The sequence below is a fragment of the Moheibacter stercoris genome (genome assembly GCF_040545805.1).
Taxonomy (GTDB): domain Bacteria; phylum Bacteroidota; class Bacteroidia; order Flavobacteriales; family Weeksellaceae; genus Moheibacter; species Moheibacter stercoris.
This window is the reverse complement of sequence record NZ_JBEPMO010000006.1, coordinates 1-57,671: the sequence shown is the minus strand read 5'-3', so window position 1 is coordinate 57,671 and position 57,671 is coordinate 1. Positions and strand designations below refer to the sequence as shown.

At 35.4% G+C, this 57,671-nt stretch carries 54 protein-coding genes (1 of these 54 running past the window's edge); 22 read left to right on the top strand and 32 right to left on the bottom strand.

Translation table 11 applies throughout. The features are described 5' to 3' along the window. The 6 genes from ABID46_RS06710 to ABID46_RS06685 form a co-directional block, all read left to right on the top strand. Positions 1-1,983, top strand: partial view of a hypothetical protein gene (locus ABID46_RS06710; RefSeq protein ID WP_354508356.1) — the 3' portion only. The gene continues 2,025 nt to the left of window position 1, outside the view; the window shows 1,983 of its 4,008 coding nt (coding positions 2,026-4,008); the start codon falls outside the window, past its left edge; its stop codon occupies positions 1,981-1,983. 218 nt (positions 1,984-2,201) lie between these two features. Beyond that, the gene (gene gcvP / locus ABID46_RS06705; RefSeq protein ID WP_354508354.1) at positions 2,202-5,042 is read left to right on the top strand and encodes an aminomethyl-transferring glycine dehydrogenase; all 2,841 of its coding nucleotides are present in this window, start codon (positions 2,202-2,204) and stop codon (positions 5,040-5,042) included. Positions 5,043-5,333: 291 nt separating this feature from the next. Further along, a complete protein-coding gene (locus ABID46_RS06700; RefSeq protein ID WP_354508352.1) occupies positions 5,334-5,915 on the top strand; it encodes a hypothetical protein in 582 nt (193 codons plus the stop codon). Between the two features lie 7 nt (positions 5,916-5,922). Next, positions 5,923-6,780 (top strand): hypothetical protein, encoded by an 858-nt coding sequence (locus tag ABID46_RS06695; protein WP_354508350.1) that lies wholly within the window; start codon positions 5,923-5,925, stop codon positions 6,778-6,780. Between the two features lie 669 nt (positions 6,781-7,449). After that, complete coding sequence (locus tag ABID46_RS06690; protein ID WP_354508348.1) at positions 7,450-8,415, top strand: EamA family transporter; 966 nt, start codon at positions 7,450-7,452, stop codon at positions 8,413-8,415. A gap of 149 nt (positions 8,416-8,564) precedes the next feature. Further along, the gene (locus ABID46_RS06685; RefSeq protein ID WP_354508346.1) at positions 8,565-11,714 is read left to right on the top strand and encodes a CHAT domain-containing protein; all 3,150 of its coding nucleotides are present in this window, start codon (positions 8,565-8,567) and stop codon (positions 11,712-11,714) included. Here ABID46_RS06685 and ABID46_RS06680 read toward each other — a convergent pair. Both ABID46_RS06680 and ABID46_RS06675 read right to left on the bottom strand, forming a co-directional pair. Continuing rightward, positions 11,689-12,402, bottom strand: a complete 714-nt coding sequence (locus ABID46_RS06680) for a tetratricopeptide repeat protein (protein WP_354508344.1) — start codon at positions 12,400-12,402, stop codon at positions 11,689-11,691. The genes ABID46_RS06685 and ABID46_RS06680 overlap by 26 nt on opposite strands. Next, positions 12,402-12,953: an RNA polymerase sigma factor gene (locus ABID46_RS06675; RefSeq protein WP_354508343.1), complete on the bottom strand. Its 552-nt coding sequence runs from the start codon at positions 12,951-12,953 to the stop codon at positions 12,402-12,404. The genes ABID46_RS06680 and ABID46_RS06675 overlap by 1 nt, the downstream gene beginning before the upstream one ends. 369 nt (positions 12,954-13,322) lie before the next feature. On the opposite strand from ABID46_RS06675, the gene ABID46_RS06670 reads away from it, so the two are divergent. The 3 genes from ABID46_RS06670 (at position 13,323) to ABID46_RS06660 (ending at position 15,853) form a co-directional block, all read left to right on the top strand. Beyond that, on the top strand, positions 13,323-13,817 hold the full coding sequence (locus tag ABID46_RS06670) for an outer membrane protein (protein WP_354508341.1): 495 nt from the start codon (positions 13,323-13,325) through the stop codon (positions 13,815-13,817). A gap of 26 nt (positions 13,818-13,843) precedes the next feature. Beyond that, the gene (locus ABID46_RS06665) at positions 13,844-15,064 is read left to right on the top strand and encodes a right-handed parallel beta-helix repeat-containing protein (protein ID WP_354508339.1); all 1,221 of its coding nucleotides are present in this window, start codon (positions 13,844-13,846) and stop codon (positions 15,062-15,064) included. 81 nt (positions 15,065-15,145) lie between these two features. Beyond that, positions 15,146-15,853 (top strand): hypothetical protein, encoded by a 708-nt coding sequence (locus ABID46_RS06660; RefSeq protein WP_354508337.1) that lies wholly within the window; start codon positions 15,146-15,148, stop codon positions 15,851-15,853. A 200-nt stretch (positions 15,854-16,053) separates the two neighbouring features. Here the strand turns inward: ABID46_RS06660 and ABID46_RS06655 are convergent, their stop codons facing one another. The 4 genes from ABID46_RS06655 to ABID46_RS06640 all read right to left on the bottom strand — a co-directional run bounded on the left by ABID46_RS06655 (position 16,054) and on the right by ABID46_RS06640 (position 19,808). Further along, positions 16,054-16,416, bottom strand: coding sequence for a hypothetical protein (locus tag ABID46_RS06655; protein WP_354508335.1), 363 nt, complete (start codon positions 16,414-16,416; stop codon positions 16,054-16,056). A gap of 156 nt (positions 16,417-16,572) precedes the next feature. After that, complete coding sequence (gene lysS, locus ABID46_RS06650) at positions 16,573-18,261, bottom strand: lysine--tRNA ligase (RefSeq protein ID WP_354508333.1); 1,689 nt, start codon at positions 18,259-18,261, stop codon at positions 16,573-16,575. Between the two features lie 168 nt (positions 18,262-18,429). Further along, entirely contained in the window at positions 18,430-18,924 is a 495-nt protein-coding gene (locus ABID46_RS06645) for an exonuclease/endonuclease/phosphatase family protein (RefSeq protein ID WP_354508331.1), read from the bottom strand. Positions 18,925-19,070: 146 nt separating this feature from the next. Continuing rightward, entirely contained in the window at positions 19,071-19,808 is a 738-nt protein-coding gene (locus ABID46_RS06640; protein ID WP_354508329.1) for a hypothetical protein, read from the bottom strand. Positions 19,809-20,128: 320 nt separating this feature from the next. Here ABID46_RS06640 and ABID46_RS06635 point away from each other — a divergent pair, with 320 nt between their 5' ends. Next, the gene (locus tag ABID46_RS06635; protein WP_354508328.1) at positions 20,129-22,258 is read left to right on the top strand and encodes a Tex family protein; all 2,130 of its coding nucleotides are present in this window, start codon (positions 20,129-20,131) and stop codon (positions 22,256-22,258) included. Positions 22,259-22,280: 22 nt separating this feature from the next. Here ABID46_RS06635 and ABID46_RS06630 read toward each other — a convergent pair whose 3' ends face one another. From ABID46_RS06630 to fabG, 4 genes are all read right to left on the bottom strand, one after another. Next, the gene (locus ABID46_RS06630; protein ID WP_354508326.1) at positions 22,281-22,841 is read right to left on the bottom strand and encodes a hypothetical protein; all 561 of its coding nucleotides are present in this window, start codon (positions 22,839-22,841) and stop codon (positions 22,281-22,283) included. Next, entirely contained in the window at positions 22,829-23,392 is a 564-nt protein-coding gene (locus tag ABID46_RS06625) for a hypothetical protein (protein WP_354508324.1), read from the bottom strand. Before ABID46_RS06625 ends, ABID46_RS06630 begins: the two co-directional genes overlap by 13 nt. A 1-nt stretch (position 23,393) precedes the next feature. Continuing rightward, positions 23,394-24,227, bottom strand: coding sequence for a hypothetical protein (locus ABID46_RS06620; protein WP_354508322.1), 834 nt, complete (start codon positions 24,225-24,227; stop codon positions 23,394-23,396). 98 nt (positions 24,228-24,325) lie between these two features. Next, the gene (fabG, locus tag ABID46_RS06615; protein ID WP_354508320.1) at positions 24,326-25,072 is read right to left on the bottom strand and encodes a 3-oxoacyl-[acyl-carrier-protein] reductase; all 747 of its coding nucleotides are present in this window, start codon (positions 25,070-25,072) and stop codon (positions 24,326-24,328) included. A gap of 63 nt (positions 25,073-25,135) precedes the next feature. On the opposite strand from fabG, the gene ABID46_RS06610 reads away from it, so the two are divergent. The 3 genes from ABID46_RS06610 to ABID46_RS06600 are packed head-to-tail and all read left to right on the top strand — an operon-like array spanning position 25,136 to position 26,417. Then, entirely contained in the window at positions 25,136-25,471 is a 336-nt protein-coding gene (locus tag ABID46_RS06610) for a tRNA-binding protein (protein WP_354508318.1), read from the top strand. Continuing rightward, complete coding sequence (locus tag ABID46_RS06605) at positions 25,472-25,891, top strand: hypothetical protein (protein WP_354508316.1); 420 nt, start codon at positions 25,472-25,474, stop codon at positions 25,889-25,891. Between the two features lie 31 nt (positions 25,892-25,922). Then, a complete protein-coding gene (locus ABID46_RS06600) occupies positions 25,923-26,417 on the top strand; it encodes a hypothetical protein (protein WP_354508314.1) in 495 nt (164 codons plus the stop codon). Here ABID46_RS06600 and miaA read toward each other — a convergent pair. From miaA to aroB, 14 genes are all read right to left on the bottom strand, one after another. Next, a complete protein-coding gene (miaA, locus tag ABID46_RS06595; protein WP_354508313.1) occupies positions 26,409-27,326 on the bottom strand; it encodes a tRNA (adenosine(37)-N6)-dimethylallyltransferase MiaA in 918 nt (305 codons plus the stop codon). The two genes, ABID46_RS06600 and miaA, sit on opposite strands and share 9 nt — an antisense overlap. After that, entirely contained in the window at positions 27,313-27,660 is a 348-nt protein-coding gene (locus ABID46_RS06590; protein WP_354508311.1) for a YkvA family protein, read from the bottom strand. The genes miaA and ABID46_RS06590 overlap by 14 nt, the downstream gene beginning before the upstream one ends. A gap of 107 nt (positions 27,661-27,767) precedes the next feature. Next, positions 27,768-30,035, bottom strand: a complete 2,268-nt coding sequence (locus ABID46_RS06585) for a zinc-dependent metalloprotease (RefSeq protein ID WP_354508309.1) — start codon at positions 30,033-30,035, stop codon at positions 27,768-27,770. A 34-nt stretch (positions 30,036-30,069) separates the two neighbouring features. Beyond that, positions 30,070-30,534 carry a hypothetical protein gene (locus ABID46_RS06580; RefSeq protein WP_354508307.1) on the bottom strand — a complete coding sequence of 155 codons (465 nt, stop codon included), beginning with the start codon at positions 30,532-30,534 and terminating at the stop codon, positions 30,070-30,072. Between the two features lie 66 nt (positions 30,535-30,600). Continuing rightward, entirely contained in the window at positions 30,601-31,173 is a 573-nt protein-coding gene (locus tag ABID46_RS06575) for a TlpA family protein disulfide reductase (protein WP_354508305.1), read from the bottom strand. Between the two features lies 1 nt (position 31,174). Beyond that, complete coding sequence (locus ABID46_RS06570) at positions 31,175-31,759, bottom strand: thioredoxin family protein (RefSeq protein ID WP_354508303.1); 585 nt, start codon at positions 31,757-31,759, stop codon at positions 31,175-31,177. A 10-nt stretch (positions 31,760-31,769) separates the two neighbouring features. Beyond that, on the bottom strand, positions 31,770-32,759 hold the full coding sequence (locus tag ABID46_RS06565; protein WP_354508301.1) for an acyl-ACP desaturase: 990 nt from the start codon (positions 32,757-32,759) through the stop codon (positions 31,770-31,772). Next, complete coding sequence (locus ABID46_RS06560; protein WP_354508299.1) at positions 32,760-33,491, bottom strand: lysophospholipid acyltransferase family protein; 732 nt, start codon at positions 33,489-33,491, stop codon at positions 32,760-32,762. A 50-nt stretch (positions 33,492-33,541) separates the two neighbouring features. Next, on the bottom strand, positions 33,542-35,251 hold the full coding sequence (locus ABID46_RS06555) for a phospho-sugar mutase (RefSeq protein ID WP_354508297.1): 1,710 nt from the start codon (positions 35,249-35,251) through the stop codon (positions 33,542-33,544). A gap of 9 nt (positions 35,252-35,260) precedes the next feature. Beyond that, positions 35,261-35,965, bottom strand: a complete 705-nt coding sequence (locus tag ABID46_RS06550; protein ID WP_354508295.1) for a GIN domain-containing protein — start codon at positions 35,963-35,965, stop codon at positions 35,261-35,263. Continuing rightward, on the bottom strand, positions 35,962-36,939 hold the full coding sequence (locus ABID46_RS06545; RefSeq protein ID WP_354508293.1) for a glycosyltransferase family 2 protein: 978 nt from the start codon (positions 36,937-36,939) through the stop codon (positions 35,962-35,964). The genes ABID46_RS06550 and ABID46_RS06545 overlap by 4 nt, the downstream gene beginning before the upstream one ends. After that, positions 36,939-37,478 carry a DUF4199 domain-containing protein gene (locus tag ABID46_RS06540; protein ID WP_354508291.1) on the bottom strand — a complete coding sequence of 180 codons (540 nt, stop codon included), beginning with the start codon at positions 37,476-37,478 and terminating at the stop codon, positions 36,939-36,941. The genes ABID46_RS06545 and ABID46_RS06540 overlap by 1 nt, the downstream gene beginning before the upstream one ends. 23 nt (positions 37,479-37,501) lie before the next feature. Further along, positions 37,502-37,924, bottom strand: coding sequence for a peptide-methionine (R)-S-oxide reductase MsrB (gene msrB, locus ABID46_RS06535; protein WP_354508289.1), 423 nt, complete (start codon positions 37,922-37,924; stop codon positions 37,502-37,504). A gap of 64 nt (positions 37,925-37,988) precedes the next feature. After that, on the bottom strand, positions 37,989-39,041 hold the full coding sequence (aroB, locus tag ABID46_RS06530) for a 3-dehydroquinate synthase (RefSeq protein WP_354508287.1): 1,053 nt from the start codon (positions 39,039-39,041) through the stop codon (positions 37,989-37,991). A 78-nt stretch (positions 39,042-39,119) separates the two neighbouring features. On the opposite strand from aroB, the gene ABID46_RS06525 reads away from it, so the two are divergent. The 3 genes from ABID46_RS06525 (at position 39,120) to ABID46_RS06515 (ending at position 42,785) form a co-directional block, all read left to right on the top strand. After that, entirely contained in the window at positions 39,120-40,271 is a 1,152-nt protein-coding gene (locus ABID46_RS06525; RefSeq protein WP_354508285.1) for a GlmU family protein, read from the top strand. Positions 40,272-40,408: 137 nt separating this feature from the next. Continuing rightward, the gene (locus tag ABID46_RS06520; RefSeq protein ID WP_354508518.1) at positions 40,409-41,440 is read left to right on the top strand and encodes a PLP-dependent cysteine synthase family protein; all 1,032 of its coding nucleotides are present in this window, start codon (positions 40,409-40,411) and stop codon (positions 41,438-41,440) included. Positions 41,441-41,525: 85 nt separating this feature from the next. Then, on the top strand, positions 41,526-42,785 hold the full coding sequence (locus ABID46_RS06515) for an aminotransferase class I/II-fold pyridoxal phosphate-dependent enzyme (RefSeq protein ID WP_354508283.1): 1,260 nt from the start codon (positions 41,526-41,528) through the stop codon (positions 42,783-42,785). Positions 42,786-42,857: 72 nt separating this feature from the next. Here ABID46_RS06515 and ABID46_RS06510 read toward each other — a convergent pair whose 3' ends face one another. Beyond that, the gene (locus ABID46_RS06510) at positions 42,858-43,559 is read right to left on the bottom strand and encodes a DUF4397 domain-containing protein (RefSeq protein ID WP_354508281.1); all 702 of its coding nucleotides are present in this window, start codon (positions 43,557-43,559) and stop codon (positions 42,858-42,860) included. A 140-nt stretch (positions 43,560-43,699) separates the two neighbouring features. On the opposite strand from ABID46_RS06510, the gene lpdA reads away from it, so the two are divergent. Beyond that, complete coding sequence (gene lpdA, locus ABID46_RS06505) at positions 43,700-45,100, top strand: dihydrolipoyl dehydrogenase (RefSeq protein WP_354508279.1); 1,401 nt, start codon at positions 43,700-43,702, stop codon at positions 45,098-45,100. Between the two features lie 69 nt (positions 45,101-45,169). Here the strand turns inward: lpdA and ABID46_RS06500 are convergent, their stop codons facing one another. Further along, positions 45,170-45,460, bottom strand: a complete 291-nt coding sequence (locus ABID46_RS06500; RefSeq protein WP_354508277.1) for a GlsB/YeaQ/YmgE family stress response membrane protein — start codon at positions 45,458-45,460, stop codon at positions 45,170-45,172. Between the two features lie 138 nt (positions 45,461-45,598). Between ABID46_RS06500 and glmM the strand changes: the two genes are divergently transcribed. Then, the gene (glmM, locus tag ABID46_RS06495; protein ID WP_354508275.1) at positions 45,599-46,981 is read left to right on the top strand and encodes a phosphoglucosamine mutase; all 1,383 of its coding nucleotides are present in this window, start codon (positions 45,599-45,601) and stop codon (positions 46,979-46,981) included. Positions 46,982-47,140: 159 nt separating this feature from the next. Further along, positions 47,141-48,691 carry a helix-turn-helix domain-containing protein gene (locus tag ABID46_RS06490; RefSeq protein WP_354508273.1) on the top strand — a complete coding sequence of 517 codons (1,551 nt, stop codon included), beginning with the start codon at positions 47,141-47,143 and terminating at the stop codon, positions 48,689-48,691. Positions 48,692-48,770: 79 nt separating this feature from the next. Here the strand turns inward: ABID46_RS06490 and ABID46_RS06485 are convergent, their stop codons facing one another. After that, on the bottom strand, positions 48,771-50,006 hold the full coding sequence (locus ABID46_RS06485) for a phage tail-like protein (protein WP_354508271.1): 1,236 nt from the start codon (positions 50,004-50,006) through the stop codon (positions 48,771-48,773). Between the two features lie 561 nt (positions 50,007-50,567). Here ABID46_RS06485 and ABID46_RS06480 point away from each other — a divergent pair. The 3 genes from ABID46_RS06480 (at position 50,568) to ABID46_RS06470 (ending at position 53,504) form a co-directional block, all read left to right on the top strand. After that, entirely contained in the window at positions 50,568-51,959 is a 1,392-nt protein-coding gene (locus ABID46_RS06480) for a tetratricopeptide repeat protein (protein ID WP_354508269.1), read from the top strand. Between the two features lie 40 nt (positions 51,960-51,999). Continuing rightward, positions 52,000-52,734, top strand: a complete 735-nt coding sequence (locus tag ABID46_RS06475) for a DUF4241 domain-containing protein (RefSeq protein ID WP_354508267.1) — start codon at positions 52,000-52,002, stop codon at positions 52,732-52,734. Between the two features lie 146 nt (positions 52,735-52,880). Then, positions 52,881-53,504, top strand: a complete 624-nt coding sequence (locus ABID46_RS06470; RefSeq protein WP_354508265.1) for a metallophosphoesterase — start codon at positions 52,881-52,883, stop codon at positions 53,502-53,504. A 2-nt stretch (positions 53,505-53,506) separates the two neighbouring features. Here ABID46_RS06470 and ABID46_RS06465 read toward each other — a convergent pair whose 3' ends face one another. From ABID46_RS06465 to ABID46_RS06445, 5 genes are all read right to left on the bottom strand, one after another. After that, positions 53,507-55,138, bottom strand: coding sequence for an ABC-F family ATP-binding cassette domain-containing protein (locus ABID46_RS06465; RefSeq protein ID WP_354508263.1), 1,632 nt, complete (start codon positions 55,136-55,138; stop codon positions 53,507-53,509). A gap of 80 nt (positions 55,139-55,218) precedes the next feature. Further along, complete coding sequence (locus ABID46_RS06460) at positions 55,219-55,953, bottom strand: hypothetical protein (RefSeq protein WP_354508261.1); 735 nt, start codon at positions 55,951-55,953, stop codon at positions 55,219-55,221. A 19-nt stretch (positions 55,954-55,972) separates the two neighbouring features. Continuing rightward, complete coding sequence (locus ABID46_RS06455) at positions 55,973-56,425, bottom strand: nuclear transport factor 2 family protein (protein ID WP_354508259.1); 453 nt, start codon at positions 56,423-56,425, stop codon at positions 55,973-55,975. Continuing rightward, positions 56,425-57,279, bottom strand: coding sequence for a peptide chain release factor N(5)-glutamine methyltransferase (prmC, locus tag ABID46_RS06450; protein ID WP_354508257.1), 855 nt, complete (start codon positions 57,277-57,279; stop codon positions 56,425-56,427). The genes ABID46_RS06455 and prmC overlap by 1 nt, the downstream gene beginning before the upstream one ends. Continuing rightward, complete coding sequence (locus ABID46_RS06445; protein WP_354508255.1) at positions 57,276-57,476, bottom strand: hypothetical protein; 201 nt, start codon at positions 57,474-57,476, stop codon at positions 57,276-57,278. The genes prmC and ABID46_RS06445 overlap by 4 nt, the downstream gene beginning before the upstream one ends. Positions 57,477-57,671: the final 195 nt, after the last annotated feature.

Below are 57,671 nucleotides of genomic sequence, written 5' to 3'. Positions count from 1 at the left end.
ACGGGATTTGATAATCAAGGAGCAGATAACGAATTGATTTTGCCTACTGCGCGAAATCTACGAATTACAATTTCCCCGATAATTAGTCAAGCCGATAATGATTATGCGGATGATTCGGTTCGAGAAGGGAAATCCATCGTTTTGACTTCTTTCAAGGCTTCACAAGTTGAACGAAATTTACTTTCACCAATTAAAGGCGGTTTCAAAGCATTTTACTTGCAGCCTACCAACGAATTTACCGCCATTAATGTCAATAAACCAACGACTGTTTCGCAAAGTTATTTGGTGGTGAAACAAGCCAAAGATTCGATTGAATTGACCAAAATAGCCGAAGAATTGAATTTAGAAACTCGGGGGATGACTTTATTGGGAACCGAAGGACATCGCGTTCATTTCGGTTGTAGTAAAGAGATTCGTCATTCGCTTGCGCCAGATTCTTCGTCTTTGATGATTTCGGAGAATTCAGAATTGTTCAACCAATGGATTTCTGCAGTTGATTTTAGTATTCAGCGCGATTGGGCTTGGGACGCATTGAAATTGGAAAGTATTTCCATTTATCGTTCCCATAAAAACGAAAAAGACAATGAATACGGAGAGGAATATTTAGCTGGAACTGTTCGAATTTTTGATACGGCCAATATGCAATTCATAAAAGGAGATGTTCAGCGAGATCATACGCGATTTGTGTTTTTGGACGCCATCGATCCGAAATTAATCAACAAGAAATTTCCAGACGAAATTTATGTGAAGTATCGAATTCAAGCCAATTTTAGAGAAGAATTCGAAGGAATTCCAAAAGACAAAGATTTTGAAGCAACCTTGCATTTACCGATTACAACGATTCCGCAACAAGTTCCCAAATTGGTTTCGGCTGGTATGGCACTTTCGCCTTATACTTATGATACAGAAAAATATTCCTATTCCAATTCGCGTCAACGCTTTTTGTGGTTGGAATTTGAAGAACCTCCGATCAATCCAGATGATACCTATTATGTTCGTGTGTTAAACAATGCACCCGATCCTTTGTTGTGCAGAATTAGTGAGGAATTGATTCAGTTTGAAAACCAAGATAAGCCGTTTCATTTGGATGCCGAAAAGATGCGCATCATAGTTCCTGGAATGGATAATGATTATGGTGGAATTGGTTTGATGCAAGAATTAATTCCAGAAAATACGCCCAATGGAAGACCTGGGACGATTTATATGGTGCCTCTTCCCGTTGGTATGCACGCCAATAGCGATGAATTGTTTGGGTTTTTTACCTATGAAATTCGAGTAGGGCATAAGAAAGAATTTTGGAGTACTTCCCAAGCCAGATATGGAAGACCTTTGAAAGTGAATTCTGTTCAACATCCTGCGCCAGAATTGATTTGCAATGCCTATCGAAATACCAAGGGAACTTCCGAATATCAGATCGTTAAAGGTCAAAATGTTATTAAAAAAATCAAACGAAAAGAATTGGTCATTACAGCGCCTTTTGCCAATGCCGTTTTGAATGGGAAAAATGTGGCAGCCTTTCCGCCTCAAACGAGTCTTTGGTATTTGTTATACACCCAAGTTTTACAAGCGGATGGAAAGTCGTATCGAAACTTATTAATCGACTCGGGGAATATTCCCTATAAGGTTCGAAAAAATAAGATTTCGTCTCAATTTAATTCGAGTTTTGAGAAGGAAGATGGAACAAGATATGGTGTTGCGTATATCCCAATAAAAGAAATTCAAGAGAAATTGGTGAAACTCAATTTGTCGAAATCCAATCCTATCAGCGTATTGACGGTAGAGATGTTTCCAATGGATAATGAATGGCAATTTTTGCCTCGCAAAGGAAGCGAGTATAATGGAGAACTTGAAGATCGTGTGTTTGTGGAAAAATTCAGGAATCAAAAATTGTATAATCCGTTGACTGAACATCTCGGTTCCTACCGTATTTATCGTTCTTCGCCATTGGTTTCAGTAGAAGATATTTGTTGCGATGATTGTTAATTATTGTGGAGGTTTTAGGAAGCTCAAGTTTATCAACAATGGTTGATAAAGATTAGTAATTAGTTCGGTTAAAAATCGTAATTTTCCTCAGTCTTTTTTATTTGAAATTTTTAGGTCTGAGGGAAATTATCATATTATTTTTCGTTGTTACTTATTACTATACAACGAAAAAAAATAAGTAATTTTGGGCTTCATTAAAATTCACCGCAAACAAACATATGAATACACAAAATTTTTCACTTCGCCACATCGGAACTTTATCGAATGATGCGGCTGAGATGCTTTCTGTTATTGGAAAGAATTCTATTGACGAATTAATCAACGATACAATGCCAGCTGAAATCCGATTCCAAAAACCATTGGATTTGCCCGATGCATTGTCTGAATATGAAATTTTACAGCACTTACAAGAATTAGCTGGAAACAATAAAAAAGCGAGAAGTTTCATCGGGTACGGATATTACCGCACGATTTTGCCTTCTCCCATCCAACGTAATATTTTGGAAAATCCAGGATGGTACACAGCTTACACACCTTATCAAGCGGAAATCGCGCAAGGTCGTTTGGAAGCTTTGTTGAATTACCAAACGGTGGTTTCTGACTTGACTGGATTGCCAATGGCCAACGCATCTTTGTTGGACGAAGCGACTGCTTGTGCAGAAGCGATGCATATGACTTTTGAGTCACGACCAAGAGAATTAAAAGCAGCGAACAAATTTTTCATCGCTGAAGATATTTTCCCACAAAGTTTAGCGGTTTGTGAAACCAAAGCTAGCGGATTGGGAATTGAAATAGTTGTTGGAAACCCATTGGACTTTGAGTGGGACGAAACCTTTTTCGGTGTTTTGTTGCAATACCCAGGGAAATCAGGTCGTGTGTATGATTACACCGAATTGATTGGAAGCTTGAAAGCAAAAGGAATCCAAGTTACAGTTGCGACTGATTTGATGGCGTTGACCTTGTTGAAATCTCCAGGAGAAATGGGAGCAGATGTTGCGGTGGGAACTTCACAACGTTTCGGAATTCCGATGGGTTATGGCGGACCTCACGCTGCATTTATGGCTTGTACGGAAGATTACAAACGTCAAATTCCTGGTCGTATCATTGGGGTTTCTCAAGATCGAAACGGAAAATTTGCGTTGCGTATGGCATTGCAAACTCGTGAACAACACATCAAACGCGAACGTGCAACGTCAAACATCTGTACAGCTCAGGTTTTATTGGCGGTGATGGCTGGAATGTATGCGGTTTACCACGGAAAATCTGGATTGGAATTCATCGCACAAAACATTCACCAAAAAGCAGTTCGTTTGTACGATGCGTTGAATGAATTAGGATACAAAACGATTCATTCATCTTTCTTTGATACCGTTCAAATCGAAGCGGAAGGAATTACCAAAGAAGCATTTGAATCCAACGATCTATTAGTGAATTTCTTTGAAGAAGGAAAAATCAGCATTTCAATGGATGAGGTTGTTTCGGAAGAAGAATTGACGAAATTGATTGAAGTTTTTGCTTCGATCAAAGGAAAAACCATCGGAAAAGTTGAATTCAAAGAAGGAAGAATTCCTGCTGAATTGGTTCGTAGTTCTGAATTCTTGACCAACGAAGTATTCAATTCCTATCATACAGAAACGGAATTGATGCGTTACATCAAACGTTTGGAGCGTAAAGATTTGGCGTTGAATCATTCAATGATTGCGTTAGGATCTTGTACGATGAAATTGAATGCTGCAGCGGAAATGTTCCCATTGAGTTGGAGCGGATTCAATGCTGTTCATCCATTTGTTCCAAAAGAATATGCAGCTGGATACCAAGAATTGATTTCGAATTTAGAAAACTATTTGTCTGAAATCACCGGATTTGCAGCGACTTCTTTGCAACCGAATTCTGGTGCGCAAGGAGAATATGCAGGTTTGATGGTGATTCGTTCGTATCAAATCGCAAATGGAGAAGGTCATAGAAATGTCGTGATCATCCCGGAATCTGCACACGGAACCAATCCAGCTTCTGCTGCAATGGCGGGAATGAAAGTGGTTGTTGTGAAAAACAAACCAACCGGTGAAACCGATGTAGAAGATTTGAAAGCGAAAATCGAAACACATAAAGAAAATTTATCGGCTTTGATGATCACGTATCCGTCTACATACGGTGCGTTTGATGCGAACATCAAAGAAGTAACGAATTTAGTTCACGAAGCAGGTGGACAAGTCTATATGGATGGTGCGAATATGAATGCACAAGTTGGATTGACGGCTCCAGGAATGATTGGGGCAGACGTTTGTCACTTGAATTTGCATAAAACATTTGCGATTCCACACGGTGGAGGTGGACCTGGTGTTGGACCAATCTGTGTGGCGAACCATTTAGCGCCTTATTTGGGTATGCACCCATTGATTGAAACAGGAGGAAAGGATTCTGACACGGTATATTCGGCAGCGCCTTATGGATCATCTTTGATCTTGACGATTTCTTACGCATACATCCGTATGTTGGGAACGGAAGGATTGACGAATTCTACGAAACATGCAATTTTGAATGCGAACTACTTGAAAGCGCGTTTGGCGAATTATTATGATGTATTGTACACGAACTCTAACAATGTGGTTGCACACGAATTCATCTTGGATTTCCGTCCGTTTAAGAAATTGGGAATTGAAGTGACCGATATTGCGAAGCGTTTGATGGATTATGGATTCCACGCGCCAACGGTTTCTTTCCCTGTTGCTGGAACTTTGATGATTGAGCCAACGGAATCGGAATCAAAAGCGGAATTGGATCGTTTTGCTGAGGCATTGATTCAAATCAAAGCAGAAATTGATGAGATTGCGAACGGTGATTATCCGCAAGATGATAACGTATTGAAGAACTCTCCGCATCCGTTGCATACGGTAACGGCAGATGAGTGGAATTTCCCTTATTCGAGAGAGAAAGCGGCTTATCCGTTGGAGTGGGTGAGAGATCGTAAGTTCTTTACGCCAGTTGCACGAATTGATGATGCGTTTGGAGACAGAAACTTGATTTGTACTTGTCCGAGCATTGAGTCGTATATGGATTAATCTTTTTTTAGATATAGAATGAAAACCTCCTTAGGAAACTTGGGAGGTTTTTTGTTATGACAAGAATTCAATATCTAAAGAATTGGGAATAATTACTTGGAATTTTTACTTGCAATTCGTATAACTTTGATATATTTCAAAAATAATTATCGTTAAGTCACGAACAAGAAAATGAGTTTTTTCACCTATCATTTAATTAATCTTTCAATTTTCGATTCAATCAAACTTTTGATTTCACCTCCGAAATCAAAAAATATAAAAGGATTGATTCATGTCGAAACGATGTCAGTAATGAATTTAGGTTCTCCGATTATTTCGAAATCAAGATTTATTTCAAAAGATGTGGTTGTGTTTGCGCAATGGGAAAATGAAGAAATTTTTCAGGATTTTTTAAATCATCATTCAATTGGGAAGATTTTGAAAAATGGTTGGTTTCTAAAACTTGAATTTCTAAGACAATGGGGGAATATTTCTGGGTTTCAAATTCAAAATAATAATTCGCAAGATGCTTCTGATATAAATCCAGTAGTAGCTGTTACGCTTGCAAGAATGAAGTTTAAAGAGATTCCAAGATTTCTTCAATGGGGGAGGCCTGTTGAGAAATTGGTAAGAGATCATACGGGTACTAATTTGTCATTGGCTTCGATTCGTCATCCGAATTTAGTATCCACATTTTCAATTTGGAAGACTCAGAAGGAAATGACTGATATGGTTCGGGGACATAGCCATGTTCCTGACCCCAAACGACATAAAAATGCCATGATCGAACGAAATAGAAAAGATTTTCATTATGAATTTACAACGCTGAGATTTCGAATTTTGGATGAATTTGGAATTTGGAAAGGCAAATCTGATTATTCGGTAAATCAATAGTTGAGAAATGAATTTCGCCTATACCATGCAAAAATTCCAAGATTGGTTTACCCAACAATGGATTATAATTTGGGGAAGAAAACTAAATCCAAAAGACATTAATTGGCTTATGGGGCCATTTGGGGAAATGGAAGGAATTGGCGAAAATTTCATTCAAGAACTTGCGCAAAGTGAAGATTTGGAAATACTAAGAAATTGTCAATCAGTGGGATTATTAAATTCAATGGATTTATTAAAACTACCCCAAGAAGATCTTACTCGATTATCAAAAGGAGTGATTCAGTTTTATGAAAATACATCTGAGTATGGTTTTAAATTTAAGGTTAATTGGAATCTATCTTTTAAAATTTTTGGAATACTAATCAATAAATTATTTAGCCAACGAATCAATCAATTAAACATTCCATCTAGTCAGCCAGCTGATTCGCAAGAAATCTCAAGTGAATTGATTCAATTGATTGATAAACATTCAAAAGAAGTAAACTATACCATTTGGTTGCGAAAACTAAAATCATCGGGACAAATTATCTACTCAGGAATTTATGGGATATGTGAAATTCCTTCTGGAACGATTTGTATTAAAGCAGTTTTTCCATTACCTAAGGGAAATGCGACCATCATATTGAAACCTAAAGTGGGAGAGAAAGGTGAATTAATATTGCAGTCTATTGGAAAGAAATTTGGAGATCCAGGATTCTATTTTCTTTTAAGTGATTCAAAAAACTCAATTTGGTCACTTTATCATTCTAGTTTTAGTGACGAATTAATGATTCATGAAAAAAATCAGAAGCTTTATGCGATTCAAACGTTGAGATTATGGAATTTTAGAGTAGTAACCTTTCAATACGAAATTGAAAATCGTTAAAATTCATCGGGTTTGATCGAATTTTTTTAAGATTTTTCATTGTTCGACCTCGCTGAAGTCGTTTTTCTTCATTGTTTGTGTTTCTATAGCTATTTGACCTCGCTGAGGTCTTTTTTTTGTAGTTCTATATTTTAATTTTGAGAATGGGATTTTCTGTGCTTCGACAAGCATGACTATAGGCCTGAATAGTTATAAAGTATCTCGCGTGAGGAAAAATCTTTTCCCCAGCCCTTCCTTCGACTTCCGATAGCTATCGGGACAGGATGACTGGGAGGATTTTTCCGTTCGACTTCTCTGAAGTCGGTTTTCATCATTGTATGTGTTTTTACAGCTATTTGACCTCTCTGAGGTTTTTTTGGGGGGATTGCTTCCCCCGATAGTTATGGGGGTGGCAATGACTGGGTGGCAATGATAGTATTGTTTTAAGGTATTTCGCGTGAGGGAGTGTAGTGGAAACCCCGCAGACGACGAAGGAGGCGAGGAGTTGTAACGGAAAGCCCGACCGCGGCTTGGCTCGTCAGCAAACGAGACAAGACGTGGGCACGCCCCGATAAGGAATTGACTCTTAATTTTTTGTGTGAATTATTTTGCAAGTTGTAAAATTTGTTGGAGTTTTGCCGGCTTGTTTGAACCTAAAATAAGCTTGAAGAAGCAAAAAAAGAGATGAGTATGCAGAAGAATCAGTTGTGGAAAGGTGTGTTGATGGTAGGATTTGGCGCGAGTATCTATGGTATGCTGGCGACTTTTGTGAAGATTGCTTACAAAGAGGGATATACGACGGCTGAGGTGACTACTTCTCAGTTTGTGATTGGTATTTTGGGGTTGTTGGTATTGAATCTGATCCAAACCGCAACTGCGAAAAAGCCATTGGCGAAACCCTTGAAGAAGGATGTTTTTCGCTTGATCCTCGCAGGTAGTTCTCTTGGTTTTACGAGTTTGTTTTATTATCTGTCGGTTCAGTACATCAATGTTTCGATCGCGATTGTGTTGTTGATGCAGTCGGTATGGATTGGGGTTGTGGTGGAAAGTATTTTAACGAAACGCTTCCCTACGACACGAAAAATTGTTTCGGTTGTTTTGATCTTGTTTGGGACGGTTTTGGCGACGAATCTTGTACAAACAGATGTCGAGATGGACTGGCGCGGTATCTTTTGGGGTATGATGGCGGCTTGTTCGTTCTCTACGACGATGTTTACGGCCAATAGAATCGGGAATTATCTTCCGGTTTTTAGAAAGAGTTTTCTGATGTTGATTGGTGGTCTGGTGGTCGTGATGACGTATTCGTTCTTTGCGCAAATGGGTCCGCATCTATTTGATGGAGTACGTGAACTCTATGTGTCGAATGGTTGGAGTTTGGAGAATGTTCGCGCTTTTGATGCTTCGATTTTCTGGAAATTTGGGATCTTTTTGGCGGTATTTGGAACGATTTTGCCTCCGATTTTGTTCAATCTTGGTTTCCCGAAAGTGGGCTTGGGATTGGGTAGTATTTTGTCTTCTTTGGAGCTTCCTGTTTCGGTTTTGTTTGCTTATATCTTACTTGGCGAACAAGTTTTGGCGATTCAATGGTTGGGGATTGCGTTGATTTTGTCTGCCATTGTGTATATGAATTTGAGTCCAAAGAAAAATATTTCTTAGTCCATTCTTTTTTTGATAGAAGAGTACGTATAGGATTTTTTGTTTGGCAAATTGTCTAAATGCGTTCTAAATTATTGAACGATAGAATAATTCATTTGTATTCTTAGGTTTACGCTTTTTTAATAATTAGTTTTGAATAAAAACTTATTATGCGTAAAGCTTTTCTATTCTTTATATTTTGTAGTTTCTTTATTCATTTGGGTTTTGAATCTAAAACCATAAGTCCATTTGAAAAGGCAGAGGAAATATATTTGAAAGCCTATACAATTGGAGACTTTTCTGAACTTCCTATTGCAGATTCTATCTTTGGCACTTATTATAAGGAAAAGGAGTTTGCCAACGCCACTAAACAAGATTTGAAAGCGTTGGTTTATAGTCTTCACATTCACGCTTTCAAAAGAGATTATAGTCAGAACCTCGAACTGCAGAATCAGGATTTGGATTTGATCGAGAAAACTCTGACTGAGAATTCTAAATTGAAAACTGAGCATTTGGATTTGTATGTTCAATTGATGTTTCTCAAGCAGCAAATTTTTATGATTCAAGGGCAAGAAAATGCGCACATAAGCTTGGAGGAATTGGCAAGAACCTATCAGAACAATCCGTCTGTTGCCAAGAATACGATGGGTTTGCTATATGAGTCTTTGGGTAAATGGTATTATCGACAGAAAAATTTTTCCACTTCTGCTTATTATTGTAAGCTAGCATTGGAGAGTTACGAAAATCGATGGAAGCATAGGAAATATGCCTTAATGCAATATTTGGGTGGTGGTTATTATAATTATGACAAAATAGATAGTTCTCTCTATTATATGAAAGAAGCCTACGAAGGATATAAAAGTATTGAGAATAATACAAGTCAGGCAACATTAAGAAGGGGGGAATTGGCATTTAATATTGGTATGATCTATCAAGGAAAAACAGGTGATTATCATGAATCTGAATCATATTTGCTAGAAGCAATTGAATGGGAGACTGATGCAAATGGAGAAGCAAGTCCCACGCTTATCACGTACAATGCTTTATTGGCAGATACCTATTTTACCATTCGAGATATTCAAAAGGCAGAATTTTACGCTTTGAAGGCTTATTCGCTTGCCAATGAAGTAATCAAGACTGAAAGTGTTTATTTGAAATCTTTGGCTTCTATGTCTTTGTCAAGAATTTATACGCAAAGAGGTCATTATGATTTGGCTAGAGAATTGATGCAAAAGGTTTTGGTCGAAAGCCTTGATTTTTACGGAAAGGACGATAAGTTTACAACTCAAGTTTACTTGGACTTTGCGGTAATTGAGGAAATGGCGGGTAAACTAGAGGAAGCAGAATACTATTGTCTTTTGGCGGTAGAATCTGCCCAAGCTTCAGGCCGAATTTATTCAATATCTTCTGCTTACGATCGAATCACAAAGATTCATGTAAAAAATAAAAATTTTGAAAAGGCTCTTCATTATGCTTTACTCGATTATGAATTGATTAATCAACATTTGGATGATGATTTCAAAATAAAGGCAATAAGTTGTCTGGAACTTAGTGAGATTTATCTTGGATTGAATCAACTACCAGAAGCCATACAGTTTTTAGAAAAGACAGAAGAAATATTGAAAGGTAAAACCAATACTCATTTGATGGAATTGGATATTTTGGCGATTAAGAATGCTATTTTGCTGAAGAATTATGAAACTTCTGGTTCGATAGACAATTTGCAGAAAGCTCATTCAAACATAGATCAATTGATTGAATTGATCATCAAAGGAAAGTCTGAATACAAATACCAAGATTCAAAACTTTTCTATAGCCAAAGTGTTTCAAAGCATATTGAAGGCTCGCTTGAATTGGCAGCTGAGTTGCATCGCGTTTCTCCCAGCGCAGAGGTTTACAATACTCTCTTTAAGTTGATGGAAATCAATAAATCGACAATTTTGATTGATGGAATGTTGGATTCAGAAATAAAAACGCAAACTGGTGTACCACAATCCGTTTTGGAGGAGGAGAAAGAAATTGCTAAGAAATTGGGTGAGTTGAATAGGAAAATTTCTCGCGCAGAAATGGATAGTTTGTTTGATCAAAATGAACTAAAAGTTTTGTTGGATGATCGAATCAATATGAATGCGAAAATGGAGGGAATTCAAGATTATTTGAAGAAAAACCATATGAGTTATTACGAATCTAAAAACTTGATTTTGTCTGAAAACATTCAGTATTATCAAACCCATGCCTTGAATGAAAATCAAGGGTTTTTGGAATATTTCGTGGGTGAGAATTCTATGTATCGATTGTTTGTAACGAAAAATCATATCGACTTTGTTTCACTTCCGAATTTTGAAGAAATAGAAAAGCAGACCGACCTTGTGATCAATCATTTGGTACAAAGAAAGCCAATTGAGCAATCTGTTGTTTCTATTGCTAAGCATTTGCTTCCAGAAATTCCAGACAACATCGAGGATTTGGTGATCATCGCTGATAAAAATTTGGCCCAATTGCCTTTTGAAATTTTGCCTTATGGTGAATCGAATTTGTTGGAGCGTTTTAATCTTAGTTATGCGGGTTCTGTTCAGTTATTTACTTTGCAAAATCAGATGGAATCGAAGAGAAGAACATCGGTAAATTGGTTGGGCTTTGCACCAGATTTTGTGAAGCAACCTTTGCCGAATAACAAATTGGAAGTACAGAAAATAAAGGATTTGATCAAAGGAAAAGAGATCACGGGTAAAGTGGCGACAAAAACAAGTTTCTTACAGGAAGCACCCAAAGCTTCTATTTTGCATTTGGCAACGCATTCTGAAATTGATCCTCTCAATCCTATGTTGAGTAGAATGTATTTTTATGCTGATGACGAGACTGAAGGCGAATTAACTGCCTCAGAAATCTACAATATGAATTTGAATGCAGATATGATTGTCTTGAGTGCTTGTAATACTGGTCTAGGGATGAATGAATCGGGAGATGGTGTTATGAGTTTGTCGCGTGCCTTTACATATGCTGGTATTTCCTCTACTGTGATGAGCCTTTGGAAAGTATCGGACAAAGAAACTTCTGAACTGATGGTGATGTTTTATGAAAACCTAAAACAAGGCCAAACAAAAAACGAAGCTTTGCGTAATGCAAAGTTGAGTTATTTGAAAACAGTCAACGAACCAGAACTTTTGCACCCCTATTATTGGGCAGGATTTGTTGTCACAGGCAATGTTGCGCCCATAAAGGAAGATTCCTTCTCTTGGTGGTATGTCACAGCAATATTGGGTCTATTGAGTGGCGGATTTTTCTTATGGAAATCTAAAGCTGATCGAGTAGTTGCTTAACTTGATCTTGTCGATAGTTGCCCAAATCTTGTAAACTTTGCAAGGACTTTTTGGCTTCTTCAGTATTTTGGATTTTCAATTGAGCAAGCGCTAAATACCATAGAGATTTTTCTTTGAATTCCTTGGACCAATCTGTGTTTTTAAGTAAGGATATCGCTTCTTGGGTTTGTCCCTCAATTTCTAAATAAGACATGGCTTGATAAAAAAGAGCATATTCTTTTTGATTGGTTTTGTATAGGTCTGAAAATAGGGCAACAGCTTGCTTGAATTCCTTGTTCTCGTACGCTTGAAATGCTTTTGTTTCCAAGTTGGTATCTTGGTTATCACCACGTACAACGGGCGCAACTAAATTGGGATAGGTTTCGTAGTATTGGGTGTATAAATCCTCTGAATTTTGTAGGGAATTCATCATGAAATAAGTCCCAAATCCAAGAATTAATATAGCTGCAGCGACATATTTCCAATTCAATTGAAAGGTTGGCTTTACTTGTTTTTGACTTTCATGGATCCTCAGTTTTTCTTTCAACTCCATTCTTTGATTTCGTTGAAATGCAAGTTTTAAATTCTTTCTAAAGGTAAATTCCTCTAAAAATTCAGCATCTGATTTTAAAAGTTCCTCCATCAATAGACGCTCTTCTTCGGTTTGCGAATTTTCAAAATAACTAGTTATTAAATGTTCTTTGTCCATTAGGATGGTATTATCAAGTTTTTTAAATTTTTTATACAACGAGATTTTTGGCTTTTTGCCACATCTTTATTCTCATAACACATAATTTCAACAATTTCATCAAGATTTTTCTCCTCGTAATAAAATAGCCGCAATAGTTCTTCGCATTTACCACCCAATTTTTGAATGGCATTTTGTAGAAGTAAAATGGATTGATTGTCTTGTTCTACTTCTTCCATTTCTAAATTAAAATCAAAATCTTTTGATTGTAGTTCATCCATGAAATCAACGTTTACAATTTTTTTATTGTCTTTCAGTTTGTTGTACACCATGTATTTTCCGATAGCGAAAAAATAGGTTTTCACATTGCTTTTCAAATTGTCTAGTTTGCCTTTTTTGGCATGTTCACTTAAGGCAATAAAAGCATCTTGGTAAATATCCAAAAGGTCATCAGCAGGCAGTCCATATTTGTTGGCATATTGAAAAAACGCCGGTTTATAGAAATCATATATTTTAAATAAAGCCTCCTCTCTGTTGCTTTTCAAATATTTTTTTACGTCTTCATCTACCATTTAGTGTAAGTATTTTAAAAAGGTAAGCATTTTTCTTCTTCGTTTACTTTTTTGGTTTTTTACCACTAAGAAGTAAACTCTTGTTTTATGCGGACTATCTCGCAGAATCTTCTGCAAGTTAATCTTAAAAATAATTCCGCACAAAAGCAAAAGAATTTAGTGTTTTATAATTTAAAATTGTTTTTGTATCAAAAAGAATGAGGTTGCCTAAAACATGGCTAAATGTTCACTAGGCGTTTTGGGCAGCCCTTTTTTCATAAGTTGAAGCGGTGTTTTTCTAAAAAAGAAAAATTCTTTTGAAATATGTGTTTACTTTTTTTCTTATTCCACACTAAATAGATGTAAACAAATTTTATAAACATTACACAAATGAAAAAATTGATTTTAAGTGCAATGATCCTATTCACAGGAAATGGCCTTTTGAATGCACAAAATGACTCCAACATTGGATTGATGTTCGGCTTTGGAAGCGAAATCGATCGATTTGCGATTGGAGTCATTGGAGAATTTTCCATTATGGACAATCTATCTATATCACCCAACTTCCTTTTTTATTTCCCAGAAAAATACCATTACATCACCAATAATTTTTGGGAAGTTAATGGAAATATCAACTATTATTTTATCAATAACGAATCCATGGGCGTTTATGGCTTAGGAGGATTGAATTATACGCATGCCTCTGTCAAAGCAGATTTTATGGGTATTTCCGATTCTGATTCAGAAGGGAAATTTGGAGCAAATTTAGGTGGAGGATTTAAATATCATCTGTCCAATAAGTTTGCGCCATTTGCTGAACTTAAATATGTAATCAGTGATTATGATCAGGTAGTAGCCATGATTGGAATGAAATACAAATTTTAACCTATATACCCCTTAACATTAATTTTATGAAAAATGTAAACTTATTTACCAACCGAGCGATTAGATATTTATTTATTTTTTCAATCTTAGGATTATTTTCAGCTTGTACATCTGACGATGATTCTTCTGACCCAATCTTAGAAGAATTTAATGAACCCATTGTTTTGGATTGTAATTTCTTCAAAGAAGCTAGAGTTTTGACCAACGACCCTTATGCTCCTGTAGATTATATTGTGACTTGTGTGATGCATGTTACTGCTCCTATTAAAATTGAGCCTGGTGTTGTAATAGAATTTGAAGAAGATGCGGGACTAGAAGTGGATGATTTCCATACTGCTAATGGATCTATTTCAGCTATGGGTACAAGTACTGAACCTATTATAATGAGAGGTACCGCTAACAATAGAGGTTGGTGGAGAGGTCTTATGATCGATAGCAACAGTTCGCTTAACGAACTGAATCATACCCAAATTTTTGATGCAGGAGGAAAGAGCTTCAATAGCAATAATGACAAAGGTGCTATTATTGTGTGGGCAGATTCTCGTTTGAAAATGACAAATTCTTTGGTGTCAAATAGTGATTCTTATGGTATCAATGCTACCTATACCTCAAGTATACTGACAATTGAAAATAACAAATTTACCAACAACAAAGCACCAGCAGTTGTAAATCCGGGATACCTCAATGCTATGAATAACACCAATCAATTTTCAGGAAATATCGATGATTTTGTATACGTAGATCCTTATGGAGAACCAATCAAAACTCCAACAACTTGGTACAAATTGGATGTTCCATATAGCGTTATATCAAACGCAGTTAAACAAGTAATTGTAAGAGATCTTCTAACGATTCAACCAGGTGTTGAGATTGAATTTGGAGCTGAAACTTCTTTATTGATTCACGAAGATGGTGGAGGAATTAAAGCTGTTGGAACATCTGCTGATCCTATTATATTTTCTGCAGTTTCAAAAGTTGCAAAAGCTTGGAAGGGGATCTATGTTTCAAGTGAACACGCAGTCAATGAAATTGGGCATGCTGAAATCCGTTATTCAGGTTTGAATGCTCCTCAAGCTAATATTTGGCTTTGGTATAATAGTTTTTTGAACGTTCACAATGTAAAGTTTATGAGTTTCAATGGATGTGGAATTAACTATCGTCTGCTTACAGGTCAGTCAAGTAATCCGAATTTAACCATTGGAGATAATGTGACAGCAGACAATGGTTGTACAACAAATATTTGGTAACCCCTATATGTCCTTTAACAGATATCAATCAAAACAAGAAGGCTGTTAATTCAGCCTCTTGTTTTTTAAATTACTCTTACTATGAAACAAATTGCAGTTATTGTCAGTTTATGTTTTTTCTTCAGTTGCAAAAATGAAGGAACCCAGTCAAAAGAACAAGAATTAGGAGTTGCCTCCAAAAGTATTTCTTTAAACTGCTTAGGAAGTTTGGATTATACGTATACGCAACTATTGCCCGTTGAGAATCTAGCTGAACTCCTAGGTTTATCCATCAATGATTTTGAAATCAAAACAACTGACAGAAAGGATCAATATGGTAACGCCTATTATTTCTGGAAGAGTGATCGCCCAGAGGTACAAAGCCCCGTAAGCGAACACATTTTCTTACCCGATGATAATTTCGTAGGTATTTCAAACTTGAGCGCTTATAATTCTGAAATGAAATCTGCAGAAATCCTTGACGCCTTTGACAGGGCATACAAAGTGCTAAGTGACGAAGAAATTGCCCAAATTGAAGAAAATCTGAATCAGCATTTGGAATCGAGATCAGAAGAGGAAAAATCATCTGTTCAAGGATTGATGACTGCTCGAACGAACTTTAATTTCAGAAACATAGAAAATCTTGGTGATAAAGCATATTGGAGATTTAGTGAAGAAAAGGGAGGAGAGTTGGTTACACTTTTTGGAAACGAAAAGTTTTCCATTCAAACTAAAATAAGTCTTATCGAAAATGAAAACCTAGATTTAGCCAAAAAAATGTCGCAAAGTGTAATGGATAACTGTAAATAATTTTGAATTCGTTTGTACGACTATTCACAGTAGGTTGGCTAATATTTCGATAATAAGAAAAGAACCACCGCTTGGGTAGTTCCTTCAACTTTTTTCTTGTGTGCTTTGTGTCTTCTTTGTGCACCTTGTGTTTGGGAAATTTAACTACAAAGTTCACGAAGGTTTTTCACAAAGGGCACAAAGGAGTTTCAAGGGTGTAATTACTGGAAAATATTTCCGCAATTTTCACATTTGTTATAATTTTTTGAAACTTTCATAAAAGAAAAACTTTTCAGTATGCCTATTAAATTGGATGTAATATTTTCTTTGATAGCCTCGGTTAAATCTTTGGAGCCGCAATTGGGACAAGCTTGAAAATAATCATCGGTTTTAATAATTTCTACGGATTTGTCGAAATTTTCTTCGTCTACCCAAACTTCTAAATGTTCCGAATAATTGGTTTGCCCATCTTGTTCGATTCCCATTCCCGATAAATAATAAGGAATATTATTTTCTTCTAATAAAAGCAAGAATTTGTCGGAATCTGAAAGGAATTGGTATTTGGCTAGAAGTTTTCTGGACATTGGAAAATTTTGAATTCAAGATACAAAAAAAAGAACCACCATTTCAGGTAGTTCTTTTACTATTTTATTGTGCGCTTTGAGCCTTCTTTGAGTTCATTGTGTTAGAAAATTTAAACCACAAAGAGCACAAAGGATTTTCACAAAGGGCACAATGTTTTATATAGCCGAAACAAATAATCCTGCATCGGTTTTCTCTACTTGCGCGACTTTATTTGCTGTTAATTCTTTGATGGATTTGTCCCATTTTTTACCAGAAAGTCCTGATTGAGTTTTCAACTCATTCAAGTCCATATTTCCAGCTTTGGTTAAAATTTCCAAAACTGCTTTGGCTTCGTCACTCAACGCAATTTGTTTTTTCTCTGGTCGCATCTGTGGGAAGAACAAAACTTCTTGGATGGATGCATTGTTGGTCAAGAACATGATCAAACGATCCATTCCGATTCCTAATCCGGAAGTTGGAGGCATACCGTATTCCAAAGCACGTAAGAAATCTTGGTCGATGAACATTGCTTCGTCGTCTCCTTTTTCGGACAATCTCATTTGTTCTTCGAAACGTTCTCTTTGGTCGATTGGGTCATTTAACTCTGAATACGCATTGGCGATTTCTTTTCCACAAACCATCAATTCGAAACGTTCTGTAATACCTTCTTCTGAGCGGTGCATTTTGGTCAATGGCGACATTTCAACCGGATAATCGGTGATGAAAGTCGGTTGAATGAAGTTTCCTTCACATTTCTCTCCAAAAATTTCATCGATCAATTTTCCTTTCCCCATGGTATCGTTGACTTCGATTCCCATAGAAATAGCCGCTTGACGAATTTCGTCTTCTGATTTTCCGTAGATATCGAAATCGGTGTATTTCAAAATTGCATCTCGCATTGAAACACGTGGATACGGAGCTTTCCATTCGATTTCATGTTCGCCGAAAGTAGATTTCGTTGAACCATTGACCGCAACTGCACAATGTTCCAATAATTGCTCGGTGAAATCCATCATCCAGTTATAATCTTTGTAGGCAACGTAAATTTCCATTGCGGTAAATTCAGGATTGTGGGTACGGTCCATTCCTTCGTTACGGAAGTTTTTGGAGAATTCGTAGACACCGTCAAATCCGCCTACAATCAATCTTTTTAAATATAATTCGTTGGCAATACGTAAATATAACGGAATATCCAAGGCATTGTGGTGCGTCATAAAAGGTTTTGCCGCAGCACCTCCAGGAATGGATTGAAGAATTGGTGTTTCTACTTCCATGTATTCTCTGGCATTGAAAAATTCGCGCATCGCATTGAATAATTTGGTGCGTTTGATGAATATTTCTTTGACGTGCGGATTTACGACCATATCCACATAACGCATTCTGTAGCGTAATTCTGGATCGACAAATGCATCGTGTACATTTCCTTCGTCATCGGTTTTTACGATTGGAAGTGGTTTCAATGTTTTGGTTAACAATGTTAATTTGGTAACGTGCACTGAAATTTCTCCTACTTTGGTTTTGAATTGGTATCCTTCGATTCCAATAAAATCTCCGATGTCCAATAATTTTTTGAAAATGGTGTTGTATTCGGTTCCTTCTTCATCGGTAGAGATGTCGTCACGGGAAACATAAATTTGGATTCTTCCTTTGCTGTCTTGGATTTCGGCAAAAGAAGCTTTTCCCATAATACGAACCGACATTAAACGTCCTGCAATCTTGACCTTCTTTCCTTCTTCGTAGTTCTTCAAAATTTCTTCTGATGTAGAAGTTACTTCAAATTCGGCAGCAGGGTAGGGTTCTATGCCTAAGTCTCTTAGCTGCGCTAATTTCTCACGACGAATGATTTCTTGTTCTGTTAATTGCATTGTTTAAAATTTTCAAGTTGCAAAGGTAGGGTAGAAATTAGAATTTTTGGGGTTGTCGAGGTGTAATTTCTAGAAATATCCAAGAGTTTTGACCCAAAAAAACGTCCAAAGGATGATTTTGGACGTTTTTATTTGAAATTGTATTGCTTTTAGGCAATGAATCAATTTTTATTTTTTCTTGTAGAATTCGATGCTTTCTAAAATTTGAATCAAGTAACGTTCAATTGTTTCGTTCCATTCGTAAAGAGAGATATCAAAAGCAATGCGTTCGTTGTTATTTAATTTCGATTCAGCATTTAAGAAAACATTGTAAATATCCATTTCGTCTCCTAATTCGGTTGATTCAATAAAACCTTCCGAAATTTCGCCTTTATAGGTTTGGAAATTCAAATTGGTATTCAAATTCACAATTTTTTTGATTTCATAGTATTCATTTAATTCGGATAAAGAATCAAAATCATCTTTGTATTCGACATAAATCAAAAAGTTTTCACTTTCTAATTCTATCATAAAATCATCTTGAGAATTTACTTTAACAAATTGAGGGATGCTAAATTTAAGTCCATATTCCTCCCAATTAAACTCTTTGAATTTTGTTTGTCCAAAACCAAAAGAGCTACATAAGATGCAGATTAAGACTGCATAGAATAAATTGTTTTTCATGTACAATAGTTTGTGGTCAAAAGTACTATAATTTTCAAAAAAGTATTTTAGGATTAAAAAAAAATCTCGTGCTTTTTTTAAAAAAAAAAAACACGAGAAATTCTTGTTAAAGTTTTGTGTTAATGAGTTGGGAAATTCCCCACAAATTAATCTGCAAAAGAATTCAAGATTCCTGTTGCAACACCTCCAAATGGAACTGCGTTGGTCAAGATAGGACCAGCAACATCCATCAATTTAGAGAAGAAAGATCTTTTCTTTTGTGGAGCAGCTACTTCTTGCGGAGCAGCTTGTTGAGCTGGAGCAGCATTTTGAGCTACTGCAGTATTGTTACCTTTGTTTGAAGATTGGAATAAACCACCTGATTTTACTGTAGTTTGACCACCTTTTGATTTTGAAATATCGAAAAATTCGATACTACCCATGATTTGGTTTAAGTATCCTTCGATACGGTCATTCCACTCGTATATAGAAATATCAAAAGCGATTTTTTCGTTATCGTTCAATTTTGATTCTAAGTTTCCGAAAACGTTGAAAATATCAATGTCATCACCTAATGCAACTGCTTCGATAAATCCAGCAGCAGCCTCACCTGTATAGGTAGGTTCGTTGATGTTTTGATCAACACTTACTACTTCTTTTACTTCATAGTATTCAACTAATTCTTGTAGATCATCAAAATCATCTTTTAATTCTACATAAATTAAAAAGTCCTCACTTTCCATTTCAATCATGTAGTCATCTTTAGAATTAACTTTTACGAATGAAGGAATGCTAAATTTTAAACCAACTTCTTCCCAAACATATTCTTTGAATTTTGCTTGACCAAACCCTAGAGTTGTCATTAAGAAGAAAGATGCGAAAGCAAACAATAAATTTCTTTTCATTTTTTTACCAAATTAAGATTAATAAAACTGATTATTTTTTAGTGCAGCAAATTTAACTTTGTTCCCCTCTAAATTCTTTATTTATAAGTCGAACTACCCGCTTACTACCCTAAAACTACCCCTTTTGCGATTCTTAATACCCGTTTTATTTGGATGGTATTTATCGTCTTTAAATCCTTGGTTAATTGATTTTTGTAAAATAGAAATTGGTAAAATGCTGGGGAAAAAGGATACTTTCCCAAAGATTGAATTTATTTTGTCAATATACTCGATTATGATAGAAGCTTCTTGTATTTTTGAACCCTTTTCAAGTAATGATTATGACCCAAATTGATTTCATCCAACAACAAACACAAATTCCCAATCGAGGAATTGAAAATACCCTTCAATTGCTCAATGAAGATTGTACGATTCCGTTTATTTCTCGCTACCGAAAAGAGTTTACAGGAAATTTGGACGAAGTGCAAATCTCTGCTATTTCCAAATTGAAACTTCAGTTTGAACAAATCGAAAAGCGGAAAGAAACCATTTTGAAGGCAATTGAAGAACAGAATTTGATGACGGAGCAAATTCAGTCCAAGATTTTGAATTGTTACGATGAAAATCTTTTGGAGGATTATTATTTGCCCTACAAAAAGAAAAAGAAAACCAAAGCGACCATTGCCAAAGAAAACGGATTGGAACCTTTGGCGAAAATCATTATGAAGCAAAATCCGATTCGGGATTTGGAAGAATTGGCTGCGAAATATTGCAACGACAAGGTTCCCGAAATCGAAGATGCTTTGCAAGGAGCGAAAGAAATTATGGCGGAATGGGTCAATGAAAATGAGCGTGTTCGAAATCAATTGCGAAGAAAATTCAAACACGAAGCGGTTATTTCTTCAAAAGTCTTAAAAACAAAAAAGGAGGAAGAAGGAGCGCAAAAATTTTCCCAGTATTTTGAGTTTTCAGAATTATTGAAACGTTCGGCTTCGCATCGATTATTGGCGATTTTACGTGGAGAAAACGAAGGATTTTTAAAGGTAAAAGTAGAAATTCCCAAAGCAGATGCTTTTGCATTAATTGAAAATTTAATTCTACGAACCCATTCTCCAGAAATCAAAGAAATCATCATCGATGTCATTGAAGATACTTACAAACGTTTGTTGGAACCTTCTTTGTCAAACGAAGTTTTGAAAGAAGCGAAATTGCAAGCCGATAAAACCTCCATTCAAGTTTTTTCCAATAATTTGAAACAATTGTTGTTGGCAGCGCCTTTGGGAGAAAAACGAATTTTAGCGATTGATCCTGGGTATCGTTCAGGATGTAAAATTGTTTGTTTAGACGAACAAGGCGATTTGTTACACAATGAAACGGTTTATCCGCACGCACCACAAAACGAGAAAGTGCAAGCATCCAATAAAATCAAATCTTTGGTGAATGCGTATCAGATTGAAGCGATTTCAATTGGAAATGGAACGGCATCGCGTGAAACGGAAAACTGGATTCAGAATATTGCTTTTGATCGAAAGTTGAAAGTTTTTGTCGTGAATGAAGCGGGCGCTTCGATTTATTCGGCTTCGAAAATTGCTCGTGAGGAATTTCCACAATACGATGTAACCGTTCGTGGAGCGGTTTCGATTGGACGTCGTTTGGCGGATCCTTTGGCGGAATTAGTGAAAATTGAACCGAAATCCATTGGGGTTGGGCAATACCAGCACGATGTTGATCAAAGTTTGTTGAAAGAGGAATTGGACGAAACCGTGATGCTTTGTGTGAACAAAGTGGGTGTGAACTTGAATACGGCGAGCAAACATTTGTTGCATTATGTGTCGGGAATCGGGGAGAAGATGGCAGAAAATATTGTGAATTATCGGTCGGAAAATGGCGGATTTGAATCGCGCGATGAACTGAAAAAAGTTCCACGATTGGGTGAGAAAGCTTTTCAACAGGCTTCAGCATTTTTACGAATTCAGAATGCTAAGAATCCGTTGGATAATTCAGCTGTTCATCCGGAATCCTACAAAATCGTCGAGAAAATGGCGAAAGATTTAAAGGTTTCGACGCAGGAATTAATTGGAAACGAATCCTTGATTCAACAAATTGAATTGAATAAATATATTACAGATAAAGTTGGTGAACCGACTTTGAAGGATATTTTGGAGGAATTGAAAAAGCCTGGATTGGATCCGCGTCAAAAGGCGGTAATGGTTCAGTTTGATAAGAATATCAAATCGATTGAGGATTTAAAAATCGGAATGAAACTCCAAGGAATCATCAATAATATCACCAATTTTGGTTGTTTCGTGGACATTGGAATCAAACAAAGTGGATTGGTTCATATTTCGAAAATTACCAAAGAATTCATATCGGATGTGAATACGGTGGTTCATTTGAATCAAATCGTGGAAGTTACGGTAACCGATGTCGATGTGGAACGAAAGAGAATTCAGTTGTCGATGATTGATTAATTTAGAAATTAGAAATTAGAAATTAGAAATTAGAAATTGATTTTCTTAAACCTCTGAATTTTAAAAGACTAAGAATAATTCCTACAACTGCGCCAATATAACTCAGGTTATGAATCATTCCAACGGTGTGATAGTCTCGTTTGTTTAAAATATTTTCTGTAAAATGGAAATAAAATTCTTTACCTGTAAAAGTATATATTCCAATGAAGTAACCAATGAAAGCGGCAATTGTTGTTGTTATGAAAAGGATTGCGACTAATCTGAAGTAAATGATCACATTCTGCTTGAAGCTGTTGAAATAAATTAAGTTGAGTGTTCCTAAGATAAGTCCAATTAGTAAACCCATCCACCAAGTTGCGATAATACCTGTTAAAATAACCAAGACAAATGGCTTAATAACGGTATTTTCCATTGGTTCGGAAATTAATCCAAATTCTATGAATTTATATTTCGTATAATATTCAGGTGAAATAGAATAGGTTATGGTGTCGTGGATGATTCCATAATTACAACTTAGTAAGATGGATAAAACAATTACTAATAAGAAAAATCCAAGTTTAGGTAAGAATTTTACTTTTCCCATCCCCAAGGAACTTCCTTAAATTCTACGGGTTTGGTCAAATCGAAAACCACTGTGAATAAGCGATCGGTACCGATTCGTTTCAAATTATAGGAAAATGATTTCTCATCGATGGTCATCCACCAAACATTGTGGCAAGCATAATCAATCATTGCGCAAGTTTCTTGATCGGCAGGAAACATTTGAAAATTTGGATGTCCGACGTTGGTGGTCGTTCCACCGTACATTGTGACTTCGTCATCAGAACCATCTTTGTGGCGGTGATCGTGTTTCAATTCCAAACGATCGTTTTCAAAGGTCAAAACCCAAGTGCGTGATTTATCATCGCCAACATAAAAAGGGACTTTGATTTGGTTTGCTTCGCAAGATAAAACTTGCATCACCAAACGTTCGCCTGTAAATCCATCACCTTCTTTGGCACCTTCTGTAATCACACCTTCGTAAGATTTTCCACAGTGTTTCTCCAATTCCTTTTTGAAGGTTTGATTGGGATTTTCTTGTGCGAAAACAATGGTTGATAAAAAAGATAGAAGGATGAATGGAAGTCTTTTCATTTTAATAATATTGGTATTCGTAAACTAATTTTGAGGAAAGATAGAGAACATCTTCATTTGTTAAATATATACGTTTTTCTTTAACTAGACCGTTTTCCAAGTAATCGAATTGTATGACTTGCGTTAATTCATTAAATGTTTGGAAATATTTTTCCTCAATTAATTTATCGTTCGCATACAAATATTCAAAGTAAGAACATTGATTGATAGATTCTTCCTCAATGCAAATTTCAATTGGTTTTCCTTTTTCATCATACAATTCAGTTATGACTTGAACTGGTTTTTTATTTTCAAAAACTTCAATTTTTGTTTTTCCATTGCCTAATTTCGAATAATAAGATTCTGTTTTATCTAGATTATTAAGATGTATTGAATAGAGTAAATCCTCGCCATTTTTAACTTCTGAATAACTTTGGATAGACTTTATAAAATTCAAATGATAATATTTTTGATAGGAATCTGAACAGTTTTCATCTAGAAAAAATTCATTTCGAATTAAGGAATAATAGGAATCTTTTTCATCCCAATTGAAAAGTTCATACGATTTGAGTTTATTGCAATTCTCGTGATATTCAAAATTTGAATAGCTAATTGGTTCATCTAAACCATCCATATGATTTATTTCCTTGGTTACACGACCTTTTTCACCAATATGTTGAATAGAAAATTTGTCGGAATATAATTTGGACCCATTTTGTTGATATTCAGAATGAATAACTCTTATCTCTTTCACTTTGTTAAACTCAAATAATTTTTGATTTTCAAGTTCATCAAACTGAGCTAAACAAAATGTGAGATTAAAAAATACGAATATGAAAATAAGTCCTGATTTCATTCAATAAAAAAAACTTTGGCAAAATACTGAATTTCACCAAAGTTTATCATTTATTGTAAGCGAATTTCGTAATTCGTCTATCGTACTTCGCAATTTTTTTAGGTATACATCCCACCGTCAACGCTTAAAACTTGTCCGGTTACATAACTTGACAAATCAGAAGCTAAGAACAAACAAGCGTTGGCAATGTCTTCTGGCGTTCCGCCTCGTTTCAATGGAATACTCGCTCTCCAAGCTTCAACTGCTTTCGGATCTAATTTTTCGGTCATTTCGGTTTCAATAAATCCAGGAGCGATCACATTGCAACGAATGTTTCTAGAACCTAATTCCAACGCAACTGATTTAGAAAATCCGATCAAACCTGCTTTTGAAGCAGCATAGTTTGCTTGACCTGCATTTCCTTTTCGACCGACAATCGAACTCATATTGATAATGGAACCATTTCTTTCTTTCATCATCGGTTTTACCACAGCTTTGGTCAAGTTGAATGCAGAATTTAAGTTCACACGGATTACTTCTTCGTAATCTTCTAAACTCATACGCATCAATAAATTGTCTTTGGTAATTCCCGCATTATTGATCACAATGTCGATTTTTCCGAATTCCGCCAATACATCGTCAACCAATTTTTGTGCAGCATCAAAATCCGATGCATCTGATTGGTATCCTTTGGCTTTTACGCCCATTGCGTTTAATTCTTCCTCAACAATTTTCGCCTTTTCTACTGAAGATGCAAAAGTGAAGGCAATGTTGCATCCGTTTTTTGCAAATACTTCTGCTATTCCTTTTCCGATTCCACGAGTTGCCCCCGTGATAATGGCCGTTTTACCAGATAATAGTTCCATTCTTTTTTACTTTGTTCGCTAAATTAGTAAATTCGATACGATATAAGCAAAAATGAGTGAAAAATGAATACGATTTCTTGGGAAGATTTTGAAAAGATAGATATGCGCGTGGGAACGATTTTGGAAGTGCAAGATTTTACGAAAGCCAAAAAGCCTGCGTATCAGTTAGTGATTGATTTTGGAAATTTGGGAATTAAAAAGTCTAGTGCGCAGATTGTGAATTTGTATTCGAAAGAAGAATTAATTGGCAAACAAATCATTGCTGTAGTCAATTTCCCACCCAAGCAAATTGCGAATTTCATTTCCGAATGTTTGGTGATGGGAATTTACAATGAATCGAATGATGTGGTTTTGCTTCAACCAGAACGGAAAACCGAAAACGGGTGTAAAATAGGGTAAATGGATAAGAAAAATACGTTTAAAGGATTTGCTTATGTGCCGAAAATTTGGGCTACGATTGTCTATTTCCTAGGATTGATTTTTGCTGTTGTCCTTTTTATGGGAAGAAAAGAGAAGTGGCAAATGGATTTTATTACGAATTCGTATCCGGAATTTTATAGCCATATTTCCAATTTCTCCATTTCATTTATATTGATACTTGTAATGGGATATTTGGGCGTTTTGCAATTGGGGAAATTAACTTCAGCCTACATCATTGCGGGAATTGGAATTCTAGCGAATTTGGTATATGAATTTTTCATACCGATTTTAAATACACCCGACCCAATGGATGCCTATTTCGGAATTGTTGGATGTTTGATGCCCTTTTTGTTTTTAATTCCGTATCAAAAGTTTGGGATTCAAGCTTATAATGTTTAAATTCAACAAACCAAACTTAAACTCTAACTAAATGGACGATAGAATTGAAAAGTTGAAGAATCTAAGTAATGATAAATTATTGGATGTAATTAAAAATTATAAACGCTATAATTATCCGAAAACCTTTCAGCAAGAATCTTTGCGAATATTAAACGAACGAGGTTTTAGCGAAGATTCCATAAAATTATCTGGTGGACATTCAAATCTTCGGTATGAAGAAGCGGCGAGAATATTTAACAGATTTAAATGGAAAGGAAGAATAGGAATTGGATTGTTTTTTCTATCTATATTTTTTTATTCGAACAATGATTATTTACTCCAAATTATGGTGAATGTCATATTTCTATTAGTAGTGGTATTGATGCTCAATGATCGCAAGGAATTTTTTAGAACTATAAAAGAAGAAGAATCCGATCGCTCAAATCTTGGTTATCTCATCACCTTTTTATTGTCAATTCCAATGTTTATCATTGTATACATTGTCGATAGAATTGAGTTGAAAAATAAATTGGAACAATTACCTTGAAATCTTTCCTTTGATATATTCAAGAATTCCTTCTTTTTCAAAAGGTGAAAACCATTTGGCTCGTTCATCTTTTCGGTACCAAGTTAATTGACGTTTGGCGTAGCGGCGCGTATTTTTCTTGATTTCTTCTACAGCGAAATCTAAATCGATTTTCCCATCCAAATAATCAAATAATTCGCGGTATCCCACAGTTTGAAGGCTATTCAGATGCTTGAAATCTTGGAGTGATTTGACTTCGTCCAATAAGCCATTTTGCATCATCAAATCAACACGTTGATTGATACGCTCGTAAACTTGATCGCGTGGGAGTTCCAATACAATTCTGATGAAGTTAAAATTTCGATTGGATACATTGTTTTTTCTAAAGGATGAAAAGGGTTTTCCCGTTCCACGGCAAATTTCCAATGCTCGGATTAATCGAACTGGATTTTGTACATCGACCAATTCGTAATATATGGGATCGGCTTTTTGCAATTCTTCTTGAAGATATTCAATTCCGTACACATCAAATTGATGATTTAATTCTTGACGAATCGTTGGGTCAACTGAGGGGAATTCATCCAAACCTTCGGTGACGGCTTTTTCAAAAAGTCCCGATCCACCGACCATCACCAGGACATCGTGAATTTTAAAGAGTTCTTCGATTTTTTGTAAAGCATCTTTTTCATAATCCCCAACGGAATATTCGTCATGAATGCTTAAATTTTGAATGAAATGATGTGGAGCAGAGGCTAGTTCTTCTGGTGAAGGAACGGCAGTTCCGATGTTCATTTCTTTGTAAAATTGACGGGAATCAAATGAAAGGATTTCGGTTTGAAAATGATTTGCTATAAAAATAGCAAGCCCCGTCTTGCCAATGGCAGTGGGGCCTGATATGATAATAAGATTTTTTTCTTTATTGTTTTTCATCGAGTATTTCCGCGTCGGTAATCAAGGTCTTGAATTTCTGACCTTTTTCCCACTCCAAATAATTATTGATTTCTCTTCCGAAATATTTCAGTGCAAACATAACAATTGCTGCATCATCTAAAAAGAAACCAGGAATTAAATCAATCGGCGAAAGTACATATGCAATCACAGCTGAACCTATCAAAAGGTTACGTTTCTTGGGTTTGTAATTTCCAGAAACGGTATCGATCATCATTCGAGCAAAAGCTTTCGCGCTGTCTGTTGCAGACATTTCAGACGTTTTTGCCTGTAAACCTATGATGCTTGCCAATTTGAATAATTTTAATTTGTTCATCTCAAGTAAGTTTAAATGTGTTGATTAAAATCAAAAAACATTCCAAAATTCGGAAATAAAAAACCGCCTAATAAAATTAAGCGGTTTTATGATAGAAATCAAATTTTTTACTTTTTGATAATCAATTTTTTAGAGAATGTTTTAGATCCATTTTCAACCTGTACTACATAGGTTCCATTTGGTAAATGAGAAACATTTACTTGTTGTTTGGTTTCAAATCCAGAAGGTGAAATTGTGCTAGAAGCAACCATTCTACCTTCCATATTGAAGATTTTGTAGGAAGCATTGTTTGCTTTTTTGTTCAACTCAATGGTGAAAATTCCATTTGATGGATTTGGATAAATATCCATTTGATTTGCTTGAAGATCTTGTACACTCATATTGGAATTGATGGTGAAATCTTCTTCGTTTACATTTAAGAATACGTTATCAATCGCGCGAATCATAATTCTAGCATCTTGCGTAACACCCAATCCAGCAGGAACTGTGAAGGTATAAGATCCATTGTTTGGCGTACTTTCAACCAATACATGAGGGAAAGTCAATCCGCCATCTGTGGAGATAAGAATTTTTACATTGGCAGTATTTACAGGTTCTACATTGGTATTGGCAACATCCCACGTAATGGTTTTGCTATCCCCTAAATTCCAAACTTCACCCGAAGCATTTTGGGATGTCACAACAAAAGGTCCGGCATCAGCCGTTACAGTTAATCTGATATCATCTCGACCTGTTTGACCTCCAGCAGGATTGTTATCACGTACTAAGAAAGCGAAATTCATTTGTCTTGCTACAGCTGGTAATTTTTCCCATGCTCTGAAGTTTCCAGGAGTATTGATATTAGGGTTATATCCTTCAATTAGAATTGGTAAGCTAGGGAAGAATTTTTCTGGTGAATTGGTTGCCCATTTTGAACGGAACATCGGTCCACCAGTATTGGTTGGACGAGGAGGCATTTGTGCTGTTTGGTTATCGATTTGCTCCCAATTGTAGGTTAAATTATCGCCATCTGCATCTGTAGCTGTACCTACTAAAGCAAAAGGTGTTTCTTTTGGAATTGTTCTATCAGGACCGGCATTTACGATAGGTTCTGTATTGTTGGTGTCGGTTTTTGCTGCACAATCTCCATTTCCAGAAACCCATAAAAACATTTCTCGAACACTAACCGCATGAAAATAAGCATCTGAGTTATTTTGAACATTCGGATGACAAATTCCTGCATATCCCATAATTGTACTTGCTGAACCAGGCTCAACAGCGGTAGCTCCATTTCTGTTACACCCATTGTTTTGAGTATGGTTTGCTCCATATTGATGTCCCATTTCATGTGCAACATAATCAATAACAAAAGGATCTCCAACTGGATTTCCTGCACCTGTTACACCACCCGCTTTAAGGGAATTGTTACAAGCAGATCGTAAGTATGCAACACCATTATCGTTTCCTGCTGTTGCACGGAAGAAAACGTGTCCAATGTCGTAATTTGCATTTCCAATCACAGCATCTACTCTTGCTTGGTTTTGTCCTAACATGGCACCAGCATCCATTGGATTATAGGTATCGGATGTAATATGAATTAACAAATCATTATTGGGAACCAACTCCATGGTAACCGATAAATCGTTTTCATACACTTCATTTAATCTGGTTACAGCTAAATTTAAAGCTTCCATGGTTGCTGCAATTTTTTGAGCATCTGTACCACTTCCAACTCCAGCTTGTTGAGCGATATAAGCCGTATATTCAATCGTAGTCGCTAATGCTAAACGATATTTACGAAGTTTACCATCAATAACTGTATTTTCCCCTAAATCTATTTCAGGTAAAAAACCAATGTCGTGATGATCATTTTCCCCATGCTTACATTCAAACGTATGAACATGTTCCACACTGTTTCGATTGTACATTATATGCAAGGAATTATCTTGAGAATAGGAATCAATATAGTTAACTCCTTCTGTACTTCTAATAATTGCGTTAAATCCAAAATAGGGTGATACAGAGAATCTAATTTTGGTTGTAGTATCACCTTCTTTAAATCCTGTGTATGATTTAATGGATGAATATTTTGCTTGTAATTCTGGATGCATTGTTGAGGCCTCAAAAACTCTATATGTATCAAAAGTTCCTTGCTGGTTCGGGATCTTAATAGCAGTTCCATTTGCTACATTTGCTCCTTTGGCAGGCGCTGATTGCAATTGTTGAGTGATGCCCTCTAAATTTAATTTCAACAACTGATATTCAGATGGCGTTGTAGATCTTTCTCGAACATTCTCAATGTTCTTCCCATGGTATTTTGTCCAATTATTTTGCTGAGAAAATCCATAAACAGAAAATAGAATTAGGCAAGAAGCCGTAAGTAAATTTCGTCTCATAATTTTTTGGAATTAGTTAATTGTTTCTAATATGTTAATTTTTGACTTTTTCTAAAACAACCTTATTTGGTTGTTCTTTAACCCTCAATATGACAATCGGATTGCTCCATTTGTTTTCAGTAAATTCAAAATTTTCAACTTCTTTGTAATTTATAAAGAATGTAGAATCCTCGTTTTTAATCGATTGAATTTCTATATCTGCATATGGAAAATCGCTCAATTTTGGCTTCACAACAATTATACTTTCGCTAGTAAAATCAACAGAAGGTATAGGTGCAGATCTTGGGATGTTTGGATCCTTCAATAAAGAATAAATTTTCACTAAATCATCATTGCTAGAAATTATATAGGTTTCTGTCAATGGGATTGCATGATTTAGCCTTCTTTCTTCTGAATATTCAACTTGTTGATTGTTTTTCCCATTTTGATTTGTAGAATGATTGGGAGCGCAATTAATCATCAAAAAAAATACTACTAAGAAAATAAATTGTTTTTTCATAGTAGTAAATATAAGATAATTATCAACTTATGATAATAAAATATTGATTTTCAATAGGTATTTTAACTATTTGCTTTGTAATTCATTTAAGAGTTTATGAATATCTGGAGAATTCCAATCTCTTGTTTTGATCTCTTTCATGACAATATTTCCTTCCTTGTCCAAGATGTAAGTGGTAGGAAAAGAGCCTGGAATTAATACTTTTGGTAATAGAGTTGCGGCCTCATATACTGGCATAGTATACGTATGTTTGGTTAAAAATGGAACGAACTTTTCAGGTTTGTCTTTCATGGTAATCAATACGATGTTGACATCTTGACCTTTGGATTCGTAAAGTGCCTGTATACTTGGCATTTCTTCTACACATGGAGGACACCAGCTACCCCAAAAATTTAAAACGGTTGGTTTCCCAATGAAATCTTGAAGGTTGGCATCTTTTGTTCCATTGTATCCTTTCAAAGAAATGTTCATATTCTCATCTTGCAACGAAAATTCACGAACAGGTTTTTCTTTATTGGGTCCAGCCAAAGTTTTTTCATTCAATAAATTGGTAGCCCAATCGCCAAATGGCGTGAAAAAGCTCAATCCTAATACGACCAAAATAATACCACTAATGATAATACCTTTATCTGCTTTCATTCTAAGAATTTTGAATTTTTGCTATTAATTCGTTGAAAATATCCATGCCTTTGTTTTGCGTATAATATTGATGCAAATCTTTGTGAAAATCTTGGGTTGTATAAGATTCGGGATCTTGTTTATGTTTGTATAAGAATTCCATTCCTGCAGAAGGTCTTGGACCAAAATGGAACTTTTCTGAACCGTCGGATTTTACTCCAATAATCATTGGAATTGATTTTGCTCCATCGGTCAAATAAGCATCCATCAGTTCAGGATTTTCATCACGAAAAACAATACGATGATTAACACCCAGTTCAATCGCGATTTTATCAACAATTGGAAGAATTTGTGACGCATCGCCACACCATCCTTCGCTGATGCTTAAAAATTCAAAATCAGTTTGAATGGATTTTAAAACTTCTTTTTGATCTGTTGAAAGTTCAAAGGTTTTGTTCCAACGTTCCATACGTGTCAATCCCAAAAAATAGTATTGAACGTAATCTTTTGGATCGCCTTCTTCTTTCATTTGATTCATTTGTGCTTTGACAACGTCCAAATATTCAGAATAGGAAATTTCTTTGTTTACATAAGTTTGTAAGTTCATAGTATTGTGTTTAAACTGAATAAACCCATTTCAATCTTGGCGATTCTTTTGGAATGACAATTCGCTGAGCGATTCGATCTAGACGATCTGGTAAGTTCATGATGTAATCTCTTGCTTTTTCGCCTTCTGCATTCAAATTGGCAACTTTATCAATATCCCAAATTCCAATCAATTTTCGGATGATATCAACATAATCAAATGACGTATAAACTCCTAGACGCTGCGCAGAGTCTGAAAAGATTTCAAATGCTTTACCTATTTCTTCACCAGATTCGCGTAAGAAATGCGCTGGCATTACAATTTTCAATTTCAACATATGTTCAAACGCCAACATCATTTCACTTGGGTCGATTTCGAAAATTCTTTTGACGAATTCTGTATAAGCCAAATGGTGACGCATCTCGTCTCCAGCAATAATTTTACACATTCGTGCTAATTTCTTTGCTCCATAAGATTTTGCAATTTCTGAAACACGATTATGTGAAATATAGGTTGCTAATTCTTGAAAACTTGTGTAAACGAAATTTTTATAAGGATCACGACTTGTTCCAATGTCAAATCCGTCTGAAATTAAATATTGGGTAGAAATTTCTACTTCACGCATGTTGATTCGTCCCGATAAATACATGAATTTATTCAAAACGTCTCCATGACGATTTTCCTCAGCCGTCCAAGCCCGAAACCATTTGGACCATCCGTTTCTGGCTTCATTATCGACACCTTCGATTTCCATGATCCAAGATTCGTAAGTAGGCAAAGCCTCTTCGGTAATGGTATCACCAATCAAGGTGATCCAGAAATCATAAGGCAAATCTTTGGAAAGTTCACGTAATTCTCTGATTTCCTCATAGAAGTTTTCTGTACTTGAATCGGGTAAAAAATCCGTAGGTTGCCAAATTTTTTCAGGACTGATTAAGAATTTGTCTACATATTCATCTACATCTTTATCAATAAATTGCATTACTTCTAGACGAACATTTTCTTTGGCATTTCTTTCCATTTAACTTTCTAATTTGGATTGTATTTTATTTCTAATTTCGTCCATGATTGCATCAAAATCCTTCCCTTTAGGATCAATAGGTTGATGTACATGAACTTTAAACCTAACACCCAAAGTTAAGGGAAAAGAACCATTTTTCACTAATTTCCATGAATTATTAATGGTTATAGGAACAATTTGTGCTGAGGGTGAATATTTTATTAAAGTCTTAATTCCAGTATCATGAAACTTTTTAAGTTGTCCATCTCGACTTCTAGTTCCTTCTGGGAAAATCATTGCTGAACGATTATGCTTTTCAATATATTGTCCCAATTTTTTGATTTCAGGTAAAGCTTGTCGTGGATCTTTTCGATCAATCAAAACTGATCCTCCGTGTTGCAAATTATAGGAAACACTTGGGATTCCTTTTCCTAATTCGATTTTGCTAATGAATTTCGGATGAAATTTTGTCAAATACCATTCAATAGGGCTGATGTCAAACATGCTTTGGTGATTGCTTACAAAAATGTACGGAACACCTTCTTGCAAGTTTTCTTTTCCTTCGAAATAATGAGTGGTTCCCAAAACTTTGGTTGTCATCATCAAATACCAATTCATCCATTTTACTGAATTATGGTGCGCTTGATAACCACCCAAATTATAGCTTAACCATTGGATTACATGGAATATTAATAATCCTAGACCAAATAAAATATAATAAAGAATAGAAGGAATAATGGCGAATAGTTTCATGTACAATTGAAATAAAAAACCCTGAATTTATCAGGGTTCAAAAATAATAATTATTTGAATTCTTTTTTTAATCGATCTATTTTTTCCAGTAATTCATCTTCTTTGATTTCGAAATCGCAAATTTCATCCAAATGAGTTTTGACTGAAAAATAAAATTTGATTTTAGGTTCCGTTCCAGATGGACGAGCAGCTATTTTACATCCGTCTTCAGTATAAAATATCAACACATTGGACATTGGAATATCAATTTTGGTTTCCTCACCAGTCACTAAATTTTTAGAAATCGAATGTAGGTAATCATCCAATCGAATGACTTTTGAGCCATCAAATGTTTGCGGTGGATTTAGACGAAATTCTGCCATCATTTGTTTGATTTCTTCTGCTCCGTCTTTTCCTGTTTTGGTAATCGAAATCAAATCCTCTAAATAAAAATGGGTTTTGGTGTATACATGCAATAATTCCTCAAACATGCTACTATCATTTGCTTTGGCTGCTGCAGCAATTTCACAAGCCAAAAGGGTAGAAGTAACGGAATCTTTATCACGTACAAAATCACCCACCATAAAGCCAAAGCTTTCTTCACCACCTCCGATGAATTTCTGTTTCCCTTCTGCTTTACGGATCATATCGGCAATCCATTTGAAACCTGTTAAACCAACTTTGCAATCAACGTTGTAGTATTGCGCAATTTCAAAGAAAATATCAGAAGTCACAATGGTCGAACCAATGAACTCCGTTCCGTCCATGCCATCGTTTTGTCTTTGTTTCAATAAATAGTCGACCAACAAAATATTGGTTTGATTTCCATTTAATAAGACCATTTTACCATGCAAATTACGTACAGCGATACCCAATCGGTCTGCGTCTGGATCTGTTCCAATCACAATATCGGCATTCACTTCTTCTGCTAAATCCAAGGCCATTTTCAAGGCTGCAGGCTCTTCTGGATTGGGCGATTGTACGGTTGGAAAATCACCACTTGGAGTTGCTTGTGCTTCTACAATATGAACATTGGTAAATCCAGCTCGTTTGAATGCTTCGGGCATGATGGCAATCGAAGTTCCATGAATGGAAGTAAAGACGATTTTTAAATCTTCTTTTCCTTGATGGTTAAATCCGATTTGAGAAATACTTGCATCGATAAATGCATTGTCGATTTCTTCTCCCATCATTTTTAACAAAGAATCATTTCCATCAAATTGAATTTGACTAGGTTGAACATTTCCAACTTCAGTGATAATCGCTTTGTCATGCGGAGGAACAATTTGTCCACCATCATTCCAATATACTTTGTATCCATTGTATTCAGGCGGATTGTGAGAAGCTGTCAATACGATTCCCGCATCACAACCTAAATGTCTTACAGCAAAGGATAATTCAGGTGTCGGACGGAAACTTTCAAATAAGTAAACTTGGATTCCATTTGCCGTTAAAATATTGGCTACAATTCGGGCAAACTTATCCGAATTATGGCGTACATCATACGCAATGGCAACTGATTTTTGTTTGTCAGGAAATTGCAATTGTAAATAATTAGCCAATCCTTGTGTGGCTGCACCTAAAGTATATTTATTGATACGATTGGTTCCAACGCCCATAATTCCGCGCATGCCTCCCGTTCCAAATTCTAAATCTTTGTAAAATGAATCCTCCAAAAGTGTCGGATTATTATTTATCATATCTTGAACTTTCGTTCGCGTTTCTTCATCGTATTGTTCATTGAGCCAAATTTTAGCTCTTTCCAATGCGTTATTGTTCATATAAAGGGTTTATTGTTGTTGAATTTTTGCCAGATCCTTTTCGGTTGTATCTTTCTTTGGATTGCCTTTGTAAAATACTTCAGAATTCCCAGTTGCTTTTCCAGAAAGGTTTTTCATCGCATAAATGGATAAATGAGAATTGTCTGATGCATCAAATCGAATATCTACAACTTGGGTTCCTGTCAAATCTGCTTTGGATTGATCGGAAGAAGAAAGGTTCAAATCGATAATCGTTCCGGTAAGATTGACCAAAGATTGATCGGAAATCGATAAGTTCATATCGGTAATTTCCACAAAGGTTTCCTGAATATTTGCTTGATCATTGGCCTCAATTGAAAATTTCTCGGATTTTAAAGTACCCGAAACTTTCATTTTGGCTTGATCATGTAATTCGATTTCTTGTAATTCTGGACTATAATATAGATTAACATTGTACAAATCTGAAGATTTCACCTTGGATAATTCGCTGATTTTAAGATTCTTTCCTTTTAATTGAACGTCTAAATTATCTACCAAATTTTGATGAGACTCAATCATAACTTTAGTAGTTGTCGAAGGAATTAACGTCAATTGGCAATTGCAAGAAATTTTTAACGAAGAAAATGCTTCCAAATTGATTTCTTTTTGAGCAGTAGCAGCTCCTTCACCTTCAATTCCTGAAGAACAGGATGTTAAACCTAAAATTCCGAAGGCTAATAAACTTAATTTTTTCATAGTCGTATTTTTTGGTGTAGGTTAACAGAATCTTTGATTTCAAATTCGGTTTTGTTTTTATTGGAACGAATGAGAATTTCGCCCAAAAAACCAGCTAGGAATAATTGGGTTCCCAAAACCATTGCAACCAAAGAAATATAGAAAAACGGATTGTCGGTAATCAATCTTGCTTTTTGTTCTAAAAAGTATACTTTGTACAATTTGTCAAATCCCAAATAAACGGCAGCCAAGAAGCCGATGATAAACATCAAGGTTCCAATTGCGCCAAATAGATGCATAGGTTTGTTTCCAAAACGGGAAATGAATGATAAAGTTATCAAATCCAAAAAACCATTGACAAAGCGACGTTTCCCAAATTTGGATTCACCATATTTTCTGGCTTGGTGACGAACTTTTTTCTCCATAATTCGACCAAAACCTAAGTTTTTGGCCAAAACTGGGATGTATCGATGCATATCGCCATGCAATTGCAATTCTTTCACCACTTCGCTTCGATAAGCTTTCAATCCACAGTTGAAATCATGCAATTCTAAACCTGAATTTTTTCTTGCCGCCCAATTGAACAATTTAGAAGGCAAATTTTTGGTCAATTTTGGATCCTGACGCTTTTGTTTCCATCCCGAAACAATATCGGCATGGTTGTTTTTCAAGGTATGATACAATTCTGGGATTTCTTCTGGGAAATCTTGCAAATCGGCATCCATGGTGATGACAACATCTCCTTTTGTTTCACGAAAAGCAGCCATCAAGGCTTGAGATTTCCCATAATTCTTGCGAAAACGGATTCCTCTTGCTTCTGGATGCATGCTGGAAATGTATTCAATCACTTGCCAAGAATCATCTGAGCTTCCATCGTCGACGAAAATCACTTCGAAATCAAATCCGTTTTCCAAACAAACGACATTGATTCTTTGGAATAATTCCTCCAAAGATTCTTGTTCGTTCAATAATGGAATAACAATCGACAAATGCATTAGACGCGTCTATTTTTTAAGAATACTGCGAAGATACTCGAAATCAAAAAGTAAAAAAAGATAATCGCTGAAAATGAAAGGAAGAAAACCTTCGTAGTGAACATGTTGATGCTTAAGTCATTCATGTTTTCAACAAATTCGCCATTCTTTTCCATGAAATCTGGATTGGGATTGGCCGTCATCAATTCATACCAACCTCTCTGCAAACTATCTTCTGCCCAAGCTCCTGTGGTATTGAAAAAGATAAAGATGAATCCTAAGCTAATCAAACCACCAATAAACATGGGAAGAAAAGTCAATTTCCAAGCTTGCCCAAAGCTTAAGGGCTGAATTTTTGCAAAGGAATAAGAATTGTAAAAACCTCCAATTGCATAGATTGCAGGCAATAAAAAACAATTGATTAAGGCCGAATAATTAAAATATTGAACCTCTGAAATAGTTCCTTGCGTGGAAAATAAAAAATAGAGTGTAAGAAAAATGGCAATTGTAAGGAAAGCCAAGATTAATCCAAAACGAATGGAACTTTTGTTTGTATTCATGCGACAAATTTACAACTTCCCAACTATTTTGAATCCTCTTCTTCGAAATCAAGCGAAAGAGAGTTCACACAATAGCGTAAACCGGTTTCGGTAGGTCCATCGTTGAAAACGTGACCCAAATGACTTCCACATTTGGCACAAAGAATTTCGGTGCGAATCATGCCATGCGATTTGTCGAGTTTTTCCAGAATTTTACCTTCTTCAATTTCACGATCAAAACTAGGCCAACCACAATGTCCATCAAATTTTGATTCCGATGAAAATAAGGGTTCACCGCAGCCTCCGCAGCTATAAATGCCCTCTTCAAAATGCATATTGTATTTTCCTGAAAATGGTCGTTCTGTTCCTGCTTCGCGCATCACATAATATTGTTCAGGAGTCAATTCTTTTTTCCATTGTTCTTCTGTCTTTTGAACCGTGAAATTGGTTTGTTTATTATTTTCCATGGGTCTCTCTTTTTGAATTGTTTGGGTACAAGATTGAATACATAAAATCGTTAAAATGAACCATTTATTCATAAGAATTTAGTTTCTTATTGTATATCAAAATTCCTTCCGAAATCTGATTTTCATTCAATAAAACATCATATTTCGCGCTTCCAATTCCGTTTAACAAACTAAAACTAATTTTTCCACCTTGATTCTTTTTATCGTGTTTCATCAATTCCACAAGAGAAGGAATGATGTTTTCATCGATAGGCTGAGAAGGAAATATTTTGAGAATGCCTTCGAAAATTTCGTCTAATTCAGTTTGAGAAATCATTTCATTTTCAAAGGTTAAAATGGATTCTACCAACATTCCTATGGCTATTGCTTCGCCATGAAGCAAAGAATTATCGGTTTGCAAATAATAACTTTCGAAAGCATGACCAATGGTATGGCCAAAGTTTAAAATTTTACGCAATCCCGATTCTTTTGGATCTTGGGCAACGATTTCCGATTTTATTGTGACCGAATCTTCGATAAGATTTTGAATCGTTTCGCCAGTAATGTTTTGGAGAGAATTCCAATGTTCAGGTTGATAAATGAGTCCATGTTTCAACATTTCGGCTATTCCCGAACGAAATTCCCGTTCTTCCAAGGTTTCAAGAAATGTGGCTTCAATCAAAGTCATTTGAGGCATCGAAAAGGTTCCAATTTGATTTTTCAAACCCCCAAAATCAATTCCTGTTTTTCCTCCAACAGATGCATCCACCATAGACAAAAGGGTAGTTGGGATATTGATGAAATCGATTCCTCGCTTAAATGTTGAGGCAATAAAACCGCCCATGTCCGTAATAACACCACCGCCTAGATTGATGAACAAACTTTTTCGACTTGCGCCTAATTCGGCAAGTGATTGCCATATTTGAGCAACGATTTCCAAATCTTTGTTTTCTTCGCCTGGTGGAATTTCGATGATTTCCATTGCAGACTGAGTTTCCATTTCGCCCAACAAAGTTGGCAAACAATGTTCATGCGTATTGGAATCGACAAATAAGAAAATTATATCATAGGACTTTTCAGAAAGGAATTTGTTTAATTCCTCGTAAATATTTCCAAAAATAATGGGTGATTGCTTCATATCACAAAGGTAAGTTTTCAATAAGGAATTGGGTACATCTCTTGAAATAAAGTTTAAATTTGTCGCAAACGATGTACGATGAATATCATTCTTTTTGATGGAATTGAATGGGGAAATTTAAGACCCTTAACCTTAACAAAGCCCGTTGCAGAATTGCGAATGGGTATGTTAACGTTTAAAGAAAGATGGGAAAACTTATTGGAAGGGAATTTTTGTTATTTCACACAAGAGTATTTAGCGGAAAAATTTCCACTTCAAATTGCTCCGATTAATTTATACATCAATCCTGCTTATTTTCCTTCCGACGAATTGGTTGAATCGATTCAACACTTGAAAGAAGGAGAAGCATTGTTGTTTCAAAATCAAACGATTGCTTTTTTAGGATCACATGGAGATTTTGTCTCTAAAAAATTCATGCAAACCAAAACGATCATTCATGATTTAATCAGAATCGAACAACTTTGGGATTTATTTTCTCATAACGATCATGCTATCCATTACGATTTTGAATTGTTAACGAAAGGAAGGATTTCTCAGACTATTTCTTCCACAAATGGAGTTCGTGGAGAAAAAATTTTTATTGAAGAAGGTGCAGTAGTGGAATATGCTTTTTTAAATGCTTTGGAAGGACCTATTTACATTGGCAAAAACGCTGAAATTATGGAAGGTACTATGGTTCGAGGTAGTTTAGCCTTGTGTGAAGGCGCAAAACTAAACATGGGATCCAAAATTTATAGCGGAACAACCATTGGTCCTTTTTGCAAAGTAGGAGGAGAAGTAAACAATTCGATTCTAATGGGGTATTCCAACAAAGGCCATGATGGATTTTTGGGGAATTCGGTGATTGGTGAATGGTGTAATTTGGGCGCAGATACCAATATTTCCAATTTAAAGAATAATTATTCCAATATCAGCATCTATCATTATCCAACAGAATCCTATATCGATACGAAATTGCAATTCTGCGGGATGTTTATGGGAGATTTTTCGAAATCCGCTATCAATACGCAATTCAACACGGGGACTGTTATTGGTGTGGCATCCAATGTGTTCGATTCGGGTTTTCCACCAAAATATATTCCTTCATTTAGTTGGGGTGGTGGAAAAAATTCCGTTATATTTGAAATAGAGAAGGCTTTTGAAGCAGCAGAAAAAATGATGGAACGAAGAAAGAAGGTCTTAACAGAAAGTGACAAAAATATTTTAACATCTTTATTTGAAAGGTTGTAAAATGAATGGGTTTCAATCCTTTATTCAACTTTGGAATGATATTGGTGTTCGAAAACTGTTGATAATAGACAATCGAAAAATAGTTAGTTTATAAAAAATTCTTAAATTTGCCGATTGTAAGTAAAGAACTAAATGTAATGACTGGAACTTATCAAAACGTTTTAGAACTAATTGGCAATTCGCCATTAGTTAAACTAAACAAAATAGGCCAAGGAATTCCAGGTGAGGTTTACGCTAAGTTGGAAAGTTACAACCCGGGACACTCAACCAAAGACCGAATTGCTCTTCATATCATTGAAGAAGCAGAGAGAACAGGCATTTTAAAACCTGGCGCAACTATCGTAGAAACAACTTCTGGAAATACAGGTTTCAGCGTTGCTATGGTAAGTATTGTGAAAGGGTATAAATGTATCTTAGCTGTTTCTGATAAAACAAAAGGTGAAAAAATCGCTTATTTAAAAGCATTAGGTGCTAAAGTTTTTATCTGTCCTGCCAACGTACCAGCTGACGACCCAAGATCATATTATGAGGTAGCGAAAAGAATTGCGGCCGAAACGCCAAATTCTATCTATATCAACCAATATTTCAACCTAAAAAATCTTGAAGCCCATTATTTAACAACAGGACCCGAAATTTGGAAACAAACTGAAGGGAAAATTACGCATTTGATTGCTTGTTGTGGAACAGGAGGAACCCTTTCAGGTTCTGCGAAATTTCTAAAAGAACAAAATCCAAACATCAAAATCATTGGAGTTGATGCCTATGGTTCAATTTTGAAAAAATACCATGAAACAGGCGAAGTTGACAAAGATGAGATTTACCCATATCGCATTGAAGGATTGGGGAAAAATTTGGTGCCTGAAGCTACAGATTTTAGTTTGATAGATCAATTTGTCAAAGTAACTGACGAAGAAAGTGCGTATAGAACAAGAGAAATTGCTTTGAAAGAAGGAATTATGGGTGGCTACACAAGTGGTGCTGCTGTTCAAGCCTATCGTCAATTGGCCGATCAATTTACCGAAAATGATTGTGTTGTGATTGTTTTCCCTGATCATGGATCTCGTTATATCACCAAAGTATTTAGTGATGAATGGATGGCTGAACAAGGATTTACCAATAGTCGTCTAAATGGATTGGAATCCAATGCAACGATTCAATATGTTAAATAATCAAATATTATAACCAGATAATAAAAAATGCTCCCATTTCTGTGGAGCATTTTACATTTCATAAATTAAGCAAAATACTGATCTAATGGATATTTTTGAAAGAATTAAAAAGAACCCTGGACCTCTTGGTCAATTCGCAGATTATGGCGAAGGATATTTTATTTTTCCTGAATTAGAAGGAGAAATGGGACCTAGAATGAAATTCAAAGGAAAAGATGTTGTCGTTTGGAGTTTGAATAACTATTTAGGTTTAGCCAATCACCCAGAAGTAAGAAAAGCAGATGCAGATGCTGCAGCGAAATATGGTATGGCTGCTCCAATGGGAGCTCGTGCTATGACAGGTCAAACCAAGTATCACCAACAATTGGAGAGTGAATTGGCGGAATTTGTTGGCAAAGAATCAGCTTATTTGTTAAATTTCGGATATCCAGGTATGGTGTCTGCGATTGATGCCTTGGTTTCCAAAAATGACGTCATTGTATATGACCAAGAATGTCATGCTTGTATTGTAGACGGAGTTCGTTTGCATTTCGGAAAAAGATTTACCTATTTACATAACGATATCGATAGTTTGCGTAAAAATTTAGCGAGAGCAACCAAAATTACCGAACAAACGGGAGGTGGAATCTTGGTGATTACCGAAGGTGTATTTGGTATGATGGCAGAACAAGGGAAATTGAAAGAAATCTGTGATTTGAAATCAGAATTCAATTTCCGTTTGTTGGTTGACGATGCGCACGGTTTCGGAACTTTGGGTAAAACTGGTGCTGGAGCAGGTGAGGAGCAAGGTTGTCAAGATCAAATCGATGTGTATTTCTCAACTTTCGCAAAATCGATGGCAGGTTTTGGTGGATTTTTCGCTGGTGATAAAGAGGTAATTCGTTACTTACAATACAATTTGCGTTCACAAATCTTTGCAAAATCTTTGTGTATGCCTATGACAATTGGTGGATTGAAGCGTTTAGAATTATTGCGTACAAAACCCGAATTGAAAGATAAATTATGGGAAAATGTAACGAAAATTCAAGCAGGTTTACGCGCGAGAAACTTCAATTTAGGATTAACCAATACGCCTGTAACACCAATTATCCTACAAGGAAGTCCAATTGAGGCGACGATCATGGCCAAAGATTTACGTGAGAATCATGGTGTGTTTGTTTCAGTTGTGGTTTATCCGGTTATTCCAAAAGGAACCATCATCTTCAGAATTATCCCTACAGCGGCGCATACCGATGAAGATATTGAGTTTACATTAAACGCTTTTGATTCCATTCGCGAGAAATTGGATTCAGGTTATTATAAAAAAGCAGCAGATGAGATGGATGTTGACTATGTTCAATACTAAATCTAATCTGATTCAATAAAAAAAAATCCTTGCAAGTCAGACTTGCAGGGATTTTCTTTTGTAAATACAAGTTTATAAATTATATGGAATGATTTGAATATCCAATTTTTGGGTATTATCATTGGTATTGACTAAACCTTTTGCTACAACCGAATATACTTTTCCATTGTTAAATGTGACAAATTTGGAAAGCAAAGTATCACTGGTTGAATTATCAATTAAAAACATGCGTTTGTTTAATACTTCATTGACTTCCATGTAATTGGAAGATTGCTTAAATAAATAGGTTCCTAAATTTGCGGTTTCTCCTGCAATCGCAACTTTTAAATTAGGAGCATCTGATGAAAGTTGGTAAAAATGAATCGCCGCTTTTCCAGATCCTGGAACAATAAAGTTTTCTTCAAAGGAAACCAATTCTGTTTGATTGGGAGTGTTCACAGCGAAAACCGAATAAAATCGGTCCATACCAATAGTTAAGTTTAAGGTGTCTAAAGGAGTTGACCCTGAGTTTACCGTGATTTGTCTGATTCCAACTTCTCCATTCCATAAGGTATTATAGTATTGTCCATAGTTTACAGAATTGTTAAAAATGGGTTCACCACCTGAATGAAATTTTAAATTAGAGGTTCCGGGAGAGAAATTTGCAAAAGCAACACTTCCTCTTGGATTTTGATTTTGATTGGGTTGATCATCCGTATCCAAACAAGAAACCGCTAAAGTTCCAGAAAAAACTACGGCAATAATTAAGTTCAAAGATTTATAATATTTTTTCATTTTTGAGGATTTTTACTTCTATGATGTATAAACGTACAAAAGGTTGCTTTAGTATTTGAATATTTTGGATTTGTACTTGAATTAACTCAGATTTAATCATTAATTTTACAGCTTCAATCAAAATATATAAACATTTCATTATGAATCAATACGATGTTACCGTAATCGGCTCAGGTCCTGGAGGATATGTTGCTGCAATTCGTTGTGCTCAATTGGGGTTAAAAACAGCCATTATTGAGAAAAACAGTTTAGGAGGAACTTGTTTAAATGTAGGATGTATACCTTCTAAAGCTTTGTTGGACTCTTCTGAACACTACCACAATGCGGTACATAATTTCGCTACTCATGGAATTGATATCGAAAAACCAAAAGTTAATTTTGGTCAAATGATTCAACGTAAACGTGAAGTGATTGATCAAACTGTCAAAGGAATTGAGTTCTTAATGAGCAAAAACAAAATTGATGTATACTATGGAGTTGGTTCTTTTAAAGATGCAACTCATATTTCAATTGCCAAAAATGACGGTTCTAACGAAGAAATCGAAACCAAAAATACCATCATTGCAACAGGTTCTTCTTCTACAGAATTGCCATTTGCAAAAACCGATCAAAAACGTATCATTACTTCTACTGAAGCCTTAGAGCTTTCAGAAGTTCCAAAACATTTGGTTGTAATTGGAGGTGGAGTAATTGGATTGGAATTGGGTTCTGTTTATTTGCGTTTAGGTTCGGAAGTTACCGTAGTAGAATTCATGGATCGAATCATCCCAGGAATGGATGGTGCTTTGTCAAAAGAATTGTTGAAAGTTTTGAAAAAGCAAGGAATGAAATTCCATACTTCTACCAAAGTAACAGAAGTTACCAATAATGGTGATTCCGTAACGGTTAAAGCAGAAGGTAAAAATGGAGATTCTTTGACTTTTGATGGAGATTATGTTTTGGTTTCTGTTGGTAGAAGTCCTTATACGGGGTCACTTGGTTTGGAAAATGTTGGAGTTGAAACGGACGAAAGAGGAAGAATCAAAACCAATGGACATCTTCAAACCAATGTTGCCAATATTTATGCAATTGGTGACGTTGTTGCGGGCGCTATGTTGGCGCATAAAGCGGAAGAAGAAGGGGTTTTGGTTGCGGAACAATTGGTCGGACAAAAACCACATATCAATTATGATTTGATTCCAGGTGTTGTGTATACTTGGCCTGAAGTTGCAGGAGTTGGTAAAACAGAAGAACAATTAAAAGAAGCTGGTGTAAAATACAAAGTGGGAAGTTTCCCATTCAGAGCTTTGGGTAGAGCAAGAGCTAGTATGGATTTAGATGGATTCGTAAAGATTTTAGCAGATGAAACAACTGATGAAGTTTTAGGAATCCATATGATCGGTGCTCGTGCAGCAGACTTAATTGCTGAGGCTGTTGTAGCATTGGAATATAGAGCTTCTGCTGAAGATATCTCTAGAATGAGCCATGCCCATCCAACGTTTGCGGAAGCAATCAAAGAAGCTGCTTTGGATGCAACGGGTAAAAGAGCTATTCATATGTAAAAAGAAAACATAACGATAAAAGATAAGCCAATCTTTCGATTGGCTTTTTTATTTATTTCAATAGAGTTTTTAAGAAGCAGAACCCGCAACTTTTTTCCAAATAAATAGAATGACCAAAGCTCCGACTATTGCAGAGATAAAGCCTGTAAATGACCAATTGTCAGCAGAAGGATTGTAGTCAAAAATTAAACTACTTAACCATCCACCTAAAATTGCTCCCCCAATTCCGATTAACATGGTGACGAAGAAACCTCCCGGATCTTTTCCAGGCATAATCCATTTCGCTAAAGCGCCAGCTATGATACCGAAAATGGCCCATGAAATCCAGTTTAATAATCCTCCGAAAATTAGTGCAGACATTGTTTCCATAAATTTTAAAGATTTTGATTTATATCAAAGTTACTGATTTTTATCAGTATTTACCCAATTTTTAAAAGAAATAATATCCGCTCTCATTTCCTAAATTCTTTTACTTTTGTTCTAAGAAAAAACGTATTTATGGCACTTATCAAATCAATTTCGGGAATTCGTGGAACCATTGGAGGAGTTATTAATGAGAATTTAACTCCAATCGATGCTGTGAAATTTTCTGCTGCCTATGGAACTTGGTTAAAAGAAAATTTAGGAAAATCCAATTGCAAAGTTGTGATTGGAAGAGATGCAAGGATTTCTGGGAAAATGATTTCAGATTTGGTGAGTTCTACCTTACAAGGTTTAGGCATTGACGTCATTGATTTAGGTCTTTCAACGACACCTACTGTTGAGGTTATGGTTCCGTATTTTAAAGCTGACGGTGGAATTATTTTAACCGCAAGTCATAATCCAAAACAGTGGAATGCACTTAAATTATTGAATGCAAAAGGCGAATTTGTTTCTGGTAAAGATGGTGAACGAATTTTGGAGATTGCTGAAAAAGATGCCTTTGAATTTGCCGATGTAGATGATTTAGGTACTTACGAAAATTTCGATAAAGCCATAGAATTGCATATTGACCAAATTTTAGCATTGCCTTTGGTAAATGCTGAGGCTATTGCTGCGAAAAAATTCAAAGTTGTCATTGATGCTGTGAATTCTACTGGAGGAATTGCTATTCCGCCATTGTTGGACAAATTGGGTGTAGATTATGTGAAAATGTACTGCGAACCCAATGGACATTTCCCGCATAATCCAGAACCTTTGAAAGAACATTTGACTGATATTTCGCAAAAAGTAGTGGAAGAATCTGCTGATTTGGGGATTGTGGTTGATCCAGACGTAGACCGTTTGGCTTTGATTTCGGAAGATGGTGAAATGTTTGGGGAAGAATATACCTTGGTTGCCGTCGCTGATTATGTTTTAGGAAAAACGGCCTCACCTACCGTTTCCAATTTATCGTCTTCTCGTGCTTTACGAGATATAGCGCAAAAACATGGTCAAACTTATGCTGCTTCTGCAGTTGGTGAAGTAAATGTCGTGGAGAGGATGAAGGAAATAGGTGCAAAAATCGGAGGAGAAGGGAACGGTGGAATCATCTATCCAGAATTGCATTATGGTCGTGATTCCTTGGTGGGGATTGCTTTGTTTTTAAGTTATTTGGCTGAAAAGGATATGAAACTAAGTGAATTGCGTGCATCTTATCCGCCTTATTTCATGGGGAAAAAGAAAATTGATTTACAAGCTGGAATCGATGTTGATGCGATTTTGAAGAAAGTCGAAGAAAAATATCAATCAGAAGAAATTTCTACCGTTGATGGTGTGAAAATTGACTTTCCTACGCAATGGGTTCATTTGCGTAAATCCAATACGGAACCTATCATCCGAATATATACAGAAGCGCCAACGCAAGATCAAGCCGACGCTTTGGCCGATCGATTTATTGAGGAATTGAAAAGCTTAAGTTAACCTTTAAAATTCAACTCTCTCTCTAACCTAACAACGCCTAAAAGTTTTAAAATCAACGAACTATCAATGATGATGAGTTCGTTCACCTAACTTTTAGAATAAAATTCATTGGAATCAAACTATTATTACTGCTTAAAAATCTGCTTGATAGTTCTTTTTATGGGAACAATTCAGGTGTTTTCTCAAGAGGAAAATTCCGAATCAGATTACAAAAAAATCTATTCCCAAATTCTGCAAGATCCATCTCGATCTGCACAGGAAATGGTTGTATATGCTGATTCTCTTAAATCCGCTGCCAAAAATAATCGAGATGTAGTATACGCAGATCTTATTTTAGCAACTGCCTACATCCATACCACACAAGAAGCCAAAGCCATTGAAGTAATTCAAGAAGCTCATGATCTTGCCGCTAAGTCAGGTTTGCATGAAGAAAAAATAATGGCCATGTTTCATTTGAAAGATGCGTATCGAAAGTTTCAATTGGAAGAAAAAAGAAAAGAAATCATTCATCAAATTTCCAAAGAAGTAGAAAGTTTAGAGCAAAATGACTTTTATTATAGTGTCAAAGCAGATAATTTTCTTGATTTAGCTTCAATTAATAAAGAGAATCATGAATTGTATGAAAAATTCTTATTGGACGCGCATAAATTGTTCCGACAACATGATTTTTCAGGTTCGATTAAAATGCGTGTATTGAATAATTTGGGTAGCTATTATCATGACCAAAAAAAGTATGATGAGGCAGAGAAATATTTTAGAGAATTATTGAAATTCAATAAGGAAAAATACAATAATAGTGTTGTTTATCAGGTTGTTGGGAATCTTAATTTAGCGCATATATTTAATCTTAAAAAAGAATTTGAAAAAGCCTCTAGTCATTTAGAAATAAGTGAAAATTTGATTGATAAACATGACTTGAGTGGTTATGCGGTCACTTTGAAAAAAATTCAAACGGATTATTTACGTGGTATTGGTGATTTAAATAAGGAAAATACCCTAAATAGGGAATTATTGGAATTAAGTGAACAAGTTAGTGATAGTACGAAAAAAGCCATTGAACAAGTAATTAAATTTGAAAAGTTCAGTAGCGAAGAAGAGAAAAAAGCGTTAGTTGAAAAGAAAAACCAAAACATTTTCTTTCTTCTTGGCTTTTCAATAGTCTGTTTGCTGTTTGCTTTATGGGTGTTTTTCATGTATAAAAGATACAAGAAGCAAAAATCTAAGGCGTTCAATAAACTAATTGAAAAATTGGAATTGCTTCAAAATTCAAAAGAAATTCCACTCGTTTCCATTCCAGTTGAAAAGGAAATAAAGACCAAGGACAAGACAGGTTGTATTGAAATTGGAATTTCTGAAGAAAAAGAGTTAGAAATTCTTCATAATCTGGAAGAATTTGAAAAGGGAGAGGCGTTTACAGACAATCAGTTTTCCTTGTCGAGTTTAGCGGCGCATCTCAATACCAATACAAAATATTTATCTTTTGTTTTGAAAAAACATAGAGGTGAAGGATATTCTGATTATATCAATCGCATACGAATTGAATACATAGCGAAACGAATGTATAATGAACCAGAACTTCTGAAATACAAAATTACGCATCTAGCAGAATTAGCAGGATTTTCTTCTCATAGTCGTTTTACGCAAATATTCAAGAAAGAAACCAATTTATCTCCTTCAGCATTCATTGAAAAATTACAGCTAAAGAAATAAAAAAAAAACCTATGCAATTTTCATCGCATAGGTTAATAAATCAATTAGTTCAAGGGTAGATCGGGTTAAGATTATATTTTTAATACTGGAAAATTTTGATCCATCTTTCTCCATTTGAAACATAAAGAGCTGTTCCAGTTGTTTGTGATGCTAAATCGTTTTCCATAAATGAATGGGTCGTAAAATCAATTGTACCTGTATTTCTAATTGTGATGTAAATTTCTCTTCCTTTATGAGTTGTAGGATCAGGCATGTTTAAGGCATAATTTGATGTAGAATCATGAATCAAATATTTATCATTCGTATAAACAGCTCCAGCAGCTCCAGTTAAAAAAATCACATTACTAGGGGCATGTCGGACTACTCCATTTCTATTTACACCGATGGGCATCACAAATTCCGTAATTCCATCTTGTGCTTTTAATCCACCTACAATAAGAGATTCTTGGCTTTGATCCAATTCGTTTCTTACATTTCCTCCAATATGTAAGGTGGCTTGTGGGGATTTTACACCAATTCCAATTCGTCCCTTCGGAACATCAGAAATACCATAGGTGTTATTGTTTAGGTTCAATCCAATGATGAAATTTCCGATATTCAAACTATTTCCAGTTGCTTCAGCTTCACCCGGAATAGCGGTATTAACTCCAATTAAAATATTATTGGATTGATTTCTTAAATGTTTCTGATTGAAATTTTCTGTTATAGCAACACCTGCATTATGTCCAATTAATGTATTATTGATTCCGGTGGTAATATGAGTAGCACTATTTTTTCCTACTGCTGTGTTATTTGAGCCCGTAAAACTGCTATTTGCACCTCCTAAAAAAACATTGGATGTCGCGAAGTCCAATCGATTATTCGTGGTTAACGTCATACGTTCTACATTGTTGGTTTTAAATACCAAAGCATTGTTGTCTGTGGTTCCAATGAAGTTAGTAGCAGCATCTGTTCCTTTATTTCCAGATGTTGACCAAGAATTATGATCAAATGCTTGCCATTTCGTTCCATTAAAGAAATAATAACCTGGAGTTTTGACATCTTCTGTTTTGTCGTTGGCTGGAACAGAAGCCTCAAAAGGAGCGGTAACATAAACAATTGTACCCATTTGAGCAGAAGTATAGGCACCGTTTTTCTCCGTTAATTCTTCTCCGGTAAAAATAGGTGTTATAATTCCTTCTGGAATTGTTTTATCGAACTCTTCTAATTTTTTTACATCTAATGTAGCAGCCGGAGATTCTGTGTTAATTCCTACTTGAGAATACGAACAAATAACGGCCATTAATAATGTGGTAGTTAAAATTGATTTTTTCATTATATCCTTATTTATAATTGGGAAGCCAAAAGTATTTACTTCAACACTCTTTATGTAAGAAAGGAATGTCATTATTCTAGAATAATAACATAATAAAATGGTTAAATAATTGATAATCAAATTGTTTTATTTTGTTTGTTTTGTCTGGTTTGATCGAGTTTTTTCTAGTGTTTTTTTAAATTAATTGGGTATTTCATTCAAAATCAATGTCCAAAATGACCTTTAAGTATTGGAAATTTACTCCTTAGCCCAGATGGAAATGGAAATCCTTTTTTGAAAATCGCTTGCTTTTGTCTTGCTGAAAAATTGGATGCAAAGGAAATCTTTTTGGCAAGAAACAAAAGGAGCGAAGGTCAAAAAAGATTGAAATGAACAGCTGGATTGGCTACTGAATATTAGAGAAATTTTAAGTGAAAGAATAGGTTTTGTTCAGTAATGGAATTTTCCTTTTTTGACGGTCAAGAATTCCCAATAATCTTGTTTTTCTTGGTTGTTCATTTGTTGTGTAAAACTGAACCTAAACTTGGCACTATAGTTGTTAAAATTGCGTAAATTCGTAAAGTGGAAGAGGGATTTTTAAATAATGAATTGATTGAGCGATTCGAGCAAATGCTCGATGAAAAGCAGAGCTTCTATTTTGATACGGAGGAATTTTACGAAATCATTGCGTATTATTTAGATGTTGGAGACTTACCTTTTGCCAAAAAGGCGATTGATTATGCAAGTGATATGTACCCAACAAGTACAGAAATCCAAATCAAAAGGCTTGAGTATTTATTGGCTTTGGATAAGTTGAAAGCTGCTGCTGTGCTAATTCAAGAGTTAAAAGATGTAGGTGAAAACGATGTAGATTATGTGATTTGTGTTGCTCGTTTTTGGTCCTTAAAAGGAAATCCAACCAAAGCGATTCAGTTTTATGAAAAGGCTTTGGAATTTGGAGACGACATGGAATACATCTACAATTGTATGGGAAATGAATTTCTCAATCTAAAGGAAATCAACAAGGCATTGTTTTATTACAAAAGTGCTTTGGAATTGGATTTAGATGATGATTTTGCTTTTTATTCTTGCGTTCAATGTTATGAAGATTTACATCTAAATGATGAATGTATTGAATTCTTACTGAAATACATTGAGCTTCGTCCGTATTCGGAAATTGCTTGGTCTCAATTGGGACAGCAATATATGTCCATGAAAAATTACGAAGAAGCGCATAGAGCCTTTGATTATGCCACTTTGATTAATCCAAAGAGTATTTTGGCGTATACCCAAAAAGCTTCTTGTTTGGAAAAATTGGAAGATTATGAAAAGGCAATCGAAGTCTATGAGGAAACCTTAGAATTGGACGATTCTGCTGCGTATACCTATTTGCAGATTGGTACTTGCTACATGAAATTGGGAAAACCCTTCAAAGCCTTAAAATCTTTTCATCAATCCTTGCATGAAGATCCGCAACTAGATCAAACATGGGTAGCAACTTCTGATTTGTATGAAAGCATTGGCAATTACGATGAAGCTTTGTACTATCTGAATCGTGGAATTGATTTAGATAATTTAAATATAGATTATTGGAAGCGTCGAGCTTATTTACACATTCAATTGGTTCGATTTGAAGAGTCAAGTTTGGACTATTATCGTTTGGTTGAATTGGAACCCAATAATTTTTACAATTGGTTAGGATTGACTGAAACCTTGATTACCATTGGAGATTATCAAAAAGCAATCGAAGCTGTGTATAGAGGTTTGAAACATTTTAACCGTGCGGAATTGTATTATCAGTTGAGCAATTGTTATTATTTGCTAGGTGAGGAGGAAATGGGATTGAATGCCTTCAAAAAAGCTTCTGACTTGAACGCTTCTTTGCAGAACGAAATGTTTGAAAAATATCCGATTTTAGAAAACAAATACAAGTATACTTCTAAGAAAGGAAAGAACAAAAAAGGAAGTCAATAAGAACTTCTATTTAATTAATAATTACACGAAATATTATAGTATGAGTCAATTTCCAAGTGCCGAATGGCTGGAATTATACCAATCCAAAGAAAACTTATTGAACGCTTATAGCAATTTTAATGAGTATTTTTCTGAAAAGGAATTATACAATCGTCCACTTCATCATATCAACATGGGAACCGTAAATTTTCCAACTGGTGAAATTATCGTTTGTGATCCATTAACCTATTTAGATATTGAATCGGAACCCTATTTCACAAAAGTTCCACAAGGTGTTTTTCCGGTAGATACTGTAGTCGTAGAAGTAGAAGAAGATCATTTCCGTTATGCTGCTACGCGAATTAAATTTTCGGACAAAAAAGCTGTAAAACACATTGAAGCTTTGTTGGGATATGAAGATTTGACGGAGTTGGGCGAAGATGAATATTTCGGATTTACCGTAGAGTCAGGATTAGCAACCATTGTGGACGTGGCAACACGTGATCAATTTTGTGATTTCGTCAATCGTTGGGATTATGAAAATGATGAAGATAAAAATCTTTATGATGATTTTTTTGCAGCCGAATTTAAAAGGAGTTTTGAAAAACATCCTCAATTTCAACGCGAAGGAGGAGATTGGATCAACATGAAAATCCCAAATACAGATGCCGATTTACCGATGATTCAAACAGGGTTTGGGGATGGTACTTATCCTGTTTATTTTGGATATGATGAAAACAACGAAGTTTGTGAAATAGTAATGCAGTACATCGATTTGGAATTGGCGTTCGGATAAAACATTAAAAAAAATATAATTAAGGAAACAGGTTCAATTTTTGGGCCTGTTTTTTTGTATTCATAAAGATTTCTTCACCTAAAATTATTCTTAAATTAAGTTTAGCCTAATTTTTGTTAAGTAGTTTTGAAATAAGCTATTATCATATGAAACATTTCATCATTGGAGATATTCATGGTTGTTATTTTACCCTACAAGAAATGTTGAAGAATTGGGATGTGCAGAATGAGAAATTGGTTTTATTGGGTGATTATGTCAACAAAGGCAAACATAGTTTTGCTGTGTTGGAATTCTTGTTGAATTTGCAAAAATCTCATCCCGAAAAAACGGTTATTTTAAAAGGAAACAACGAATATTTGTTTGAAGAATACTATAGGGATTCCATTAATTTGGCGACCAAACAAAAATTTGAAATGTTCAACATGAACTATTTGCATACCTTGGATTGGATGCAAAATTTACCGCATTTCTATGAAAATGGCGTAGTCTATGCTACTCATGCTGGAATTGCTGAAGATGTAAATTATCCAATTGAACAAGATGAAATTCAAGTTTTATTCAATCGAAAACCTTTAAAAAACATACAGAAGCTTCAATTTTTGGGACATATCGTGGTTGATGAACCTGAATACGATCCCGAAGCCAATGCTTGGTATATGGACACTGGAGCAGGTTTAGGTAAAAAACTTTCGGGTGTTAAGGTTTCCGAAAATGGAGAAATTGAAGAAATGATCTGTCTCAAAATTCATGAGAAAGATAAGGCGAAATAATTTTATTTCTCAATCTCTTTCAAGCTTTCCATTTTTTTGGTAGCCAAAAATCCTTTGATGTCTTCAAAATGTTCTTTTACTCGTTTGTTGCCAAATTCGAATACTTTTTCGGCCAAACCATCCAAGAAATCACGGTCGTGAGAAACCAAAATCACCGTTCCTTCAAATTCCTTTAAGGCTTCCTTGATAATGTCTTTGGTTTTCATATCCAAGTGGTTCGTAGGCTCATCGAGAATCAACACATTGTAAGGTTCTAGCAATAATTTGATCATCGCCAAACGCGTTTTTTCACCACCCGATAAAACTTTTACCTTTTTGTCGATATCGTCTCCTTTGAACATGAAAGCGCCCAAGATATTTTTGATTTGGGTTCTAATGTCTCCTTCGGCTATACGGTCAATGGTTTCGAAAATGGTTAAATCTTCATCCAACAAAGATGCTTGATTTTGCGCAAAATATCCGATTTGAGCATTATGACCAATTTCAACTTTACCATCGAATTCAATTTCGCCCATAATCGCTTTGATCATGGTCGATTTTCCTTCGCCATTTTTCCCAACCAATGCCACTTTTTGACCACGTTCAATGACCATATTGGCATCTTTGAACACCAAATGTTCTCCATAAGACTTGGTTAAATTTTCAACTGTTACCGGATATTGACCCGTACGTTGAGCGGGAGGGAAGCGAAGTTTCAAAGCCGATGTGTCGATTTCGTCTACTTGGATAATGTCTAATTTTTCCAACATTTTCACTCTTGATTGAACTTGTAATGTTTTGGAATAAGTTCCTTTAAAACGTTCAATAAAATCCTTGGTTTCAGCAATCATTTTTTGCTGTTCTTCGTAGTGTTTTTGTTGTTGTTCACGACGTTCTTGACGTAAAACCAAATAGTCTGAATATTTCGCTCGGTAGTCGTAGATTCTACCCATTGTTACTTCAATCGTACGGTTGGTAATATTATCGACAAATGCTCTATCGTGTGAAATCACCATAACCGCTTTGGCTTGATTTTTCAAGAATTCTTCCAACCATTGAATCGATTCAATATCCAAGTGGTTGGTAGGCTCATCCAGCAAAATCAAATCGGGTTTTCGAAGTAAAATTTTGGCCAATTCAATTCGCATGCGCCATCCACCTGAAAATTCTGAAGTTGGACGATCCAAATCTTCTTGCGAAAATCCCATTCCTTTCAGGACTTTTTCCACTTCAGAATCGTAATTGACTTCTTCAATCGAATAAAATTTCTCGCTCAATTCCGATACGCGTTCAATCAATTTCATGTATTCATCGCTTTCGTAATCGGTACGAACGGTTAATTGTTCATTGATTTCATCGATTTCGTTTTTCATGGAAAGGTATTCCTGAAAAGCTTTGGAAGCTTCTTCACGAACGGTACAATTGTCTTCTGTTAACAAATGTTGAGGCAAGTATGCGATGACTGCTTCTTTTGGAGCGGAAATATTTCCTGTAGAAGGTTTGTTAATTCCTGCGACAATTTTCAATAGAGTGGATTTACCAGCTCCATTTTTACCCATTAAGGCAATTTTGTCATTTTCATTGATTACAAAACTAACTCCACTAAACAAAGTAGTAGCACCAAATAAAACCGAAATATCGTTAACTGAAATCATAATTTTCTTCAAAAACCCTGCAAAGATACTTTAATCTCGTATGGTTTTGAAAAGGAAACTAAGATTTAATCAAGGGAAGTCTAGGATTTCGATTTTCTACAATCGATGATTCGAATTCCATCTGTGTTAGAAGTTAAAATCAGACGTGAATTATCTCCAACAACCGAATAGATTTGCATTTCGTCAGAATCAAGATTCAATTGAAATTCCTTGTCTATAAACCAAGTTCCTTCTTTGGTAACGATTTCTTCTCCGATTACTTCAGAGGATAGATAAGTATTGTCTGAATTGAACTGATAAAACGTATCTTCCATATTTTCTGGAGCAGTAGGAGCGTCCATTCCATCAAATCGTTTGATGACAACATTCCATTTTCCAGACGTTAAAATTTTCACTATTTCTTCTTCTGATTTCTCTATTGGGATGTGTACATGATGAATCAATCCGATCTTAAATCCGCCATTGTCAACATAATTTAGCAAAAGACCTAAATCGCTAATTTCTTCTACAATTGCTCGGTATTTACTTCCTTTTTCGTTGAAATGAATCGCTTTTGTATCGGGATTATAGGTCCATTTTCCTAAAACCTTTCCCATATTTCCAGGCATTTCGTAGGTTCCATCTGTATTGAATTTCACCCAAGCAGCACGGATTTTTTCAGCACTTTCTTCCTCAATTCGCTCACCTTCAGGAGAAATATTATAGGAGATATTCCAAGTGCTGGCAGTCAAATAGTTTTGAACTTGATCTGGTGATAAATCGGTTTGGGCAATACAATAAAACGGCAATAAAAGCCAAAAGAAATACTTCATCATACATCAAATGTACGCATTTTTAGGAATCGAAATCAACTTCAACGCTTTGTCGAGATAACAATTGCCAATTTTCATTGGCTAAAATCCAAACTTCCAAAATCTTTAAATCCACTTCGAATTCCTTTTCGTTTAATCTTCCTTTGGCCGTTAGATTTCGTCTGATGGATTTAATTTCCTCATTTTGAAAATGTACTTCTGGCGTTCCATGATATAGAAATGCATGGTATTTAATTTTGGAAGTTGGAAGGTTTTCGAGAAGTGATTCTTTTGTTTCAATCCAACCATTGGAATGACCAAGAGACAAATTGGGATGTAAAATAGAATTCAAATTCGTCACATCTTTGTTCATCAAATACGAATCAAGTAAAATGCAATGTTGAAGTTCGGGTTCGTAATTATTTTGGTTTTGGGCAAATGAAATCTGGACGAAAACAAATATTGGAATCAGAAAATTTAAAAAGTAGCTTTTCATTATAGTAAATTAGAACATTTGATCATGCGATCGTTTTGAGAAATATCTTTTTTGATTACTACATTTTGGAAATAAGTAGAAAATAAATCTTTGGTTTCACTTCCTAATTCTTGATTGATTTCTACATAGATTTCGCCATTTGTATTCAAATTGGTTTGAGCAAATTCGGCAATTTTTCGATAGAAAATCAAAGGATCATGGTCGGGAACAAACAAGGCAGAATGCGGTTCAAATTCTAATACGGTTTCGTTCATAGAATTCTTTTCGAAATCTGCAATATAGGGTGGATTGCTTACAATAAGATCAAATTTTGGTAAGGAATTCGCTTCGAAATTCAAAAAATCAATTGGATGAAATTGAATGTCAGTTTGATGATATCCGGCATTGATTTCCGCCATTTTCAAAGCATCTTCTGAAAAATCCAATGCGTGAATTTCGGCTTGGGTTAGTTTCGTTTTTAAGGTTATAGGTATGCAACCTGATCCCGTTCCAACATCCAAGATTTTTCCTTCAAAATTGGGATGATCTTGTAAAATCCATTCGATTAATTCTTCCGTTTCAGGTCGAGGAATCAATACATTTTCATTCACAAAAAACTTCAATCCATAGAATTCTGTCTCACCAATAACATATTGAATCGGTCGATGAGCTTTTAATTCGCCTAATTTTAAATCAAAATCCAATTTGTATTCATCTACTTTCCCCCAATCTTCATAGAGCGCCAATTTTAATTTGTATTCCGGCGTATCCAAAATTTTTTCAGCCAACCAAAAAAAGATATAGTCAATTTCTTCGGACGTATACAAAGATTTCAATTCATCTTGAAAGGAATCCAACAAATCGGAAAGTTTCATTTTTTGTAATTTTTAATCAGTTGGATCAATTTTCTAAGGTTGATATAAGTAAACAAGATGAAAAAGGCTAGGATGATGTAGTTCCAAGTTTTGTTGATATTTGCATCTTGCGGCAAAGTTAATCGTCTGATGACAATGAAAATTGACAGCAAAACTATACCAACATACAAAAGAATTCCTCCTAATTTTTTATTCATTTCAATTTTTTTGTAAAGATGTGGATTTTGGCTCAATCGCTAGGAATTTCTTTTCATAAAAATTCCCCGTAGAACGGGGAACTTAACAACAGACATCATATGACTAGTCCTAAAATAGATTGACAGTTATTAACTATAATTTAAATCCGGAGAGATTTTATTTCTTCGGATTTTTTTGTGTCTTTTTTCTGGAGT

What these genes read in the sequence shown, in the direction of transcription:
- gcvP (WP_354508354.1), top strand. Translation starts at nt 2,202, where the DNA reads ATGAATACACAAAATTTTTCACTTCGCCACATCGGAACTTTATCGAAT.
- ABID46_RS06700 (WP_354508352.1), top strand. Translation starts at nt 5,334, where the DNA reads ATGAATTTAGGTTCTCCGATTATTTCGAAATCAAGATTTATTTCAAAA.
- ABID46_RS06695 (WP_354508350.1), top strand. Translation starts at nt 5,923, where the DNA reads ATGAATTTCGCCTATACCATGCAAAAATTCCAAGATTGGTTTACCCAA.
- ABID46_RS06690 (WP_354508348.1), top strand. Translation starts at nt 7,450, where the DNA reads ATGCAGAAGAATCAGTTGTGGAAAGGTGTGTTGATGGTAGGATTTGGC.
- ABID46_RS06685 (WP_354508346.1), top strand. Translation starts at nt 8,565, where the DNA reads ATGCGTAAAGCTTTTCTATTCTTTATATTTTGTAGTTTCTTTATTCAT.
- ABID46_RS06680 (WP_354508344.1), bottom strand. Translation starts at nt 12,402, where the DNA reads ATGGACAAAGAACATTTAATAACTAGTTATTTTGAAAATTCGCAAACC.
- ABID46_RS06675 (WP_354508343.1), bottom strand. Translation starts at nt 12,953, where the DNA reads ATGGTAGATGAAGACGTAAAAAAATATTTGAAAAGCAACAGAGAGGAG.
- ABID46_RS06670 (WP_354508341.1), top strand. Translation starts at nt 13,323, where the DNA reads ATGAAAAAATTGATTTTAAGTGCAATGATCCTATTCACAGGAAATGGC.
- ABID46_RS06665 (WP_354508339.1), top strand. Translation starts at nt 13,844, where the DNA reads ATGAAAAATGTAAACTTATTTACCAACCGAGCGATTAGATATTTATTT.
- ABID46_RS06660 (WP_354508337.1), top strand. Translation starts at nt 15,146, where the DNA reads ATGAAACAAATTGCAGTTATTGTCAGTTTATGTTTTTTCTTCAGTTGC.
- ABID46_RS06655 (WP_354508335.1), bottom strand. Translation starts at nt 16,416, where the DNA reads ATGTCCAGAAAACTTCTAGCCAAATACCAATTCCTTTCAGATTCCGAC.
- lysS (WP_354508333.1), bottom strand. Translation starts at nt 18,261, where the DNA reads ATGCAATTAACAGAACAAGAAATCATTCGTCGTGAGAAATTAGCGCAG.
- ABID46_RS06645 (WP_354508331.1), bottom strand. Translation starts at nt 18,924, where the DNA reads ATGAAAAACAATTTATTCTATGCAGTCTTAATCTGCATCTTATGTAGC.
- ABID46_RS06640 (WP_354508329.1), bottom strand. Translation starts at nt 19,808, where the DNA reads ATGAAAAGAAATTTATTGTTTGCTTTCGCATCTTTCTTCTTAATGACA.
- ABID46_RS06635 (WP_354508328.1), top strand. Translation starts at nt 20,129, where the DNA reads ATGACCCAAATTGATTTCATCCAACAACAAACACAAATTCCCAATCGA.
- ABID46_RS06630 (WP_354508326.1), bottom strand. Translation starts at nt 22,841, where the DNA reads ATGGGAAAAGTAAAATTCTTACCTAAACTTGGATTTTTCTTATTAGTA.
- ABID46_RS06625 (WP_354508324.1), bottom strand. Translation starts at nt 23,392, where the DNA reads ATGAAAAGACTTCCATTCATCCTTCTATCTTTTTTATCAACCATTGTT.
- ABID46_RS06620 (WP_354508322.1), bottom strand. Translation starts at nt 24,227, where the DNA reads ATGAAATCAGGACTTATTTTCATATTCGTATTTTTTAATCTCACATTT.
- fabG (WP_354508320.1), bottom strand. Translation starts at nt 25,072, where the DNA reads ATGGAACTATTATCTGGTAAAACGGCCATTATCACGGGGGCAACTCGT.
- ABID46_RS06610 (WP_354508318.1), top strand. Translation starts at nt 25,136, where the DNA reads ATGAATACGATTTCTTGGGAAGATTTTGAAAAGATAGATATGCGCGTG.
- ABID46_RS06605 (WP_354508316.1), top strand. Translation starts at nt 25,472, where the DNA reads ATGGATAAGAAAAATACGTTTAAAGGATTTGCTTATGTGCCGAAAATT.
- ABID46_RS06600 (WP_354508314.1), top strand. Translation starts at nt 25,923, where the DNA reads ATGGACGATAGAATTGAAAAGTTGAAGAATCTAAGTAATGATAAATTA.
- miaA (WP_354508313.1), bottom strand. Translation starts at nt 27,326, where the DNA reads ATGAAAAACAATAAAGAAAAAAATCTTATTATCATATCAGGCCCCACT.
- ABID46_RS06590 (WP_354508311.1), bottom strand. Translation starts at nt 27,660, where the DNA reads ATGAACAAATTAAAATTATTCAAATTGGCAAGCATCATAGGTTTACAG.
- ABID46_RS06585 (WP_354508309.1), bottom strand. Translation starts at nt 30,035, where the DNA reads ATGAGACGAAATTTACTTACGGCTTCTTGCCTAATTCTATTTTCTGTT.
- ABID46_RS06580 (WP_354508307.1), bottom strand. Translation starts at nt 30,534, where the DNA reads ATGAAAAAACAATTTATTTTCTTAGTAGTATTTTTTTTGATGATTAAT.
- ABID46_RS06575 (WP_354508305.1), bottom strand. Translation starts at nt 31,173, where the DNA reads ATGAAAGCAGATAAAGGTATTATCATTAGTGGTATTATTTTGGTCGTA.
- ABID46_RS06570 (WP_354508303.1), bottom strand. Translation starts at nt 31,759, where the DNA reads ATGAACTTACAAACTTATGTAAACAAAGAAATTTCCTATTCTGAATAT.
- ABID46_RS06565 (WP_354508301.1), bottom strand. Translation starts at nt 32,759, where the DNA reads ATGGAAAGAAATGCCAAAGAAAATGTTCGTCTAGAAGTAATGCAATTT.
- ABID46_RS06560 (WP_354508299.1), bottom strand. Translation starts at nt 33,491, where the DNA reads ATGAAACTATTCGCCATTATTCCTTCTATTCTTTATTATATTTTATTT.
- ABID46_RS06555 (WP_354508297.1), bottom strand. Translation starts at nt 35,251, where the DNA reads ATGAACAATAACGCATTGGAAAGAGCTAAAATTTGGCTCAATGAACAA.
- ABID46_RS06550 (WP_354508295.1), bottom strand. Translation starts at nt 35,965, where the DNA reads ATGAAAAAATTAAGTTTATTAGCCTTCGGAATTTTAGGTTTAACATCC.
- ABID46_RS06545 (WP_354508293.1), bottom strand. Translation starts at nt 36,939, where the DNA reads ATGCATTTGTCGATTGTTATTCCATTATTGAACGAACAAGAATCTTTG.
- ABID46_RS06540 (WP_354508291.1), bottom strand. Translation starts at nt 37,478, where the DNA reads ATGAATACAAACAAAAGTTCCATTCGTTTTGGATTAATCTTGGCTTTC.
- msrB (WP_354508289.1), bottom strand. Translation starts at nt 37,924, where the DNA reads ATGGAAAATAATAAACAAACCAATTTCACGGTTCAAAAGACAGAAGAA.
- aroB (WP_354508287.1), bottom strand. Translation starts at nt 39,041, where the DNA reads ATGAAGCAATCACCCATTATTTTTGGAAATATTTACGAGGAATTAAAC.
- ABID46_RS06525 (WP_354508285.1), top strand. Translation starts at nt 39,120, where the DNA reads ATGAATATCATTCTTTTTGATGGAATTGAATGGGGAAATTTAAGACCC.
- ABID46_RS06520 (WP_354508518.1), top strand. Translation starts at nt 40,409, where the DNA reads ATGACTGGAACTTATCAAAACGTTTTAGAACTAATTGGCAATTCGCCA.
- ABID46_RS06515 (WP_354508283.1), top strand. Translation starts at nt 41,526, where the DNA reads ATGGATATTTTTGAAAGAATTAAAAAGAACCCTGGACCTCTTGGTCAA.
- ABID46_RS06510 (WP_354508281.1), bottom strand. Translation starts at nt 43,559, where the DNA reads ATGAAAAAATATTATAAATCTTTGAACTTAATTATTGCCGTAGTTTTT.
- lpdA (WP_354508279.1), top strand. Translation starts at nt 43,700, where the DNA reads ATGAATCAATACGATGTTACCGTAATCGGCTCAGGTCCTGGAGGATAT.
- ABID46_RS06500 (WP_354508277.1), bottom strand. Translation starts at nt 45,460, where the DNA reads ATGTCTGCACTAATTTTCGGAGGATTATTAAACTGGATTTCATGGGCC.
- glmM (WP_354508275.1), top strand. Translation starts at nt 45,599, where the DNA reads ATGGCACTTATCAAATCAATTTCGGGAATTCGTGGAACCATTGGAGGA.
- ABID46_RS06490 (WP_354508273.1), top strand. Translation starts at nt 47,141, where the DNA reads ATGGGAACAATTCAGGTGTTTTCTCAAGAGGAAAATTCCGAATCAGAT.
- ABID46_RS06485 (WP_354508271.1), bottom strand. Translation starts at nt 50,006, where the DNA reads ATGAAAAAATCAATTTTAACTACCACATTATTAATGGCCGTTATTTGT.
- ABID46_RS06475 (WP_354508267.1), top strand. Translation starts at nt 52,000, where the DNA reads ATGAGTCAATTTCCAAGTGCCGAATGGCTGGAATTATACCAATCCAAA.
- ABID46_RS06470 (WP_354508265.1), top strand. Translation starts at nt 52,881, where the DNA reads ATGAAACATTTCATCATTGGAGATATTCATGGTTGTTATTTTACCCTA.
- ABID46_RS06465 (WP_354508263.1), bottom strand. Translation starts at nt 55,138, where the DNA reads ATGATTTCAGTTAACGATATTTCGGTTTTATTTGGTGCTACTACTTTG.
- ABID46_RS06460 (WP_354508261.1), bottom strand. Translation starts at nt 55,953, where the DNA reads ATGATGAAGTATTTCTTTTGGCTTTTATTGCCGTTTTATTGTATTGCC.
- ABID46_RS06455 (WP_354508259.1), bottom strand. Translation starts at nt 56,425, where the DNA reads ATGAAAAGCTACTTTTTAAATTTTCTGATTCCAATATTTGTTTTCGTC.
- prmC (WP_354508257.1), bottom strand. Translation starts at nt 57,279, where the DNA reads ATGAAACTTTCCGATTTGTTGGATTCCTTTCAAGATGAATTGAAATCT.
- ABID46_RS06445 (WP_354508255.1), bottom strand. Translation starts at nt 57,476, where the DNA reads ATGAATAAAAAATTAGGAGGAATTCTTTTGTATGTTGGTATAGTTTTG.